The sequence below is a fragment of the Micromonospora sp. CMU55-4 genome (assembly GCF_011602315.1).
GTDB classification, from domain to species: domain Bacteria; phylum Actinomycetota; class Actinomycetes; order Mycobacteriales; family Micromonosporaceae; genus Micromonospora; species Micromonospora chalcea.
The window spans coordinates 56,408-114,078 of the sequence record NZ_JAAOLH010000007.1 but is presented as its reverse complement, the minus strand read 5'-3'; the positions used below and the strand labels follow the sequence as shown (position 1 = coordinate 114,078).

The 57,671-nt window shown below is 74.3% G+C and carries 46 protein-coding genes and 1 pseudogene (1 of these 47 cut by a window edge); 22 read left to right on the top strand and 25 right to left on the bottom strand.

What is annotated here, in order from left to right:
- The 5 genes from glnA (HA073_RS14510) to HA073_RS14490 all read left to right on the top strand — a co-directional run.
- Positions 1–660, top strand: partial view of a type I glutamate--ammonia ligase gene (glnA, locus tag HA073_RS14510; RefSeq protein ID WP_036344036.1) — the final stretch only. It extends 690 nt beyond the left edge of the window; 660 of the gene's 1,350 nt are visible here — the last part of the coding sequence; its start codon lies beyond the left edge, outside the window; its stop codon occupies positions 658–660.
- An 80-nt stretch (positions 661–740) separates the two neighbouring features.
- On the top strand, positions 741–1,166 hold the full coding sequence (locus HA073_RS14505) for a DUF350 domain-containing protein (protein ID WP_166456636.1): 426 nt from the start codon (positions 741–743) through the stop codon (positions 1,164–1,166).
- Between the two features lie 32 nt (positions 1,167–1,198).
- The gene (locus HA073_RS14500; protein ID WP_166456635.1) at positions 1,199–1,891 is read left to right on the top strand and encodes a YafY family protein; all 693 of its coding nucleotides are present in this window, start codon (positions 1,199–1,201) and stop codon (positions 1,889–1,891) included.
- A 97-nt stretch (positions 1,892–1,988) separates the two neighbouring features.
- Entirely contained in the window at positions 1,989–2,354 is a 366-nt protein-coding gene (locus tag HA073_RS14495) for a VOC family protein (RefSeq protein ID WP_166456634.1), read from the top strand.
- A 251-nt stretch (positions 2,355–2,605) separates the two neighbouring features.
- Positions 2,606–3,964, top strand: coding sequence for a M28 family peptidase (locus tag HA073_RS14490; RefSeq protein ID WP_240925767.1), 1,359 nt, complete (start codon positions 2,606–2,608; stop codon positions 3,962–3,964).
- A gap of 171 nt (positions 3,965–4,135) precedes the next feature.
- Here the strand turns inward: HA073_RS14490 and HA073_RS14485 are convergent, their stop codons facing one another.
- Positions 4,136–4,627, bottom strand: a complete 492-nt coding sequence (locus tag HA073_RS14485; protein WP_043329298.1) for a hypothetical protein — start codon at positions 4,625–4,627, stop codon at positions 4,136–4,138.
- A 181-nt stretch (positions 4,628–4,808) separates the two neighbouring features.
- Between HA073_RS14485 and HA073_RS14480 the strand changes: the two genes are divergently transcribed.
- Positions 4,809–5,705, top strand: coding sequence for a virginiamycin B lyase (locus HA073_RS14480; protein WP_166456632.1), 897 nt, complete (start codon positions 4,809–4,811; stop codon positions 5,703–5,705).
- Positions 5,706–5,778: 73 nt separating this feature from the next.
- Here the strand turns inward: HA073_RS14480 and HA073_RS14475 are convergent, their stop codons facing one another.
- Positions 5,779–6,654 (bottom strand): LD-carboxypeptidase, encoded by an 876-nt coding sequence (locus tag HA073_RS14475; RefSeq protein WP_205797432.1) that lies wholly within the window; start codon positions 6,652–6,654, stop codon positions 5,779–5,781.
- 113 nt (positions 6,655–6,767) lie between these two features.
- On the opposite strand from HA073_RS14475, the gene HA073_RS14470 reads away from it, so the two are divergent.
- A complete protein-coding gene (locus HA073_RS14470) occupies positions 6,768–7,535 on the top strand; it encodes a type 1 glutamine amidotransferase (RefSeq protein WP_030504183.1) in 768 nt (255 codons plus the stop codon).
- A 2-nt stretch (positions 7,536–7,537) separates the two neighbouring features.
- The gene (locus HA073_RS14465) at positions 7,538–10,561 is read left to right on the top strand and encodes a bifunctional [glutamine synthetase] adenylyltransferase/[glutamine synthetase]-adenylyl-L-tyrosine phosphorylase (protein ID WP_166456631.1); all 3,024 of its coding nucleotides are present in this window, start codon (positions 7,538–7,540) and stop codon (positions 10,559–10,561) included.
- A gap of 1,098 nt (positions 10,562–11,659) precedes the next feature.
- Here the strand turns inward: HA073_RS14465 and HA073_RS31250 are convergent.
- A pseudogene (locus tag HA073_RS31250) lies at positions 11,660–12,598 on the bottom strand (hypothetical protein); the annotation flags it as partial.
- 45 nt (positions 12,599–12,643) lie between these two features.
- Between HA073_RS31250 and mptB (HA073_RS14455) the strand changes: the two are divergent.
- Both mptB (HA073_RS14455) and mptB (HA073_RS14450) read left to right on the top strand, forming a co-directional pair.
- Positions 12,644–14,047, top strand: coding sequence for a polyprenol phosphomannose-dependent alpha 1,6 mannosyltransferase MptB (mptB, locus tag HA073_RS14455; RefSeq protein ID WP_176722833.1), 1,404 nt, complete (start codon positions 12,644–12,646; stop codon positions 14,045–14,047).
- 11 nt (positions 14,048–14,058) lie between these two features.
- On the top strand, positions 14,059–15,546 hold the full coding sequence (mptB, locus tag HA073_RS14450) for a polyprenol phosphomannose-dependent alpha 1,6 mannosyltransferase MptB (RefSeq protein WP_166456629.1): 1,488 nt from the start codon (positions 14,059–14,061) through the stop codon (positions 15,544–15,546).
- A gap of 58 nt (positions 15,547–15,604) precedes the next feature.
- Here mptB (HA073_RS14450) and glnA (HA073_RS14445) read toward each other — a convergent pair whose 3' ends face one another.
- Entirely contained in the window at positions 15,605–17,029 is a 1,425-nt protein-coding gene (gene glnA, locus HA073_RS14445; protein ID WP_043329312.1) for a type I glutamate--ammonia ligase, read from the bottom strand.
- 183 nt (positions 17,030–17,212) lie between these two features.
- Here glnA (HA073_RS14445) and HA073_RS30325 point away from each other — a divergent pair, with 183 nt between their 5' ends.
- Positions 17,213–17,614: an RDD family protein gene (locus tag HA073_RS30325; protein ID WP_375336234.1), complete on the top strand. Its 402-nt coding sequence runs from the start codon at positions 17,213–17,215 to the stop codon at positions 17,612–17,614.
- Positions 17,615–17,674: 60 nt separating this feature from the next.
- Here HA073_RS30325 and HA073_RS14435 read toward each other — a convergent pair whose 3' ends face one another.
- A complete protein-coding gene (locus tag HA073_RS14435) occupies positions 17,675–18,364 on the bottom strand; it encodes a DUF4191 domain-containing protein (RefSeq protein WP_043329318.1) in 690 nt (229 codons plus the stop codon).
- 215 nt (positions 18,365–18,579) lie between these two features.
- On the opposite strand from HA073_RS14435, the gene HA073_RS14430 reads away from it, so the two are divergent.
- Positions 18,580–18,750, top strand: a complete 171-nt coding sequence (locus HA073_RS14430; RefSeq protein ID WP_166456627.1) for a hypothetical protein — start codon at positions 18,580–18,582, stop codon at positions 18,748–18,750.
- 113 nt (positions 18,751–18,863) lie between these two features.
- Positions 18,864–21,785, top strand: a complete 2,922-nt coding sequence (locus tag HA073_RS14425) for an AAA family ATPase (protein WP_309228020.1) — start codon at positions 18,864–18,866, stop codon at positions 21,783–21,785.
- Here HA073_RS14425 and HA073_RS14420 read toward each other — a convergent pair.
- Positions 21,767–23,407 (bottom strand): DUF423 domain-containing protein, encoded by a 1,641-nt coding sequence (locus HA073_RS14420; RefSeq protein WP_240925766.1) that lies wholly within the window; start codon positions 23,405–23,407, stop codon positions 21,767–21,769. The genes HA073_RS14425 and HA073_RS14420 overlap by 19 nt on opposite strands.
- 60 nt (positions 23,408–23,467) lie before the next feature.
- Positions 23,468–24,514 carry a lipoyl synthase gene (gene lipA, locus HA073_RS14415; RefSeq protein ID WP_166456624.1) on the bottom strand — a complete coding sequence of 349 codons (1,047 nt, stop codon included), beginning with the start codon at positions 24,512–24,514 and terminating at the stop codon, positions 23,468–23,470.
- Positions 24,515–24,871: 357 nt separating this feature from the next.
- Between lipA and aspS the strand changes: the two genes are divergently transcribed.
- Positions 24,872–26,158, top strand: a complete 1,287-nt coding sequence (gene aspS / locus HA073_RS14410; RefSeq protein ID WP_166456623.1) for an aspartate--tRNA(Asn) ligase — start codon at positions 24,872–24,874, stop codon at positions 26,156–26,158.
- 530 nt (positions 26,159–26,688) lie between these two features.
- On the opposite strand, the gene HA073_RS14405 is transcribed toward aspS, so the two are convergent.
- The 3 genes from HA073_RS14405 to HA073_RS14395 form a co-directional block, all read right to left on the bottom strand.
- Positions 26,689–27,081, bottom strand: coding sequence for a VOC family protein (locus HA073_RS14405; protein WP_166456622.1), 393 nt, complete (start codon positions 27,079–27,081; stop codon positions 26,689–26,691).
- 5 nt (positions 27,082–27,086) lie between these two features.
- Positions 27,087–27,728, bottom strand: coding sequence for a lipoyl(octanoyl) transferase LipB (lipB, locus tag HA073_RS14400; protein ID WP_043329324.1), 642 nt, complete (start codon positions 27,726–27,728; stop codon positions 27,087–27,089).
- Positions 27,729–27,797: 69 nt separating this feature from the next.
- The gene (locus tag HA073_RS14395; RefSeq protein ID WP_166456621.1) at positions 27,798–29,609 is read right to left on the bottom strand and encodes a YfhO family protein; all 1,812 of its coding nucleotides are present in this window, start codon (positions 29,607–29,609) and stop codon (positions 27,798–27,800) included.
- A gap of 174 nt (positions 29,610–29,783) precedes the next feature.
- Between HA073_RS14395 and HA073_RS14390 the strand changes: the two genes are divergently transcribed.
- Positions 29,784–31,019: a PHB depolymerase family esterase gene (locus HA073_RS14390; RefSeq protein ID WP_166456620.1), complete on the top strand. Its 1,236-nt coding sequence runs from the start codon at positions 29,784–29,786 to the stop codon at positions 31,017–31,019.
- 28 nt (positions 31,020–31,047) lie between these two features.
- Here HA073_RS14390 and HA073_RS14385 read toward each other — a convergent pair whose 3' ends face one another.
- Entirely contained in the window at positions 31,048–31,947 is a 900-nt protein-coding gene (locus tag HA073_RS14385; RefSeq protein ID WP_166456619.1) for a TIGR01777 family oxidoreductase, read from the bottom strand.
- 124 nt (positions 31,948–32,071) lie between these two features.
- On the opposite strand from HA073_RS14385, the gene HA073_RS14380 reads away from it, so the two are divergent.
- The gene (locus HA073_RS14380; protein ID WP_043331068.1) at positions 32,072–32,542 is read left to right on the top strand and encodes a helix-turn-helix domain-containing protein; all 471 of its coding nucleotides are present in this window, start codon (positions 32,072–32,074) and stop codon (positions 32,540–32,542) included.
- Positions 32,543–32,553: 11 nt separating this feature from the next.
- A complete protein-coding gene (locus HA073_RS14375) occupies positions 32,554–33,102 on the top strand; it encodes a PIN domain-containing protein (protein WP_043329330.1) in 549 nt (182 codons plus the stop codon).
- A gap of 28 nt (positions 33,103–33,130) precedes the next feature.
- Here HA073_RS14375 and HA073_RS14370 read toward each other — a convergent pair whose 3' ends face one another.
- The 5 genes from HA073_RS14370 to HA073_RS14350 form a co-directional block, all read right to left on the bottom strand.
- Positions 33,131–34,141, bottom strand: coding sequence for an aldo/keto reductase (locus HA073_RS14370; protein WP_166456618.1), 1,011 nt, complete (start codon positions 34,139–34,141; stop codon positions 33,131–33,133).
- 11 nt (positions 34,142–34,152) lie between these two features.
- Positions 34,153–35,100 (bottom strand): LLM class flavin-dependent oxidoreductase, encoded by a 948-nt coding sequence (locus HA073_RS14365; RefSeq protein WP_166456617.1) that lies wholly within the window; start codon positions 35,098–35,100, stop codon positions 34,153–34,155.
- 69 nt (positions 35,101–35,169) lie between these two features.
- A complete protein-coding gene (locus HA073_RS14360) occupies positions 35,170–36,048 on the bottom strand; it encodes an oxidoreductase (RefSeq protein WP_140946499.1) in 879 nt (292 codons plus the stop codon).
- A 73-nt stretch (positions 36,049–36,121) separates the two neighbouring features.
- Positions 36,122–37,456 (bottom strand): low temperature requirement protein A, encoded by a 1,335-nt coding sequence (locus HA073_RS14355; protein ID WP_043329334.1) that lies wholly within the window; start codon positions 37,454–37,456, stop codon positions 36,122–36,124.
- Between the two features lie 44 nt (positions 37,457–37,500).
- Positions 37,501–38,067: a TetR/AcrR family transcriptional regulator gene (locus tag HA073_RS14350; RefSeq protein ID WP_166456616.1), complete on the bottom strand. Its 567-nt coding sequence runs from the start codon at positions 38,065–38,067 to the stop codon at positions 37,501–37,503.
- Positions 38,068–38,215: 148 nt separating this feature from the next.
- On the opposite strand from HA073_RS14350, the gene HA073_RS14345 reads away from it, so the two are divergent.
- Positions 38,216–39,160 carry an SDR family NAD(P)-dependent oxidoreductase gene (locus HA073_RS14345; RefSeq protein ID WP_043329336.1) on the top strand — a complete coding sequence of 315 codons (945 nt, stop codon included), beginning with the start codon at positions 38,216–38,218 and terminating at the stop codon, positions 39,158–39,160.
- A 61-nt stretch (positions 39,161–39,221) separates the two neighbouring features.
- Here the strand turns inward: HA073_RS14345 and sucB are convergent, their stop codons facing one another.
- Together sucB and lpdA are read right to left on the bottom strand one after the other, a co-directional pair.
- Positions 39,222–41,072 carry a 2-oxoglutarate dehydrogenase, E2 component, dihydrolipoamide succinyltransferase gene (gene sucB, locus HA073_RS14340; RefSeq protein ID WP_166456615.1) on the bottom strand — a complete coding sequence of 617 codons (1,851 nt, stop codon included), beginning with the start codon at positions 41,070–41,072 and terminating at the stop codon, positions 39,222–39,224.
- A 65-nt stretch (positions 41,073–41,137) separates the two neighbouring features.
- Positions 41,138–42,529, bottom strand: coding sequence for a dihydrolipoyl dehydrogenase (gene lpdA, locus HA073_RS14335; protein WP_166456614.1), 1,392 nt, complete (start codon positions 42,527–42,529; stop codon positions 41,138–41,140).
- A gap of 178 nt (positions 42,530–42,707) precedes the next feature.
- Between lpdA and HA073_RS14330 the strand changes: the two genes are divergently transcribed.
- A complete protein-coding gene (locus tag HA073_RS14330; RefSeq protein ID WP_013287729.1) occupies positions 42,708–43,037 on the top strand; it encodes a hypothetical protein in 330 nt (109 codons plus the stop codon).
- An 81-nt stretch (positions 43,038–43,118) separates the two neighbouring features.
- Here the strand turns inward: HA073_RS14330 and HA073_RS14325 are convergent, their stop codons facing one another.
- Positions 43,119–44,687 carry a leucyl aminopeptidase gene (locus HA073_RS14325; RefSeq protein ID WP_064448300.1) on the bottom strand — a complete coding sequence of 523 codons (1,569 nt, stop codon included), beginning with the start codon at positions 44,685–44,687 and terminating at the stop codon, positions 43,119–43,121.
- Positions 44,688–44,853: 166 nt separating this feature from the next.
- On the opposite strand from HA073_RS14325, the gene gcvT reads away from it, so the two are divergent.
- Positions 44,854–45,978 (top strand): glycine cleavage system aminomethyltransferase GcvT, encoded by a 1,125-nt coding sequence (gcvT, locus tag HA073_RS14320; protein WP_064448301.1) that lies wholly within the window; start codon positions 44,854–44,856, stop codon positions 45,976–45,978.
- A gap of 42 nt (positions 45,979–46,020) precedes the next feature.
- Here the strand turns inward: gcvT and HA073_RS14315 are convergent, their stop codons facing one another.
- The 4 genes from HA073_RS14315 to HA073_RS14300 form a co-directional block, all read right to left on the bottom strand.
- A complete protein-coding gene (locus HA073_RS14315) occupies positions 46,021–47,310 on the bottom strand; it encodes a DUF2314 domain-containing protein (protein WP_064448302.1) in 1,290 nt (429 codons plus the stop codon).
- A 63-nt stretch (positions 47,311–47,373) separates the two neighbouring features.
- Positions 47,374–48,147: an adenosylcobinamide-GDP ribazoletransferase gene (gene cobS / locus HA073_RS14310; RefSeq protein WP_064448303.1), complete on the bottom strand. Its 774-nt coding sequence runs from the start codon at positions 48,145–48,147 to the stop codon at positions 47,374–47,376.
- Positions 48,137–50,122: a bifunctional adenosylcobinamide kinase/adenosylcobinamide-phosphate guanylyltransferase gene (locus tag HA073_RS14305; RefSeq protein ID WP_166456613.1), complete on the bottom strand. Its 1,986-nt coding sequence runs from the start codon at positions 50,120–50,122 to the stop codon at positions 48,137–48,139. The genes cobS and HA073_RS14305 overlap by 11 nt, the downstream gene beginning before the upstream one ends.
- A gap of 48 nt (positions 50,123–50,170) precedes the next feature.
- Complete coding sequence (locus tag HA073_RS14300) at positions 50,171–50,380, bottom strand: hypothetical protein (protein ID WP_018785377.1); 210 nt, start codon at positions 50,378–50,380, stop codon at positions 50,171–50,173.
- Between the two features lie 175 nt (positions 50,381–50,555).
- On the opposite strand from HA073_RS14300, the gene HA073_RS14295 reads away from it, so the two are divergent.
- Together HA073_RS14295 and HA073_RS14290 are read left to right on the top strand one after the other, a co-directional pair.
- Positions 50,556–50,756 (top strand): hypothetical protein, encoded by a 201-nt coding sequence (locus tag HA073_RS14295; RefSeq protein ID WP_043329344.1) that lies wholly within the window; start codon positions 50,556–50,558, stop codon positions 50,754–50,756.
- Positions 50,753–51,547, top strand: a complete 795-nt coding sequence (locus HA073_RS14290) for a site-2 protease family protein (RefSeq protein WP_166456612.1) — start codon at positions 50,753–50,755, stop codon at positions 51,545–51,547. Before HA073_RS14295 ends, HA073_RS14290 begins: the two co-directional genes overlap by 4 nt.
- Positions 51,548–51,598: 51 nt before the next feature.
- Here HA073_RS14290 and HA073_RS14285 read toward each other — a convergent pair whose 3' ends face one another.
- Together HA073_RS14285 and HA073_RS30605 are read right to left on the bottom strand one after the other, a co-directional pair.
- The gene (locus HA073_RS14285; RefSeq protein WP_030500117.1) at positions 51,599–52,597 is read right to left on the bottom strand and encodes an aldo/keto reductase family protein; all 999 of its coding nucleotides are present in this window, start codon (positions 52,595–52,597) and stop codon (positions 51,599–51,601) included.
- A gap of 61 nt (positions 52,598–52,658) precedes the next feature.
- A complete protein-coding gene (locus HA073_RS30605; protein ID WP_240925765.1) occupies positions 52,659–57,605 on the bottom strand; it encodes a WG repeat-containing protein in 4,947 nt (1,648 codons plus the stop codon).
- Positions 57,606–57,671 lie beyond the last annotated feature (66 nt).

Here is a 57,671-nt window from a genome sequence, read left to right as displayed (position 1 = left end):
ATGCCGAAGCCGTTCACCGACCAGCCCGGCAACGGCATGCACACCCACCTGTCGCTGTTCGAGGGGGAGCGCAACGCGTTCCACGACGCCGGTGACCCGATGAAGCTGTCGAAGGTCGCCAAGTCGTTCATCGCCGGGCTGCTCACCCACGCGCGGGAGTACACCGCGGTGACGAACCAGTGGGTCAACTCGTACAAGCGGCTGTTCCCGCAGGCGCTGCCGGACCGGATCACCGAGAGCCCCGCGTACGTCTGCTGGGGTCACCTGAACCGGTCCGCGCTGGTGCGGGTGCCCGCGTACGGCAAGCCGAACTCGGCCCGGGTCGAGGTCCGCTCGCTGGACTCCGCGACCAACCCCTACCTGGCGTTCGCGGTGATGCTCGGCGCCGGCCTCAAGGGCATCGAGGAGGGGTACGAGCTGCCGCCGGGCGCCGAGGACGACGTCTGGTCGCTGAGCAGCGCGGAGCGCCGCGCCATGGGCTACGAGGCGCTGCCGGAGAACCTGGCCGAGGCGATCGACGTGATGGCTGGCTCCGAGCTGGTCGCCGAGGTGCTCGGCGAGCACGTCTTCGACTTCTTCCTGCGTAACAAGCGGGCCGAGTGGGAGCAGTACCGCCGCGAGGTCACCCCGTACGAGCGGCAGCGCTACCTGTCTCTCTAGATCATCCTGGCACGGTGCCGCTATCGTCTGCGGCACCGTCCCGGCACCTTCGCCGGGCGGGTGAGCCGGGGAGGCGTTGGGTGCTGGGAGACCTGCTCGACGGGGCGTGGCAGAGCATCGTGTTCGGGATCGTCGGGGTGGCGCTGATGGCCGCCGGATTCCTGCTCGTGGATGTGCTCACCCCGGGCAAGCTGCGGGAGCTGATCTGGGTACGCCGCAACGGCAACGCCGCGCTGCTGCTCGCCGCGAACCAGCTCGGCATCGCCGGCATCGTCTTCACCGCCGTGCTGACCAGCTACAGCTCGTTCACCAAGGGGCTCGCCTCCACTGTGGTCTTCGGGCTGGTCGGCCTGCTGGTGATGGCGCTGGCGTTCCTGGTGCTGGACCTGCTCACCCCGGGCCGGCTGGGCGACGTGATCGCCGCCGAGGAGCCGCACCCGGCCGCCAAGGTCAGCGCCGCCTCCCACTTCGGCGCCGCGCTGATCGTCTGCGCCTGCATCGCCTGAGCGGTGTCGTACCCCCGGGTTAGCGTCCGGGGGTGAACCGCACCGATCGCCTCTACGCCCTGGTCGAGGAGCTGCGGGCGGTGTCGCCGCGCCCGCGCAGCGCGAGCTGGCTGGCCCGCCGCTTCGAGGTCAGCACCCGCACCGTCGAGCGGGACATCTCCGCGTTGCAGGGCGCGGGCGTGCCGATCTGGGCCGAGCCGGGCCGCACCGGCGGCTACGTCGTCGACCGGGCGCGCACGCTCCCGCCGGTCAACCTGACGGCGGCCGAGGCCGTGGCGATGGCCGTCGCGCTGCACCGGCTCGGCGGCTCCCCGTTCGCCGCGGCGGCCGGCGCCGCGCTGCGCAAGCTGGTCGCGGTGATGCCACCGGCCGCGGTGGCCGAGGCGCACCGGCTCGCCGGCCGGGTGCACCTGGTGGGCGACGGGCCGGGCACGCCCGTCCCGGCCGTCGTCGCCGACGCGGTCGCCGCCGGGCGGGTGCTGCGCCTGCGGTACGCCGACCGCGACGGCGCCGACTCGGTACGCGACGTGGAGCCGCTGGCCTACCTGGGCAACTCGGTGCACTGGTATCTGGTCGCCTGGTGCCGGCTGCGCGACGGTGTGCGCTGCTTCCGCACCGACCGGATCCGCTCGGTGCGCCCGCTCGCCGAGCCGGTGACCCGGGAGTGGTGTGCTGACGACCTCGATGTGCCGGTCGACCGGGTGCGCCCGCTCACGCTGGTCTGATCCCTGTGGAAACACCGACAGGACGCTGTCGTGTCCCGGCACCACGCTGATTCCTGACGACGTCGGCCGACCGCTGGCGCGAACCTCAGGAGGAAGCATGTCCAGCACGCCCGTGACCTGGTTCGAGATCAGCTCCGACCGCCCGGACGAGGCGCAGCGGTTCTACGCCGACCTGTTCGGCTGGAGTTTCGAGGAGCAGGGCGGCCCGGCCGGGTCGTACCGGCAGACGACCGCCGGCGGTGAGCGGGGGATCGGCGGCGCGATCCGGGGCACCGACGCCGGCAACTACGCGATCTTCTACGCCGAGGTGGCGGACGTCGCGGAGACCTGCCGCCGGGCCGAGGCGACCGGCGGCGTCGTGGTGACGGGGCCGGTGACCACGCCGGCCGGTCTGGTGCGGGCCCTGTTGCACGACCCGTCGGGCAACCTGCTCGGCGTCTTCACCCCGCCGGCCGGCCGCTGACCCCGGTCCGTCCACCCGTGGCGGCCGGCCACCGTGGAGCGACGGCGGGCGAGAGACCGGTCGATGTCGGGTCCGGTGATCGCCGGAGAGGATCTTGGATGCGCCCCCTACCTCGGGTTATGTTCAAGATCCTCCGAGTCGGACGGCCAACGCCGGTCGGCTCGCACAGTCAGGAGAAGCGTATGACCAACGACGGCCACCCCTCTTCCCCCGCCACGGACATCACCGGATCCACTGTGAACCGACGCCGCATGCTGACCATCGCTCTCGGTGGCGCCGCCACCGTGGCCCTGCCCGCGCCGGCCTGGGCGGCCGACGACAAGCGCCCCGGATCGAGCCGGAAGCCGGCGCTCACGTCGGACGATCGCAAGATCATCGCCCAGGTCTCGGCCGAGCGGGCGCTGGCGCACCTGCGCGTCCTCAGCGAGGAGATCGGGCCGCGTATCGGCGGGACCGCCTCGGAGCGGCGTGCCGCCGACTACATCGCCAAGCAGCTCGACCGCCTCGGCTACCAGGTTCGGCTGGAGCCGTTCGCGGTGGCGGACAAGTTCCTCGCCCAGCTCGCCTCGCCGGCCGGGCTGCCCACCGACCTGAACTGGCAGGCCGGCGCCTCCCCGCAGGCCGCGCTGGACACCACAGTCCAGGGTGACGTGGTGGACGTGGGCGCGGGTGCTGAAGAGAACTACCCGGCGAGCGTAACCGGCCAGATCGTGCTCGTCGACTACGTGGCGGCCCGGCGCGAGCAGTTGGTCGCCACCGCTGTGGCGCGCGGCGCGGCCGCCGTGGTGTTCCTCGCCGCCGACGGGGTGCCGCCCCGGCGCAGCAGCGCGTTCTCGCCGACCCTGCCGGGCTCGGCGGGCACGCCGGTGCCGATCCCGGTGGTCGGCGTCGCGCAGGCACAGAAGGAGCGGCTGCGTGCCCTGCTCGCGGCCGGGCGGCTCACGCTCACGATCTCCACCGTCGCGCACCGCAACCTGGCGTCCCACAACGTCGTCGCGGAGCGGGTCGGGCGGTCCGGCGCGAACGGGCCGGTCGTCATGGTCAGCGCCCACTACGACACTGTCATCGGCGCCCCCGGCGCCAACGACGACGGTTCCGGCACGGTGCTCTGCCTCGAACTGGCCCGGGTGATGAAGGCGATCCCGGTCGACGCCACCCTGCGGTTCGCGCTGTGGGGCTCGGAGGAGCAGGGCCTGCTCGGCTCGCGTCACCACGTCCGGCAGCTCCCGCAGGCCGAGCGGGACCGCTTCCTGGCGGTGTACCAGAACGACATGGTCGCCACGAGCTGGGACCCGGCCACCCTCTACTGGCTGCTGTCCTTCACCGGCCAGTCCAACCGGGCCACCGACGAGGTGGCCGCCGCCGGTGTACGCCTCGGCTACGACCCGCGGATGTCGCCGGTGACGCAGCGCGGCTCCAGCGACCACCAGTCCTTCCAGGAGGTCGGCATCGCCAGCGCCAACTTCTCCTGGCGGGGTGAGACGAGCCCGGCGCTGCTGGAGCCGCCGTACCACACCCCGGAGGACACCATCGCCAAGAACATCAGCCTCGAGCGACTCCAGGTCTCCCTCGAACTGATCGGCTGCGCCGCGTACGCGACAGCTCGCTGATTTACTGCCGTCCCCGTGCCGCCGGCCGCGGTGTCACGGGGACGGCGACCGGCGCCGCACCGGGGAGTCCCGGTGCGGCGCCTCTGTCCCGCCCGCCTGGTGTCAGGCGGTGGCCTCGCCGGCGCCGGTCACGAGGAGGGCCGGCCGGCGGGAAACGGCGTGGCCGTGCGGTCACTTGCCGTCCGGGCCGCCCTTGCCGCGCTCGCCGTGCGGGCCGCCCTTGCCGTCGTGGCCGGGGCCACCCGGGAACACGCCCGCCTCGGCGGCCTTGAGCACCGCGTCGGCCTGCTCCTGGGTGAGCTTGCCGTCGGTGACGGCCTGGTCCAGGCGCTCCTTCAGCGCGGCCTGCCGGTCCTCGGTCGACGGCCGCTCCGGCCGCTCCGGGCGGTCGCCCTGCCGCTGCTCGTGCAGCTTCTCCAGCGCCGCGGTGACCTTGTCGGTCGACACGCCCAGCTCCTTGGCGAGCGCCTCGGCGAACTCGGCCTGCCGGTCGGCGTGCTTCTGGCGGCGTTCGTCACCCTGGTCGGTGCTGCTGGCGCTCGAGGACGGCTTCGGGTTCTTGTCGTCGGCGAGCGCCACCGTCGGGGCGGCGATCCCGACGCCGAGCACGCCGGCAGCGGCCAGGCCGGCCAGCAGGTGCTTCTTCGACATCGTGCGGATCATGCGATTCTCCTGTTCGGTGGTGGTGCGATGACGTCACCGACAGTGAGCCCCGGAACTGAGGGCAACCCGTGGCGAACCTGTCAGCAGGCTGGCAATCCCGTCCGGAAGGCCCGTTTTATTCGTGTTGCCGGTGTGCCGGAGCGCCCGCGAGGCTGGGCGAAACCCGACGAAAGGCCACGCCATGACACAGCCTGCCATCCGCGAGATCCCGCTCACCGGGCCGGGCTCCGGCCCGTACTCGATCACGGTCGGGTCCGACGGCGCGCTCTGGCTGGCGCTGGCCGGCTCCGGCGGCGTCGCCCGGCTCGGCCCCGACGGTGAGGTGCGGACCTACCGCGACGACCCACCCGGCAGCCGCCCGCTGATCATCGTCGGCGGCCCCGACGGCGCGCTCTGGTACACCCGCTCGGGCGACGACCGGCTCGGCCGGATCACCGTCGACGGCGAGACCGGCTCGGTGGCGCTGCCGCCCGGCTGCGGCCCGTGCGGGCTGGCGGTGGGCCCGGACGGCGCGCTCTGGTACGCCGGCATGAACGACGACACGGTCGGCCGGGTGAGCGTCGACGGGGAGGTGACGTCCGTCCCGCTGCCGGTGGAGAAGGGCTTCCCGTCGATGCTCGCGGCCGGCCCGGACGACGCGCTCTGGCTCACGCTCAACCAGGCGAACGCGATCGCCCGGATCGACCTGGACGGATCGGTGACGCTGCATCCGCTGCCCACCGAGGCGGCCGGGCCGGTCGGCATCACCCGGGGTGTCGACGGCGCGCTCTGGTTCGTCGAGATCGCCGCCGGGCAGGTCGGCCGGATCACGCCGGACGGGCGGATCGACGAGTTCCCGCTGCCGGACCGCGCGGCACGCCCGCACGCGATCGTCGCCGACCCGGCCGGCGGCTGCTGGTTCACCGAGTGGGGCGCCAACCGCATCGCCCACCTCGACCCCGACGGCCACATCACCGCCCACGATCTGCCCACCCCCGCGTCGGAGCCCCATGGCCTCACGGTCACCCCCGACGGCACGGTCTGGGCAGCCCTGGAGATCGGCGCGGTAGCCCACCTCACCCCGCCCGCGCCGCGTTGATCATGAGGTTGGCGGCAGTTGTGGATCTTTGAACTGCCGCTAACTTCATGATCGCCGGGCCTCGGCCTCGGCTTCAGCGGACGGCGGCGGTCACCGTCAGGGTGCCTGTGGTGGCGTCCAGGACCGCGGGGGTGTTCACCGGGACGGTGAGCTGGTCGGGGCCGTGGCCGACGGGCAGGCCGCCGAGCACCGGAACGCCCAGGTCGCCCAGGCGGTCGGTGAGCACGTCCACGACAGTGGTGTCCCAGCCGTCCGCGCACTCGGTGAACTGGCCCACCGCCACCCCGGCGATCCCGTCCAGCGCGCCGCAGCGACGCAGGTGGGTGAGCATCCGGTCGATCTTGTACGGCGGCTCCTGCACCTCCTCGACCAGCAGGATCGCACCGGTCAGGTCCGGCATGTCCGGCGTGCCGATCGACGCGGTGATCAGGCACAGGTTGCCGCCGATCAGCCGGCCCTCGGCCCGGCCGGGCACCCGCACCGGGTACGTCTCCTCCGCCTCGACCGCCGCCACCGTCACCGGCTCGGCGCTGGTCAGCGCGGCGTGCAGCGACTCCGCCGAGCGCAGCGGCGTGCGCTCGTCCCGCCACGCCGCCCCCGGCCCGTGCACCCCGGCCAGGCGGGCGCCCCGCCAGAGCGCGAACTGCAACGCGGTGATGTCGGAGAACCCGGCCACCACCTTCGGGTCCCGGCGTACCGCCGCCATGTCGATCAGGTCCACCACCCGCTGCGCGCCGTAGCCGCCCCGCGTGCAGATCACCCCACGGATCTCCGGGTCGGCGAACGCCGCGTTCAGGTCCGCGGCCCGCAGCGCGTCGTCGCCGGCCAGGTAACCGCGCCGGGCGTACGCGTTCGGCGCGGGCACCGGACGCAGCCCCCAGCCGGTGAGCAGTTCGATGCCACGGGCCACCCGCTCGGGACGGGTCGGTCCGGACGGGGACACCAGCATCACCGCGTCGCCGGGACGCAGGGCCGGTGGGCGCAGGCAGTCGTCGGGCACGATCGCGAGCCTAGGGCCTGCCGGACCGTGCCCTGTCGGCCGCACCGGTTAGCCTCGACGTCGTGGCGACCGCGCTGGTGATCGAGAACGACCCGACCGACGACCTCCGCCGCCTGGGGGAGTGGCTCACCGAAGGGGGCCTGGAACTGCGCGTGCTGCGTCCGCACGCCGGTGACGCGCTCCCCGCCGACCTGGAGGGATACGCCGCGCTGGTGGTGCTCGGCGGCGACCAGCAGGCGTACCCGGGGTCCGACGGCGCCCCCGGCGCGCCCTGGTTCCCGGCGCTGGAGGGGCTGCTGCGCAAGGCGGTCCGCCAGCGGGTGCCCACGCTCGCGATCTGCCTCGGCGCGCAACTGCTCGCCACCGCGCACGCCGGCCTGGTCGAGCGCAGCCCGTCCGGGCCGGAGATCGGCCCGGCCCTGGTGGGCCGGCGCGACGCCGCCGAGGACGATCCGCTGTTCCGGTACGTGCCGCTGATGCCCGACGTGCTCCAGTGGCACGCCGACGAGATCACCGAGCTGCCGCACGGCGCGACGCTGCTGGCCGCGTCCACCCGCTACCCGCACCAGGCGTTCCGCCTCGGCGACCGGGCCTGGGGCCTGCAGTTCCACATCGAGTGCGACACCGCGATGATCGCCGAGTGGTCCCGCGACTCGGCGGTGCTGGCCGAGCTGGACTACGACCCGGAACTGGTGGTGGCCGCCTGCGACCGGGTGATGGCCGACGTCGAGGAGGCGTGGCAGCCGTTCGCGATCCGGTTCGCCGCGCTCGCGCTCGGCGAACTCGGCGACGACAACCCGCGCCGCAGCCTGCCGCTGCTCGGGGCCTGACGGTGACCCGGCCGGCCCGCGGGCGCCTGGCCCGCTACGGATTCGCCGAGGGGGACGGCGCCACGCGCGCCGCCGACCTGCTCGGCCCGGACGGGCTCGACCTGTGGCGGCCCCAGACGCAGGAGCCGGCCGACGAACGCGCCGCCGAACTGCTCGCCGCGCTGTCCCGCGCCGCCGACCCCGATCTGGCGCTGCGTCAGCTGCACCGGCTGGTCGAGTCCGAGCGGCGCTCCGGCGACGAGGTGGCCGTACGCGACGCGCTGGCCGCCGACCCCGGGCTGCGCCGCCGCCTGATCGCGGTGCTCGGCGCCTCCTCCGCGCTCGGCGACCACCTGGTCGCCAACCCGGGGCAGTGGGCGGTGCTGGCCACCGAGCCGGACGGGCTCGCCCCCACCGCGGACGGGCGGCTCGACCTGAGCGTGGCCGCCCGGCTCACCACCATGACCGGCGCGGTCCCGCTGCTGCGGCAGGCGTACCGTCTCGCGCTGCTACGGATCGCGGCGGCCGACCTGACCGGCGGGCGCGGCCTGGAGCAGACCATGGCGGCGCTGTCCGGGCTGGCCGACGCCACGCTGGCCGCCGCCTACGACATCGCCGCCGACGAGCTGCCCGAGGGCACGCCGCGCCCCCGCCTGGCCGTGGTGGCGATGGGCAAGTGCGGTGGCGACGAGCTGAACTACGTCTCCGACGTCGACGTCATCTTCGTCTCCGCCACCGACGACGACCTGCCCGCCGCCACCCAGATCGCCACCCGGCTGATCCAGATCTGCGGACTGGTGGCCTGGCCGGTCGACGCGGCGCTGCGCCCCGAGGGCAACCGGGGCCCGCTGGTCCGCACGCTCGCCAGCCACCTCGCCTACTACAAGCGCTGGGCCCGCACCTGGGAGTTCCAGGCGCTGCTCAAGGCCCGCCCGGCCGCCGGTGACCTGGAGCTGGCCCGGGAGTGGATCGAGGCGCTCGCCCCGCTCGTGTGGACCGCCGCCGAACGGCCCGAGGCGGTCGAGGACGTCCGGTCCATGCGCCGCAAGATCCTCGACAACGTGCCGCCCAAGGAGCTGGAACGCGAGATCAAGCGCGGTCCGGGCGGGCTGCGCGACATCGAGTTCGCCGTCCAGCTGCTCCAGCTCGTGCACGGCCGGGGCGACGAGTCGCTGCGGGTGCCGGGCACCGTGCCGGCGCTGCGCGCGCTCGTGGCCGGCGGCTACGTGGGCCGCGCCGACGGGGAGGCGCTGCTGCGCGGCTACCGCTTCCTGCGCGCCGTCGAGCACCGGCTCCAGCTCCAGGCCCTGCGCCGCACCCACACCGTGCCGACCGAACCGGCCGCGCTGCGCTGGCTCGCCGCCGCGCTCGGCTACGCGGCCACGCCGGGCCGCAGCGCCGTCGAGGAGTTCCGCGCCGAGTGGGTCACCCACGCCACCGAGGTACGCCGGCTGCACGCCAAACTGCTCTACCGGCCGCTGCTGGAATCGGTCGCCCGGGTCCCGGCCGAAGGGCTGCGGCTCACGCCAGAGGCGGCCCGGCACCGGCTGGAGGTGCTCGGCTTCGCCGACCCGGCCGGCGCGCTGCGGCACCTGCAGGCGCTCACCGGCGGCGTCAGCCGTACCGCCGCGATCCAGCGCACGCTGCTGCCGGTGCTGCTGGACGAGTTCGCCGACGCCCCCGAGCCGGACCGAGGTCTGCTCAACTACCGGCAGGTGTCCGACAAGCTCGGCAGCACCCCGTGGTACCTGCGCCTGCTGCGCGACTCCGGCCCGGTGGCGCGCCGCCTGGCCCGGGTGCTCTCCTCGTCCCGGTACGCGGCCGACATGCTGTCCCGCGAGCCGGAGGCGCTGCGGCTGCTCGCCGAGGACAGCGAACTGACCCCGCGCCCGCGCGAGACGCTCGTCGACGGGTTCGCCGCGGCCGCTGCCCGGCACGACGACCCGGTCGAGGCGATCCGGGCGGTCCGTGCGCTGCGCCGCCGGGAACTGGTCCGCATCGCCGCCGCCGACGTGCTCAGCCGCGCCGGCTCACTCGCGCCGCTCACCCCGCGCCCGGTCGGCGGCGGCGAGCGGCGGCCCACGGTGGTCGACGTGACGGCGGTGGGCACCGCGCTGTCCCACGTCACCGACGCCACGCTGGCCGCCGCGCTGCGCGCCGCCCGTACCGTCCACCCCGGACCGCCCGGCCTGCGCTTCGCGGTGATCGGCATGGGCCGGCTCGGGGGGTACGAGTCCAACTACCTCTCCGACGCCGACGTGCTGTTCGTCTACGACCCGCCGCCCGGCGTGGACGAGAGCACCGCGAGCGCGGCGGCGCAGGCCATCGCCGAGGAGTTGCGCCGGCTGCTGTCCGCGCCCGCCCCCGACCCGCCGCTCGGTGTGGACGCCGACCTGCGCCCCGAGGGCCGGCAGGGCCCGCTGGTACGCAGCCTCGCCGCGTACGCGCAGTACTACGCGCGCTGGTCGCGGGTGTGGGAGGCGCAGGCGCTGCTGCGGGCCCGGTTCGTCTGCGGCGACGCCGACCTGGGCGCCGAGTTCGAGGCGATGATCGAGCCGGTGCGCTACCCGGCCGACGGGCTGACCCGCGAGCAGGTCATCGAGATCCGCCGGATCAAGGCGCGGGTGGAAACCGAGCGGCTGCCCCGGGGCGCCGACCCGGCCACCCACACCAAGCTGGGCCGGGGCGGGCTCGCCGACGTCGAGTGGGCCGTGCAGCTGCTTCAGCTCCGGTACGCCGGCCGGATCCCCGAGCTGCGCGGCACCCGTACGCTCGACGCCCTGACCGCCGCCCGCGACGCCGGCCTGCTCGACGCCACCGACGCCGCCGAGCTGGCCGCCGGCTGGACGCTCGCGGCCGAGGTGCGCGACGCGTTGATGCTGGTACGCGGCCGGGCGGGGGACCAGTTGCCCCGGCACGGGGTGGAGCTGGCCGGGGTGGTGCGGCTGCTGGGGCGCGAGGACCAGGGCGAGTTCCTCGACGAGTACCTGCGAACCGGCCGCCACTCCCGCACGGTCGTCCAGCGCATCCTGGAGTCCCCCCTCTAGGCCCTGCGCCCGCCCACGCCTCTTGGTTAGGCTGCGCCTGCCCGGCCCTCGGCCTTGTTCACGTCGGCCGTGCCCCGTCCCGCCCTCGACCTCGCCCCGCCCGGTCCCAACGTCGATCTTGCACTTGCGGCCCTAGCTGTAATGCCTAGCTGCGTCGCCTGTCGTCGGCAGCGGGGAGGCGGTCAGAGGGCGAGGCGGTCCAGCCCGGTGCCACGGGATGCCGGGACCTCGATGGCCGCCCTCGCCTCCGCTGCCGCTGCTGGTCCCGACACGCGAGAAATGCTTTCCGAATCTCAGGAAAGCCGAGAGATCTTGGTAGGGAACGGCCCCTATGGGGGCCATTTCGTACCAAGATCTCCGCCGGGATCAGCTTGTGAGGGTGTAGGTGCCCTCTCGGGGGACCGTCACCGTTGTCCACTTGCCGTCTTGGGTGACTTCGGCGCCGCCTGAGGCGGTCAGCCAGCGATCGTGGCGGACCCGGATCGGGATCGGGCCGGGGGCGGGGGCGCGGAAGGTGATCGAGGCGCCGTCCTGGCTGATCAGCTCACCCGGCGCGCCGACGACCGGGGTGGGCTCGGCCACCGCGTACAGCTTCCAGTGCCGGTCCGACCAGACCTCGGTCAGGTACGGCAGGCCCGTCTCCACCAGCTCCGCCTCGGATCGCCCCACCCAGGAGAACTCGGCGTCGGGCACTGCCACGTACTGCACCGCGTTGTCGGCCAGCCAGTCCCGGTAGGTGACGGGGGTCAGCGGAATGCCGGTGCCGTCCGCGCCGGGCACCGTGGTGAAGAACAGCGGATTGCGGTCGATGTCGGCCTGGCGAAGCCAGCCCCGGGCCAGTGGCACCTCGCCCATCCGGGCCGCCTCCCAGTAGTTGCGGGTCGGCGGCACCTCCACCCGTCCGGTGAGCCCGCGCCGGGCCAGTTCCGCGCGCAGCGGCGCGTAGTACGCCGGCTCGGCCGTCGGATCGTCGGCGCTGCGCAGGTCGGCGGTGACCACCGGCGGCTGCCACCAGCAGACGACCGCGAGCAGCGCGGCCAGCCCGGCCGCACCGGCGGTCCGGGGCAACCGGGGGATGCCCAGCCTCGCCGGTGGCGTCGCCGCGGCGGCCAGCAGCGGCAGCGCGAACATCACCACCAGGCGGGTGGCGTTCAGCCCGACCGGGGTGGGCAGCAACGCCGACGCCAGCACCCCGGCCGCGGACAGCAGCGCGCCCACCCGCACCGGCCGGTACGTCACGAGCGCCGCGACCAGCAGGCTCGTCACCACGGCGTGCACGGTGTCGGTGCGGCTGATGTTCATCCAGCCACCCTCGCCGAACAGCAGCCCGGTCACGGCGAGCGGTCCGGCCGCGGGTACGGCGAGCAGCAGGCCGTCGGCGTACCGGCGGCTCAGCAGCAGCGCGACGCCGGCGAGCCCGACGAACAGCCCGGCCACCGGGCTGGCCGCGGAGGCGAGCAGCGCGGCGACAACGGCGGCGACGGCCGCCCAGACGCTCCGGCCCGCCCAGATGCCGACGGGGGAGGCCGGCGCGCCGGGGCCGGCCGGACCAGCAGCGGCACCGGCCGCACCGGCACCGGTGCCGGAGGCGTCGACGGCGGCTCCACGTCGGGCGGGCACGGTGAGCGCGAGCAGCGCGGCCAGGCCGAACGCGACGCCGAGGGCGTACGTGACCCGGCCGGAGACCAGGTTGCCGGCGATCGTGACCACGCCGACCAGGCTGCCGAGCAGCGGTCGGGGCACCCGGGTCCGCACCAGCAGGGCGGCGAACGCGGCGGCGGAGGCGAGCAGGGCCAGCGCGCCGGTGACGCGTACGCCGAGCAGCGCCATCAGCGGCGGCGAGACGAGGCTGTAGCCCCACGGGTGCACGCCGCCGTACCAGCGCAGGTCGACCAGGGCGGACGGATGCGCGGCGAAGAAGTCGGCGCGGGCGACCTGGGCGGACAGGTCCGAGCCGGTGACCGGCAGCGTGAGGTGGAGCACGGCGAGGACGAGCGCGAACGCGGCGGACACCGCCACCACCCGACCACCCCGCATGCCCACCTCCTGATCGCGAACCACCGTACTGGCAGCATGTCGGGCGTGCCTCACCACCTCTCGCGTTGGATCGGCCTGGCGGGTTCGGTGCTGCTCGCCGTGGCCGCGTTCCTCGGCGGCGCCCTGCCCGACGGCGAGTTGCGTCCCACCCCGGTCAGCATCTGGCAGGGCCCGAACGGGCCGCTGATCATCGGGTTGTGGCTGGTCGGCACCGGGCTGCTGGCGTGGGCGTGGTGGTCGTTGCGGGACCGGGTGCCGTCGTCGCGCTGGGTGCTGGTCACAGTGGCGCTGTGGCTGCTGCCGATGCTCGTCGCGCCGCCGCTGGGCAGCCGGGACGTGTACGCGTACGCCTGCCAGGGCGCCAGTTTCTCGGCCGGGATCAACCCCTACGAGCAGGGCGTGTCGGCGCTGCCCTGCCCCTGGCTGGACACCATCTCCTACATCTGGCGGGACACCCCGGCGCCGTACGGGCCGCTGTTCGTGCTGCTCGCCGGTGCGGTGGTGGAGGCGACCGGGTCGCTGCTCGGCGCGGTCGCGCTGTTCCGGCTGCTCGCCGTGGCCGGGGTGGCGCTCACCGCGTGGGCGCTGCCGGTGCTGGCCCGCCGCTGCGGGGTGCCGCCGCGGCGGGCGCTGTGGCTGGCGCTGGCCAGCCCGCTGGTGCCCGTGCACCTGATATCCGGCGCGCACAACGACGCGCTGATGATCGGCCTGCTCGTGGCCGGGCTCGCGGTGGTGGCGGCCCGGCCGGGGCGGCCCTGGCCGCTGCTCGCCGGTGGGGCGCTGCTCGGACTGGCAGCCGCCGTCAAGGTCACCGCGCTGGTCGTGATGCCGTTCGCCGCGCTCGCCGCCATCGTCGGGGCGTACCGGATCAGGTCGCTGGTCCGCGACGGCGGGTGGGTGGTCGGCGGATCGCTCGTGGCGCTGGCCGGGGTGACGCTCGTCTCCGGCCTGGGGCTGGGGTTCATCAGCGGGCTGGAGCAGGGCAGCCTGGTGGTGGCCTGGACGTCGCCGCCGACCGCGGTGGGGCAGACGGTCGGCTATCTGCTGGCGCCGTTCGGGGTGCACGTCGACGCGCTGCCGGTGACCCGGGCGATCGGCATGGTCGTGCTGGTCGGGGTGCTGATCTGGCTGTGGTTCCGCTCGTTGCGTCGCGGTGAGCCGTTCTGGCACGCCGGGCTGGCGCTGACCGCCACTGTCGCGCTGTCCCCGCTGTTCCACCCCTGGTACTGGCTGTGGCCGCTGGCGGTGCTGGCCGCCACCGGGCACCGCACGCTCTGGTTCTCGATCGTCACGGTGGTGTCGTCGTTCCTGGTGCTCGCCGACGGCACCGGGCTGGCCCGGTACAGCAAGATGCCCGGTGCGCCGCTGATGACGCTGTTCGTGATCGGCGTGGTCGTCTGGTTGGTACGGTCGGCTCGCAAGGGCCGGCAGCCGGTTCCCGCGGACTGAGGAGTGTGCCGGTGAGCGAGGTCGACGGACCGGTCCGGCCGATCGCCGCCGCCGTCGCCCGCTACGCCGGTCTCGCCGGGGCGGTACTGCTCACCGTCGCCGGGTGGCTCGGCGGCGCGCTGCCCGGCCCGCCCCCGCGCAGCACGCTCGCCGCGATCTGGGCGGCCCCGAACGGGCCGCTGACGCTCGGCTGCTGGCTGGCCGGGACGCTGCTGCTGGTCGGCGCCTGGTGGTCGCTGCGGTGGGGCGCGCCGTCCGGCCGGTGGGCGTACGTGACCGCCGGGCTCTGGTCGCTGCCGCTGCTCGCCGCGCCGCCGATCGGCAGCCGCGACGTCTACTCGTACGCCTGCCAGGGCTGGACGTGGACGCAGGGCCTCAGCCCGTACCGGGTGGGGGTCGCGGCGGCCGGCTGCCCGTGGACCGACTCGGTGTCGCCGATCTGGCGGGACACCCCGGCGCCGTACGGGCCGTTCTTCGTGCTGCTGGCCGGGCTCGCCGTCCTCGCCGCCGGCGGCCTGATCGGGACCGTCGTGGCGCTGCGGCTGATAGCGGTGGCCGGGGTGCTGCTGGCCGCGCTCTGCCTGCCCGGCCTGGCCCGGGCCGCCGGCGTGCCCACCCGCCGGGCCGCCTGGCTGGTGCTCGCCTGCCCGCTGGTCGGGATCCACCTGGTGGCCGGCGCGCACAACGACGCGCTCGCGCTCGGCCTGCTCCTGCTCGGCCTGCTGGTGCTGGTCCGCCTGCCGGGCAAACCGCGCGCGCTGCTGGTCGCCGGGGTGCTGCTCGGCCTGGCCGTGGCGGTGAAGGCGGTGGCGGTCGTCGCGCTGCCGTTCGCGGCGCTCGCCGCCGTGCTCGGCCGCTACACCTGGCGGGCGCTGCTGCGCGACGGCGGGCAACTGGCCGCGTCGGTGCTCGGCACGCTGCTCGTCGTCTCACTCGCCACCGGCCTCGGGCTGGGCTGGATCGGCGGACTCGGCCACAGCGGCGACTCGCAGCAGTGGACCTCACCGCCCACCGCGATCGGGTTCGTCATCGACTACGCCGGTGAACTGGCCGGGCGGCGGCCCTCGGCCGTGCCGGTGGTCCGGACGGTCGCGCTGGCGCTGCTGGCCGGGCTGCTGGCGGCGCTCTGGTGGCGGGCGTGGACGACGCTGCGGCGGCTCAACGACAGCCGGCAGCGGGTGGCCCGGCTGACAGTGGCCCGGCCCCGGGTGGCGCTGCTCGGCGCGGGACTGGCGCTCGCCGCCACCGTGCTGCTCGCGCCGGTCTTCCACCCCTGGTACGCGATCTGGCCGCTGACGCTGCTCGCGGTCGCGGCGGTGCCGCTGGCCCGGGAGGTGTGGTTCGTGGCCCCCTGCGCGGCGGTCTCGCTGCTCACGCTGCCCGACGGCACCAACCTGGCCCGGTTCACCAAGGCGCCCGGCGCGGTGCTGATGACGGTGCTGGTGGTGGTCGTCGCGGTGGCCTGCGTCCGGGCGGCACTGCGCCGCCGAGCCGCGTGAAACGGCCGGGCCGGCTCCGCCATCGCGGAGCCGGCCCGGCCGGTGCTGACGAGAGCGCTCAGCAGTCGAAGTACATCGCGAACTCGTGCGGGGTCGGGCGCAGGCGCACCGGGTCGACCTCGTTGGCCCGCTTCCACTCGACCCAGGTCGAGATCAGGTCCGGCGTGAACACGCCGCCGTCGAGCAGGTAGTCGTGGTCGGCCTCGAGCGCGGTGAGCACCTCCGGCAGCGAACCCGGGACCTGCTTGACGTCGCCCCACTCCTCCGGCGGGAGGTCGTAGAGGTCCTTGTCGATCGGCGCCGGCGGCTCGATCTTGTTCTTGATGCCGTCCAGGCCGGCCATCATCATCGCGGAGAACGCCAGGTACGGGTTGCTGGACGGGTCCGGCACCCGGAACTCGACGCGCTTGGCCTTCGGGTTGCTGCCGGTGACCGGGATGCGGGTGCAGGCGGAGCGGTTGCGCTGCGAGTAGACCAGGTTCACCGGGGCCTCGAAGCCCGGCACCAGACGACGGTAGGAGTTCACCGTCGGGTTGGTGAAGGCCAGCAGCGACGGGGCGTGGTGCAGCAGGCCGCCGATGTACCAGCGGGCGGTGTCGGACAGGCCGGCGTAGCCGGTCTCGTCGTAGAACAGCGGTTCGCCGCCGCGCCAGAGGCTCTGGTGGGTGTGCATGCCGGAGCCGTTGTCACCGAACAGCGGCTTGGGCATGAACGTCGCGGTCTTGCCGGCGGCCCAGGTCTCGTTCTTGACGATGTACTTGAACAGCTGGAGCTGGTCGGCGGCGTGCAGCAGCGTGGAGAACTTGTAGTTGATCTCCGACTGGCCGGCGGTGCCGACCTCGTGGTGCGAACGCTCGACGGTGAAGCCGCCGTCGACGAGGCGCCGCACGATCCGGTCACGCAGGTCGGCGTAGTGGTCCACCGGGGGCACCGGGAAGTAGCCGCCCTTGTAGGCGGTCTTGTAGCCGCGGTTGCCGCCCTCTTCGATCCGGCCGCTGTTCCAGGCGCCCTCGATCGAGTCGATGTAGTAGAACGACTGGTGGGCGGAGGTTTCGTGGCGGATGGAGTCGAAGATGTAGAACTCCGCCTCCGCGCCGAAGTACGCGGTGTCGGCGATGCCGCTGGCGGCGAGGTAGGCCTCGGCCTTCTTGGCGACGTTGCGGGGGTCGCGGGAGTAGGCCTCGCGGGTGAACGGGTCGTGGATGAAGAAGTTCAGCGCGAGGGTCTTCTGCGTGCGGAACGGGTCGATGAAGGCGGTGGCGACGTCCGGCAGCAGGAGCATGTCGGACTCGTGGATGGCCTGGAACCCGCGGATCGAGGAGCCGTCGAAGGCGAGGCCGTCGGTGAACACGCTGTCGTCGAACGACTCGACCGGCAGGTTGAAGTGCTGCATCACGCCGGGCAGGTCACAGAAACGTACGTCGACGAACTTCACGTCCTCGTTGGCGAGGTATCGCAGGAGTTCCTCGGAATTGGCGAACACACGTCCTCCTGGCAGGTCCACTCCGGTAGCTAACTACTGGCGACGCTATGGCCGGGGGGTTGCCCGGCCGTGTCTCGTCTGTTTCCGCCGTGTTACGTCGCTTGCGGAGCGTCACTCCGGCACGCTCTGGTGGCGAATGTCGGATTTTTCGTCAGGGGTTGCGGCGGCGCTACCCTGGCCGCTGTGACCGATACCGCCGCCACACCGGTGCCGCCCGCCGCCGACCCCGCTTTCACCCCGCCCAGCCTCGGCCGCCGATTCGGCGCCCTGATCATCGACTGGGTGCTGTGCCTGATGGTCGCCCGGGCCTTCTCCGACCCGGTCCGCGACGGCTGGCCGCCGGTCCTGGTGCTGATCCTGGAGTACGGCTTCTTCATCGGCCTGTTCGCCCAGACCCCCGGCATGTACCTGACCCGGCTGCGCTGCGTCGCCTGGGCCGACGGCGGCCGGATCGGGCTGCTCCGCGGGCTGCTGCGCGGATTCCTGCTGGCCCTCGTCGTGCCGGCCCTGCTCATGGACGAGCACAAGCGCGGCCTGCACGACCGGCTCGCCGGCGCCGTCGTCACCGACGCCCCGCGCCGCTGACCCGCACAAGAAAGGAGCCGGCCCCGCACGGGACCGGCTCCTTCTCGCGTACGCCGAAGGTCAGCGACCCCGGGTCTGCCGGAACGCGCCACGCGGCGGCCGCATGTTCTTCGGGACCGCGCCCTTGGGCATCTGCGGCCGCGCGGTCAGCGCCTTGAGCCGCTTGTCGAGGGCGTTGACGTCCTTCGGGGACAGGGCGCGGGGCAGCCGCATCAGCGTCATCCGCAGCTTGCGGACCGGCAGCTCACCCTCGCCCTGCCCGATCACGTAGTCGTGCAGCGGCGCCGTGCCGATCACCTTCGCCAGCCGGCGCTTCTCCTGGCCGAGCAGGCCACGCACACGCTGCGGGTTCCCCTCGGCCAGCAGGATCACGCCCTGGCGGCCCACCACCAGGTGCACCATGTCCATCTGCGTGGTGGAGCTGACCGCCGGGGTGACCCGCCAGTCGCCGCGCATGCTCTCCATGATCTGCGCCGCCGCGCCCGGCTGCCCCTCGGCGGCGTTCATCATCGCCTTGTTGGAGCGCAGGTTGAGCACGATCAGCACGGCCAGCAGGGCGAGCAGGATGCCGATCGGCAGCCAGATCCAGCCCCAGGCGATCACCGCGACCACGGTGAGCGCGAGCGGGATCAGCACCGCCGCCGCCGTCAGCGGCGCGAACCACTTGTCCTGCTTGGCGGTGAACCGGAACACCATCCCGATCTGCTTCAGCCGCTGGCCGAACGAGACCTTCTCCTGGGGCTTTGCCATGCCGCAGAGTCTAGTGGTCGGCGCACGTCACGTTGATCCGTGGCCGCCTCTTCCGGAGCGGGCTGAGTACCTTACGGCCGCGCGGCCCCTCGTCGGCCCTCAGGTAAGGAGGCGGCGGGGGCAAAGATCAGGCGGCGTACCCATGTGCCGGGGGCACCTTCGCGCGAAAAGTGGATCTCGACAGCGACGACAGACCCACGACAGGGAGATCCGACATGTTCGGCAACGACGCGGAGTTCATCCTGAGCATCCACCGCAGCCACGCCTCCGAACTGCAGGCCGACGCGGCGCAGGACCGGCTGGCCCGGTCGCTGCCCCGACGGCACCCGCGCGGCTGGCTGAGCCGCCGACAGCACCACGCCCGCATCACCGACGCCCGCCGGTGACCGCGCCGGCGGTCGTCGCCGGTCCGGCCGTCACGGGGGCGGCCGGGCCGGCGGCCACCGACCGCCCGATCGGCCAGGCGAGGCCGTCGGGGGGCCGTGGCATGCTCGACGGCGTGACAGTACGCGCCGCCAGCACCGTCCTCGTCGGCCGCCGGCCCGAGCTGACAGTGCTCGGCGACGCGCTGGCCCGGGCACGCTCCGGCGACCCGACGACCGTGCTCGTGGGCGGCGAGGCCGGGGTCGGCAAGACCCGGCTGCTGGAGGAGTTCGGCACGCACGTCCACACCGCCGGGGCGCGGCTGCTGGTCGGCCAGTGCCTGGAACTGGGCGAGGCCGGCCTGCCGTTCGCCCCGTTCGCGGCCGCGCTGCGCGACGTGCTGCGCCACGACGGGCCGGCCGCCTTCGCCGGCTACGAGGCGGAGTTCGCCCGGCTGCTGCCCGAGCTGGCCCGGATGCCCGCAGGCGTCGCCGCGCCCGCCGGGCCGGCCCTCGCCGACACCCCGCGCGGCTACCTGTTCGACCTGGTCGCCGACCTGTTCCGGCGCATCGCCGAGGAACGCCCGCTGGTGCTGGTGATCGAGGACCTGCACTGGGCCGACCGCTCCACCCGCGACCTGATCGGCTTCCTGGTGCGGGCCGCCCGCGCCACCCGCCTGCTGGTGGTCTGCACGTACCGCACCGACGAGCTGCACCGCGGGCACCCGCTGCGGCCGTTCCTCGCCGAGCTGGACCGGGTCCGCGGCGTGGACCGGATCGAGCTGGGCCGCCTCGACCGCGACGGCACCGCCGCCGTGCTCGCCGACCTGCTCGGTGTCGAGCAGTTCGCCCGGACCGTGGACGACGTGCACGAGCGCACCCAGGGCAACCCGTTCTTCATCGAGGAGCTGGCCGCCGCCGGTGGCCCGGTCGGCTGCGCCACCATCCCGGAGACGCTGCGCGACCTGCTGCTGGCCCGCGTCGACCGGCTGCCCGAGCCGGCCCAGCGGGTGCTGCGGATCGCCGCCGCCGGCGGCACCCGCTTCGCCCACCAGCTGCTCGCCGAGGTGGCCGGCCTGCCCGAGGCCGAACTGGAGGACGCGCTGCGCGCCGCCGTCGCCGGTCAGCTCGTGGTGGCCGACCCGGACGGCGACTACGAGTTCCGGCACGCGCTGGTCCGCGAGGCGGTGCACGACGACCTGCTGCCCGGCGAGCACGCCCGGCTGCACGCCCGGTACGCCGCCGCGATCGAGGCCCAACCCCACCTGGTCGCCGCCGGTCGCGCCCCGGCCGAGATCGCCCACCACTGGTACGCGGCGCACGACCACCCGCGCGCGCTCACCGCCGCCCGGGTCGCCGCCGAGGCAGCCGCCGAACGGTACGCGTACGCCGAGCAGAGCCGGCTGCTGGAGCGCGTCCTCGAACTGTGGGAGCAGGTGCCCGACGCCGCGGACCGGCTCGGCATGGACCACCTGCGGGTACTGGAGGACACGCTCATCGCCGCGGTCACCGCCGGTGACCTCAGCCGGGCGCTCACGCTCACCCGGGCCGCGCTGGCCGAGGTCGACTCCGACGCCGAACCGCTGCGCGCCGCCCGCCTGCTCGACCACCGGGGCCGGCTGTTCGCGCTGCTCGGCAAGAGCGACGGCGCGGCTGAGCTGCGCGAGGCGTACCGGCTGGCGGCCGGCGCCCCCGACGGCCCGGAACGGTTCGCCGTGCTGGCCGACATCGCGTCGCACCTGATGAAGGTCGACCCGCGCGAGGCCGCCACGGTGGCCGCCGAAGCCGCGGCCGGCGCGTCCGAGGTCGGCACCGACCTGGTGCTGCTGCCCACCCGGATCGCCCTGCTGCACCGCCTCGACGGCACGCCGGAGCGCGGGCTGGCCGAGCTGCGCCGGGTCGAGGCGCGGGCCCGTGCCGCCGGTGACTCGTGGGCCCTGGTCAGCGCGCTGGTCTTCCTCTCCGACGTGCTCTACGGGCTGGGCCGCTACGACGAGTCCGAACAGGCGGCCGCGGCCGGGGTGAGCGAGGCACGCCGGGTCGGCATCAGCCGCTCGATCGGGGCGTACCTGCTGTCGAACCGGGCCGAGGCGCTGATCGCGCTGGGCCGCTGGGACGAGGCGGACGCCACCTGCGCCGAGGCGGCCCGCATCGACCCGCCGGGCGTCTCCGGTCTGCACTGGCTGCAACTGCGCGCCGGGCTGCACCTGGCCCGCGCCCACCCCGCCGCCGACGAGGTCGTCGGGCGGGCGCTGGCGTTCCTCAGCCGCCCCTACCTGTGGCCCAACCACCGGCTGCCGCTGCACGAGCTGCGCGTCGAGGCCGCACTCGCCGCCGACGACAAGCTGGAAGCGGTACGCGCGGCGCGCGCCGCCCTGGCCGACCCGCACCTGGCCGACCTGCCGCGCGAGGGCTGGCCGGTGCTCGGCGCGGTGGCGCGTACCGCCGCGCTGACCGGTGACGCGACGCTCGCCGCCGACGTGTCCACCAGGGCCGCCGCGCTGCCCGCCCGGCATCCGGCCGAACAGGCGTACGCGGCGCACGTCACCGCCGTCCTGGCCGGGCTCGCGCCCACCGGTCCCGCCGGGGCGCTCGCGCAGTGGCGGGCGGCGGTGGCGGCGTGGCGGACGGCCGGGCAGCCGTACCCGCTGGGCCGGGCGCTGCTCGGGCTGGCCGAGGCGGCCGCCGCGGCGGGCGAGCGGGACGACGTGGCCGCCGCGGTACGGGAGACGGTCGAGGTGGCCGCCCGGCTCGGCGCCACCCCGCTGGGCGAGCAGGCGGCGACGCTGGCCCGCCGGGTCGGGCTGCGCGGCACCGGGCGACCCGGGCCGGACCTGCTGACCAGCCGGGAACGGGAGGTGCTGCGGCTGGTGGCCGAGGGGCACAGCAACAGCCGCATCGCCGAGCGGCTGTTCATCTCGCCGAAGACGGCGAGCGTGCACGTGTCCCGGATCATCGCCAAGCTGGACGTGACCAACCGGGTGGAGGCCGCCGCGCTGGCCCACCGCCTCGGTCTGCTCGACCCGCCACCGGGCCTGCGTCAGCGGCGTGGCAGGTAGATCCGCCAGCCGGCGACCGTGACGACGTCGAGCGCGCCCGGTTCGGGGCCGAGGCGCGCGTCCAGCCGGGCGGCCAGCGGCGAGCCGGCGAGCGCCACCCAGGCGGCGTCCGGGTCGGCGGCCACCTCCCGCCGGTACGCGGGCAGCCGGTCGAATCCGGGGCGCAGGTCGTCCTCGACCACGGCGCAGAGCACGTTCTCGCCGGTGGCGTAGGTGAGCCGGTTGCACGTCCAGTAGCCGCCGCGCACGTGCCGGACGCCGAGCGCGCCGAGCGTGTCCACGAGCGAGCGGTGCCGGTCGGCCTCGGCGTGCACGGCCGGGGCCGCCCGGATCACCTCCACTGTGGTCGCCGCGCCGGTTCCGAGCACACCTGCGAGTACCGCCACCGCCCCGACACCCGCCACGCGGGCCCTAGCCCCGGCCGCCCGTTCGCCGGCCGCCTTGATCGACTCCACCTCGGCGAGTGGGCGGACGGCCTGCCACAGTGGCCAGAGCAGGGCGGGCACCGCCACCGCCAGGCACGACAGGTACCGGCTGCTCTCGATCGGCGTCCGCCCGGCCGCGTTGCTGACCGCGTAGGCGGCGAGGACCCCGGCCGCGCCGCCGAGCAGCGCCAGCCGCACCCCGGCCGACACCCGCTCCACCGAGCGTGGACCGCCCCAGGTTCGTCGCAGGGTGTGCCACGCGGTGAACGCGGCGAGCAGCAACAGCAGCGGGAACGCGAGCGCCCACCAGAGCTGCCAGGTGGCGCACCGGCCGGGCGAGCAGAAGCCCATCGCCAGCGGCGGCCCGAGCACCAGCCCGCCGTACAGCCGGTCGGCCCAGTCCGCGGCAGCGCCCGTGCCACCGGCCGCCAGCACCGCGCTCACCGGGTTGCGGCCGTGCCGGAGGCTGTCCACCAGCATCGGGGCCGCGCCCAGCAGCAGCGCCCCGGCCAGCACCACGCCGGCCCGCCCGGCCAGTTCCCGCCACCGCCACGCCACCAGCAGCGCGCCGAGCGTCAGCACGTACGGCAGGATCAGTGGGTCCACCCAGAGCAGCACTCCGGCGATCAGCCCCCAGGCCGCCCAGCGGGGCAGCCGTGCGCCCGCCCCGGTCACGCAGAGCCCGACGGTGAGCAGCGCCAGCGCCGCGCCGGCCGGGTTCAGCTCCGGATAGCCGCCACCGGCGATGAGCTGGTTCTTCACCACCCGGTCCGCGCCGAGCGCCAGCACGGCGACGACCAGCAGGGCGTACCAGCGGTCACCGCCGAGCCGCCGGGTCAGCCGCCAGGACAGCAGCAGGAACAACGCGTACAACGCCAGCGTGGGCAGCCGCAGCACGAGCACCGACGGTCCGGCCAGCGCGATCAGCGGCGCGGCCAGGTACGCCTCCAGCGTGCCCATGTACGCCTGGCCGTAGAACCAAACCGGGAAGCTGTCGCCGCGGGCGATGTGCAGGGCGGCCAGCCCCATCGTCGCCTCGTCGCTGTTGGTGGGCGGCACGTCGGCGAACAGCAGCGCCAGCCGGTAGCCCACAGCGGCGAACCCGACGAGCACGGCGAGCAGCGTCGGTAACGGCAGCCGCCGGGGCGTACGGGAGCGCACGGTCTCGCGTGGCTCCTCGCGTACCCCGGCGGTCATGCCTGTGATCATGGCATCCGGCGGGCGGCCGGCGGCGGGTGACGCGGTCGACGGCCGGCCTCAGCCGGCGGCGACGACCTCCCGGCGGGCGTCGAGCGCCTGCTGGTAGAGGCGGCCCGCGCGGTACGACGAACGGACCAGCGGGCCGCTCATCACGCCCGCGAAGCCGATCTCCTCGGCCTCCTCGCGCAGCTCGACGAACTCCTCCGGCTTGACCCAGCGGGTGACCGGGTGGTGCCGGGGGGAGGGACGCAGGTACTGCGTGATGGTGATCAGCTCGCAGCCCGCCTCGTGCAGGTCGCGCAGCGCCTGGGACACCTCGGCGCGCTCCTCGCCCATGCCCAGGATGAGGTTGCTCTTGGTGACCAGGCCGTCGGCGCGGGCCTGGCGGATCACGTCGAGCGAACGCTCGTAGCGGAACGCCGGGCGGATCCGCTTGAAGATGCGCGGCACCGTCTCCACGTTGTGCGCCAGCACCTCGGGCCGCGAGCCGAACACCTCGGCGAGCTGCTCGGGTACGGCGTTGAAGTCGGGGATCAGCAGCTCGACACCGCAGCCGGACTGCAGCGCGTGGATCTGCCGGACCGTCTCGGCGTAGAGCCAGGCGCCACCGTCGGGCAGGTCGTCGCGGGCGACACCGGTGATGGTCGCGTAACGCAGACCCATCGCGGCGACCGACTCGGCGACGCGCCGCGGCTCGTCGGCGTCGAACTCGGCCGGCTTTCCGGTGTCGATCTGACAGAAGTCGCAGCGCCGGGTGCACTGGTCACCACCGATGAGGAAGGTGGCCTCCCGGTCCTCCCAGCACTCGTAGATGTTGGGGCAGCCGGCCTCCTGGCACACGGTGTGCAGCCCCTCGCGCGAGACGAGCCCGCGCAACTGGGTGTACTCCGGGCCCATCTTGGCCTTGACCTTGATCCACGGCGGCTTGCGCTCGATCGGCGTCTCGGCGTTGCGTGCCTCGATCCGCAGCATGCGCCGCCCCTCCGGGGCGACCGTCGCGGGGCGCGCGGGCTGCTCAGTCGTCGGCGCGGATTGCTCGATCGTCACAAAACCGAGCGTACGCCGGTCGGCGCCGGTCGATGAACGGCGGGCGACCGCCGTCACCCCGGAATCGCTGTGACACCGGACACGAAGGGCCAAAAATCCCGGTCACACCGCGAGGCGCCCGGTGCTAGCGTGCCGGGCAGAGCTGTGACGGAGCCGAGTAACGGACCGATCCGCCAGTCGAGAGAGCCGCCGGTTGCTGCGAGGCGGTCTGGCGCCGGGCCGTGAAGACCCTCCCGAGCTGCGGGAAGAACAGCGCCTGTGCGCCCAGTAGAGCCCGCCCGGCCGGCCCCGGTGAAAAGGCGACGAACGAGGCTCCCGCCCCGGCGGGAGCGAAGGTGTGGTGGCACCGCGAGGTTCCCGCTCGCCCACACCTCCCTGGGGATCGCGTTGCGATTGGTCAAGGAGGTAGTCGTCGTGCAACGCATCCTGTCCTCCCAACTCCCCGCCCATGTGGGCGCCACCGTGCGGCTCGCCGGCTGGGTCCACCGCCGCCGGCTGCTCAAGTCGGTGGCCTTCCTGGTCCTCCGCGACGGCGGCGGGCTCGCCCAGGTGGTGGTCACCGCGCCCGCCGTGCGCGCGCAGGTCGAGGCGCTCACCGAGGAGACGGTCGTCGAGGTGGTCGGCACGGTGGTCGCGAACCCGGCCGCGCCCGCCGGGGTCGAGGTCGTCGAGCCGACGGTACGTCCGCTCGGGCCGCCCGCCGTCCCGCCCCCGTTCGACCTGTACCGGCCGGTGCTGACGGCCGGCCTGTCCACCCAGCTCGACCACGCGCCGGTCGCGCTGCGGCACCCGAGCCGATCCGCCGCGCTGCGGATCTCGGCGGCGGCCGTGTCCGGCTTCCGGGCCACGCTCGACGGGCAGGGCTTCGTCGAGGTGCACACGCCGAAGGTGGTCGCCTCGTCCACCGAGAGCGGGGCGAACGTGTTCGCGCTGGACTGGTTCGGCCGTCCCGCCTACCTGGCCCAGTCGCCGCAGTTCTACAAGCAGCTCATGGTGGGCGTCTTCGAGCGCGTGTACGAGGTCGGGCCGGTGTTCCGCGCCGAGCCGCACGACACCGCACGGCACCTGGCCCAGTACACGTCGCTCGACGTCGAGCTGGGGTTCGTGGCCGACCACCGGGACGTGATGGCGGTGCTGCGGGACACCCTGGCCGGGATGGTGGCGACAGTCGCCGACCGGGCGGACGGCGCGCTGGCCACGCTCGGCGTGACGGCGCCGGAGGTACTGGCCGAGATCCCGGCGGTGCACTTCACCGAGGCGTTGACGATCGCCGGCGCGCCGCCTTCCGAACCCGATCTGGCCCCGGCGCACGAGCGGGCGCTGGGGGAGTGGGCGCTCCGCGAGCACGGCAGCGACTTCCTCTTCGTCACCGGCTATCCGATGGCGAAGCGCCCCTTCTACACCCACCCGGACCCGGCGCGGCCCGCGTACTCGAACGGTTTCGACCTGCTGTTCCGCGGCGTGGAGCTGGTCACCGGCGGGCAGCGCCTGCACCGGCACGCCGACTACCTGGCCGCGCTGGCGGCGCGCGGCGAGCCGGTCGAGCCGTACGCCGGGTACGTGGACGCGTTCCGGCACGGCATGCCGCCGCACGGCGGGTTCGCGATCGGGCTGGAGCGGTTCGTCGCGCGGCTGACGGGCGCGGCGAACGTCCGGGAGGTGACCGCCTTCCCGCGCGACCTGCACCGCCTCACGCCCTGACGGCTGCGCCCTCGCGCGGCTTGCTCCGTGCCGGTCCGCGGCGGCGGGCTCGCTCCTAGCCGGTCCCGGTTCCGACCCCGATGGCGGGCGCGGGCTCGGCATCGGGTCGGCGGTCTCGCCGCCGACCTCCGGAATCGGTTCGGATCTGCCACTGAGCGTGACGAGAGATCGCTCGGCCTAGTGGTCACTCTCGGTGAGGGTTGTTGCGGGGCGGTCGAGAGGCCCTCGGCGTCGGCGGATTGCGCTGAGCTGGGGTTATGGCGGACTGCCGTCCGGAGGGAGGGAAGGGTGTCTGCGCCCTTTGCTCTGCAGCCACGAGCGCAACGGTCGACCGGGCGTGATCGTTGCGGATCTGGCTGCAGAGCAAAGTCGGCGGGAGGTCACATGCCGCGGACGCGGCGTTGTCACTCACCGTGACCGATGGCGGGGTGGGGCTGGGCGAGCGGCGGTTCTGGGCGGACGGCGATCCGGACCGGTCGGCCACCGCGCCGCCGAGCGGTCGGGCCGGGCCGATCGGCCGGACCGGGCGGTCAGGCCGGGCCGAGCAGGTCCCAGAGGTTGCCGGCGATGTCGCGGAAGACCGCGACCCGGCCGTACGGCTCGGTGCGGGGCGGCCGGACGAACTCGACCCCCGCGTCGGCCATCCGGCGGTACACCGCCTCGAAGTCGTCGACCTGGAGGAAGAAACCCACCCGGCCGTGGGTCTGGTCGCCCACCGCACCGGCCTGGTGCTCACCGTCGGCGCGGGCCAGCAGCAGGCCGGTGCCACCGCCCGGCGGGCGTACCACCACCCAGCGCTTGGGCCGGCCGTCGTTCGTCAGCGAGGGCTTGTCCTCGGCCAGCTCGAAGCCGAGCACCTCGGTGAAGAAGGCGATCGCGGGGTCGTACTCGGTCACGACGAGCGTGACCAGGTCGAGCCGCACGGGGCTCAGACCTGCGTCAGCGTCGGCAGGTGTCGCTCGACCACCGGCAGCACGTCGGCGACGGTGATCGGCCGGCCCAGCTCGGCGGTCAGCGAGGTGACCCCGGCGTCGCGGATGCCGCAGGGCACGATCCGGTCGAAGAAGCCGAGGTCGCAGTCGCAGTTGACGGAGAAGCCGTGCAGCGTGACGCCGCGGGCCACCCGGATGCCGATGGCGGCCACCTTGCGGGCCGGGCCCCTGTCGTCCTCCGGCACCCACACGCCGGAGCGCCCCTCGACCCGGCCGGCGGCCAGCCCGAACTCGGCGCACACGTCGATCAGCAGCTGCTCGGTGCGGCGGACGTACGCGACCACGTCGACCGGGTCGGGCAGCCGGACGATCGGGTAGCCGACGAGCTGCCCCGGACCGTGCCAGGTGATCTTCCCGCCGCGGTCCACGTCCACCACCGGGGTGCCGTCCATCGGGCGGTCCCACGGCTCGGTGCGCTTGCCGGCGGTGTAGACGCTGGGGTGCTCCAGCAGCAGCACCGTGTCGCCCTGCTCGCCGGCCACCACCGCCTCGTGCAGCCGGCGCTGCTCGTCCCAGGCGGCCTGGTAGTCGAGCAGGCCGGCGCGGACGGCGGTCAGCCCGGAAGTCGTCACGCTCACCCGTCCAGCCTAGTCCCGCCCCCGGGAACCGGACCCGTGAGCCTCGTCGCCATCGGGCCGAGGTGGCGGTCAGTCCGGCACCCGCCACAGCCAGACGTCCTCCACCCGCTCCGGCTCGCCGAGCAGCGCGGTGGCGGTACGCCGCAGCGCGTCCTCGTCGACGTCGTACTTCGCGCCGTGCACCCGGTCCGGCAGCACCACCGCCCGCACGCCCCAGTGGCGCAGGTCCGCCCGGGACTCGCGGATGCTGCCGTCGGTGATGATCGGCACCAGCCCGGTCCGGCCGGCCTGGTCCATCAGCGAGTCGAAGGTGCGCGGCACCGGCCCGATCCGGCCCCGGCCCTCCGGACCGCCCGGCCCGAGGAAGAACCCGGCCGGGATGCGGAACTCACTTTGCCGGTGGGCCAGCGCGTACGCCTGCCAGCGCTGCCCGTCCGGGTACACGTCGACGGTCAGCGGCAGCGGGGTCAGCACCCCGTCGGGCGGGACGTAGCGCTGCCAGGCGCCACTGGTGATGAACCGCGGAATCGGCTCACGGACGCTGGTCAACAGCGGCGTCGGCACCAGCGGCAGCAGCGCGGCGACGAACCCGAGCGCCCAGGCCACGCCGACGGCGCGGCGCCGGGGCGGCCGGGCGCGCAGCGAGTCGATCGCGTACGCCAGCAGCAGGCCGATCACCGGCGCGACGACAAGGGCCAGCCGCGACGGCAGCGCCGCGTTGATCACCGGCAGGTTGTCCAGCACCCCGAACGGCAGCGTCTGGTCGAAACGGCGGCCGTTCCACTTCACCGTCGGCCCCCACGACAGCACCGCGAAGACCACCGCGGTCACCCCGAGCGCCGCGAGGGTGGCCCGGAACGCCCGGTCCGCGCGCCACCACAGCAGCGCGAAGCAGGCCAGGCCGAGCACGAGCAGCGGTACGCCGAAGAACGAGTTCTCCTCCGTCGGGTTGGGCGCCAGCGAGGTGCCCCACCCGGCCCAGCCGGCCAGCGACCGGCGCGGGTACGACCCGTACGCGGCGATGTCCTCGGAGTGGATCAGCGGATCGAAGCCGGTGCCGTGGAACCGCTGCGGCCCGAGGAAGTGCAGCCAGAGCGGGTACGCCAGCAGCGCTCCGGCGACGAGCGCGGTGACTCCGAGTCCGGCCGCCATCCGGGGCAGCGCGGCGCGTACCTCCGGCCACCGGGCCGGGTGCAGCGCCCAGACGGCGAGGAACACGCCGAGCGCCAGCGCGGTGAAGAACAACCCTTCGGCGGCGATCGAGAACGCGGCCGCCACCAGCAGCCCGAGCACGATCCCGCCGGTGACCGCGCGGCCGGGGCGGCGCAGCCGGAACACGCCCCAGATCAGCAGCGGCACCAGCCAGCCGGCGGTCCAGTTCAGGTGCGCGTTGGCGTGCGACACCATCGCCGGGCAGAAGGCGATGAACAGCGCCCCCACACCGGCGGCCAGCCGGCTGCGCACCAGGTACCGGCTCAGCAGCCAGTACCAGGCCACCGCGGTGGCGGCGAGGTTGAGCGTGAGGATCACCAGGAACGTCGCGGGCGGCCCGATCAGGTACGTCAGCGGCGCGAAGACCGCCGCGTACACGGTGATCGAGGTGTTCACCGCGAGGTTCACCCCGTCCGGGACGTTGATCAGCGTGGTGTAGAGCGGGTTCTCCCCGTGGGTGAGCGCGTGCCCGCCGAACGCCAGCAGCCACTCGAACAGCGCCTGGTCGCTGGAGTTGACGGTGATGGCGCGGCTGTTGGGATCACGCCACATGCCGCTGGTGACCCAGAAGGCCAGCGCCAGGGCGGCGAGCGTCACCAGCAGGTCGGCCCGCCGGTCACGGACGCGGGTCGTCGACGGCCCGGTGGCCAGGAACGGGGAGGACGGCACGCAGCGGACGTTACCAACCGGACCTGGGCAGACCGCCCGGACACGAAACTCGCCCGCACACTTCGGCGGTCGTGAATGTGTGAGCGGCGGCCATTCCGGTGTGACGAAACACGGCCGTAACGTCGCGGCAACTCGGAGGTGACTCAGTTCACATTCCACGATCGGGAGGTTCCCGTGCCCCGCTCCTCATCCCTCATCGCCCGCGTCGCCGGGGCGGCGGCCGGGGTCGTGCTGGCCGCGGCCACCGCGCTGGTCGCCGCCCTTCCCGCCCAGGCCGCCACGCTCACCCAGGTCACCGGCTTCGGCTCCAACCCCGGAAACCTGACCATGTACGCGTACCGCCCGGACGGCCTGCCGGCCGGCGCGCCCGCCGTGGTGCTGCTGCACGGGTGCGTGCAGAACGCCTCGACCTACGTCGCCAACTCCGGCTGGCAGAAGTACGCCGACCAGTGGAAGTTCACGCTCATCGCGCCGCAGCAGCCCAGCGGCAACAACGCCAACTCCTGCTTCAACTGGTTCGAGGCCGGTGACACCGCCCGCGGTCAGGGCGAGGCGCTGTCGATCAAACAGATGGTCGACTACGCCAGGACCACCTACGGCACCGACGGCGCCCGCGTGTACGTCAGCGGCCTCTCCGCCGGCGGCGCGATGAGCGCGGCCATGCTCGCCGCCTACCCCGACGTCTTCGCCGGCGGCTCGATCATCGCCGGCATCCCGTACCGCTGCGCGACCAGCACCGTCACCGCGTTCAGCTGCATGAACCCGGGTGTGGACAAGACCCCGGCCCAGTGGGGCGACCTGGTCCGCGGCGCGTACGCCGGCTACACCGGCAAGCGGCCCCGGGTGGCGATCTGGCACGGCACCAGCGACACCACTGTGGCGACCGCGAACGCCGCCGAGTCCCGGGACCAGTGGACGAACGTGCTGGGCCTGTCGACCACCCCGACCAGCACGTCCACGCTGCCGTCCGGCACGAGCCTGGAGGTCTACGGCAACGACCAGGTCCGCCTCTACCGGGTCTCCGGCATGGGCCACGGCACCCCCGTCGACCCGGGTACCGGTGCGGACCAGTGCGGCACCGCCGGGGCGTACTTCCTGGACACCATCTGTTCGACGTACCGGGACGCGCTCTTCTTCGGGCTCGGCGGTGGCGGCGCCTCGCCGAGCCCGACCCCGACGGCGACCGCGTCACCCACGCCCACCGCGTCACCCTCGCCCACGCCATCGCCGACCGGCGCGCCGGTCTGCGTCACCGCCAGCAACTACGCGCACGTGGTGGCCGGGCGGGCCTACCAGTCCGGCGGGTACGCCTACGCGCTGGGCAGCGGGCAGCGGATGGGCCTCTACAACACCTTCTACACGAGCACGCTCAAGCAGACCGGGCCCGCGTACTGGGTGATCGGCTGCTGAACGGCCACGCCGCGCCGCCCTCGCGGGCTCACTCCGTGAGGGCGGCGCGCAGCGCGCCCGGCAGGTCCGGATGCGTCCAGGGAAAGCCGGACTTGTCGAGTACGCCCGGCAGCACCCGGGTGCTGGTGAGCGCCTCCTGCGAGAAGCCGCCGAGCACCACCTTCAGCGCCACCGCCGGGATCGGCATGATCGCGGGGCGGTGCAGCTGACGGGCAAGTTCCCGGGTGAACTCGGCGTTGGTGACCGGCGCCGGGCCGACCACGTTGACCGGGCCCGCCACGTCGTCGCGGTCGAGCAGGAACTTCGCCGCGTTCAGCCAGTCCCGCATCGAGATCCACGGCAGCCACTGCCGCCCGTTGCCCAGCTTGCCGCCGACGCCGAGCCGGAACGGCAGCAGCTGCGGCTTGAGCAGGCCGCCGTCGCGGTGCAGCGGCAGTCCGGTCCGCAGCCGCACCACCCGTACGCCCGCGTCCTCGGCCGGCCGGGTCGCGGCCTCCCACACCCGGCAGACGTCGGCGAGGAACCCCTCACCGGCCGGCGCCTCCTCGGTGACCGCGCGGTCACCGGTGTCGCCGTACCAGCCGACCGCCGAGGAGTTCAGCAGCACCGCGGGCCGGTCCGCGGTGGGCAGACCGGCGATCGTGATGGCGAGCGTGGTGGTGCTGTCCACGCGGCTGGTCCGGATCAGCTTCCGGTACTCGTCGTTCCAGCGCTTGTCGCCCACCCCGGCCCCGGCCAGGTTCACCACCGCGTCCGCCTCGGCGACGCACTGCGGGTCCAGTTGCGCGGCGGACGGGTTCCACTGGCGCTCGGCGGGTGTGCGTGGTGGGCGGCGGACCAGGCGGGTGACCTGGTGGCCGTCCGCGGTGAGGCAGTCGACCAGTCGGGTGCCGAGGAAACCGGACGCGCCGGCCATGAGGATCCGCATGCTCACATCTTCGAGTACGCGGCGCTATTCGGATGCGTGGAGCGAAATCACTCACTCGTCACGCCCACCCGTCACGCGCGCTGAACGCGTTGCGTTTTTTTCGAATAGCGATACCCTTGTGGTCATGAGCAGCGCGCTGCGTGAACGTACCGTCCTTCCTCCGGACGACCCGGCTGAGCTGGCCCGGTTCGTGCACGAACTGCGGAGCGCCAGCGGTCGTGCGCGGGCCAGGCTGGTCGGGCCGGACGGGTCCGAGATCGAGATCCCCGACGAGTTGTACGGAGTGCTGCGGGACGTGGTGACGGCACTGTCCGAAGGGCTTGCGATCTCCATCGCACCGCACAACACGATGCTGACGACCCAGGAGGCGGCAGACCTGCTCAACATCTCCCGGCCCACGCTGGTCCGGTTGCTGTCCGAGGGCGAGATGCCGCACACGATGCGCGGCCGTCACCGGCGAGTCATGCTCCGGGACGTTCTCGACTACCAGGAGCGGACCCGGCAGGCACGCCGCCGGACGCTCGACCGAATGACCGCCGAAGCCGAGGAAGACGGCCTGTACGACGCGACGGCCACACCGCGCAGGACGAGATGAGCGTGACCTGAGTGGCGTTCCCGGCTTTTCTCGACACCTGCGTCCTCTACCCGGCGCATCTCTGCGACACCCTGCTGCGGCTGGCCGAGGTCGCCGCCTACCGGCCCCTCTGGTCCAGGGACGTCCTTGACGAGCTGCGACGCAACCTGATCGCACGAGGCATCGCGGAGGAGCGGGTCGACCGCCGGATCGGCCAGATGTCCGAGGCGTTCCCGGACGCCATGGTCAGCGGGTACGAGTCGCTCATCGACGGCATGTCCAACGATCCCAAGGACCGGCACGTGCTGGCTGCCGCCGTCCGGGCGAACGCGGAAGTGCTGGTCACGTTCAACGTCGGTGATTTTCCCGAGGCGTCGCTCAAGTCCTTCGACATCGTGGCGATGCACCCGGACGACTTCCTGCTCGACCAGCTGGACCTCTACCCGGGGCAGACACTGGACGTCCTGCACCGCCAGGCGGCCGCCTACCGCAGGGAGCCGACGACCGTACCGGGTCTGCTCGTACTGCTGGGACGCACCGGCCTGCCCCGGTTCGCCGCGGAGGTCCGCCGGCACCTCTGAGGCGGCCCCCCGCGGCGGGACAGAGCGGTCAGGCGTCGGCCGGGGCGGTGCGCAGGTCGGCGAGCAGGCGTTCCACCTCGGCGAACGCGGCCTGCGGCAGCGGCCCGTACGCCAGCGCTCCCAGGTTCTCCTCGGCCTGCGCCACGGTCCGGCAGCCGGGAATCGGCAGCGTGTGCGGGCTGCGGGCGAGCAGCCAGCCCAGCGCGCCCTGGGCGAGCGTGCGGCCGTCGGCGGTCAGCGCCGCACGGACCCGGGCCACCCGCTGCGCCCACTCGGCGCGCGGTACGCCGCCGGTGAACCAGTCCAGCCACTCCGGTGCCACACCGCGGACGTCGTCGCCGCCCCGGGCGGTCGGCGCGTCCTGGTACTTCGCGGTGAGCAGGCCCATCGCCAGCGGCCCTCGATTGAGGCTCGCCAGGTCGAACTCCGCGCACACCGCGAGCATGGCGGCGTTGTCCCGCAGCACCGACTGGTCGTGCTGGATCGCCGCGCAGTGCGGTCCCGCCTCGGCGAAGGCGCGCGCCGAGGCGGGGTCGTCGGTGCTCCAGCCGTACGCCCGGATCTTCCCCTCCGCGACCAGGTCCTCCAGCGTGCCGACGAGGTCCAGCGCCCGTGGCACCGGCAGACCGCCCAGGTGGAGCTGGTAGAGGTCGACGTGGTCGGTGCCGAGCCGGAGCAGCGAACCCTCCAGGCTGCGCCGCGCGTACTCGGGACTGGCGTCCTCGCCGAGCGCCTGGCGGGTCTCCTCGTCGGTGGGATAGCCGAACTTGGTCGCGATGACCGCGCGGTCCCGGCGGCCCGCCAGCGCGCGCCCGAGTACCCGCTCGCTGTGCCCGGCGCCGTAGTTGCTGGAGGTGTCGAACAGCGTCGCGCCCAGGTCGAGGGCCCGGTGGACGGTACGCACCGACTCGTCGTCGTCCACCTCGCCCCAGCCGAGCGGTTGGGTGCCGTCCCAGAGCGGACCGCCGATCGCCCAGCAGCCCATGCCGATCGCGCTGACCTCGATGCCGCTGCGGCCCAGCCGTCGTGTCGTCGTCATGCGCCCAGTGTTCACTTTCGAGTGTGCTCGAAGTCCAGCGCTTTTCCGGCCAGCCGGGGCAGCAGCGGCGCGAGCGGCGCCACCGCGTCGGCGCGTACCGCGAAATGGGTGACGCCCCAGCGGCGCTCGTGCCCGGCCACCGCCGCGACGATCTCGTCGGGCGTGCCGGCCAGCACGAACGGGGTGGCCAGCACCTCCTCCGGGGTGAGCCCGGTCTCGGCGGCAGTTGTGGCGGCGGCCGCCTCGGCGTCGTCGGTGACCGCGACGTGCTGGACCAGCGCCTCCAGCACCGGCGGCGTCTCCCGGCCGTCCGCTCCGGCCGCGACGTGCGCGAGCTGCGCCTCGATCTGGTCGGCCCGCCACCGGACGCTGTGCTGGTGGCCGTCGGCCAGGGTGCGGCCGAAGCCGGTCAGACCGACCACGTCGGCGTGCTTCCCGGCCCAGCGCAGCAGCGTCGAGTTGGCCGTGCCGACGGTCAGCGGGATCCGGTCCTGCACCGGGCGCGGCCGGTGCAGGCGTGCCGCGTACGCGGTCAGCTCCTCGGTGTCCACAGTGACCTCGTCGCCGGCCAGCAGCGCCCGTACCGCCTCGGCCACCGCGACGCAGCGGCGGACCCGGGCGGCGACGTCCGGGCGCTCGCGCCCGACGGCCCGCCACTCGGCCGGGGTGTGGCCGGCGCCGAGCCCGAGCCGGGCCCGCCCGCCGGAGACCACGTCCAGCGTGGCCACGTCGGCGGCGAGCAGGATCGGTTCCCGGACAGCGGCGTTGGAGACGTACGAGCCGAGGCCCAGCGTGCTGGTCACGGCTCCGGCGGCGGCCAGCGCGACGAACGGCGACGCGCAGTCGCCCGGATGGTCGGCGGCGAACAGCGCGTCGAAACCGGCCGCCTCGACGGTGCGGGCCAGCTCGGTCCAGCTCGCCGCGTCGGTGGGATGGGCCTGTACGGAGAAGGTCGCCATCGCCCCAGCATCGGCGCGCGCCGGGCCGCCGGCCACCCCGCGCGCGCCGATTCTGCCGACGGCCGAACGTCACACCGCGTCGAGGCGGGCCAGGTCGTCGGGGGACAGGCGCAGCGCGGCGGCGGCGACGTTCTGCTCCAGGTGCGCCGGGTCGCCGGTGCCGGGGATGGCCAGCACGTTCGGGCCGCGGGCCAGCGTCCACGCCAGCCGGACCTGGGCCGCCGTCACGCCGTGCTCCCGGGCCACCGCGAGCACCTCCGGGTGCTCCTCGCCGGTCGCGCCGGCCTCCCGACCGCTGGTGACGAGGGAGAAGAACGGCACGAACGCGGTGCCGTGCGCGGCGCAGTCACGGATCAGCTCGTCGTGCTGACGGCGGTAGCCCAGGCCGTACGAGTTCTGCACACACACCACCGGTGCGATGGCGCGCGCCTCGGTGACCTGGTGGGGGCGTACGGCGGAGACGCCGAGGTGCCGGATCAGCCCGGCGTCGCGCAGCTCGGCGAGCGCGCCGAAGTGCTCGGACAGCGGCTCCGGGCCGTGCACCCGCAGGTTCACCACGTCCAGGTGGTCGCGGCCGAGCTGGCGCAGGTTCTCCTCCACCTGGCCGCGCAGCTGGTCCGGGCGGGCCGCCGGCAGCCACTGCCCGGACGGGTCCTTGCCCGGCCCGACCTTGGTCACGATGACCAGATCCTCCGGGTACGGCCACAGCGCCCGGTTGATCAGCTCGTTGGCCGAGCGCAGCGGCGAGAAGTAGAACGCGGCCGTGTCGATGTGGTTGACGCCCAGCTCGACGGCGCGGCGCAGCACGGCGACGGCCCGGTCGCGGTCGCTCGGGCTGCCGTCGGCGTTCGCGGTCAGCCGCATCGCGCCCAGGCCCATCCGGTTGACGGTCAGGTCGCCGAGCTGCCAGGCGCCGGCCGCGCCGGCGTGGACGGTGTCGATGGTCATGTGGCCCCCGTATCCCTCAGGTGTGGCCCCGCGGCGGGGCCGACAGGTTTCACGGAGGCGGCGGGCCGGTGGTTCACTCGCCTTCGTCGCGGTCGTCGGGCCGTTCGTGCCAGCGGGCCCGCCAGGCCGCCTCGTGCGCCTCGTGGCTGGCGCGTTCCTCGAAGACCAGCTTCCGCAGGGCCCGCCGGCCCTCGTCGAAGACGATCACTTCGACGGCCACCATACCCACCGTGATGGCGGTGAGCATGCCCAGCGCGGCCAGCCCCGGCACCCGTTCCGCGACCGGGATGCTCAGGCCGAGCAGCAACGCCGTCGCGACCCGCGTCCAGCTCAGCGTGCGCAGGGTACGGAGCTGGAACAGCATGTTGCCGCAGAGATAGCAGATCACGCCGCCGAACAGCAGCGGCACGCTCGGCCCGTGCCCCGGCTCGCTGGGCGGCACGTTCGGGTCGGCGATGCCGTGCACTATCGTCTCGGCGCCGAGCGCGAACAGGATGATGCCCGCGATCATCGGCAGGAACAGGTAGGCGTACGCGTCCCGGGCCATCGCCACCCGGGGGCCGTCCTGCGCGACGTGCAACGCGATCCGGGCGGCCGGCCCGATCATGTCGTAGTGCGCCCACCAGAGCGCGGCGGTGAAGAAGATGCCGAGCACGGCCGCGGTCACGGCCGGCCAGGTGGGCGGCTGGCCGAGCAGGTTGCTGCCGACGCCGACCGAGATCACGGACTCGCCCAGCGCGATGATCAGGATCAGGTCGTACCGCTCGGTCCAGTGTTCGGCCGATGCGACGCCCCAGCCCCAGGTGCCGGCGAGGATGCCGGTGCCGTACTGGAGCAGGACGACCACCGCCCACAGCACGTCGCGGAGCACCGCCGCGGAGAACAGGTCGTCGATCCTCGGCGGCAGCAGCGCGGCGACCAGCAGCAGCGCGGTGCTGCCGATCAACTCCGGGGCGAACCGGAGGAGTTGCCGGCGCTCGTTCGGGCTGTCCCGGACCGCGTGCCGGTACAGCAGCAGGTGGATCAACCGCAGGACGGTGTAGCTGAGCGCCGCGACCATCGGCCCGGCCGCGTTGCCGGTCGGGTCCCGGAACGCCTGTGGCAGCGACAGCGCGAACGTGAACAGCGCGGCCATGCCGACTGTCATGAGCACCGGGACGAAGCCTTCGCCGAGGCGTACCCGGGTGGCGACCACGCTGTGCACCACCCACGACCACCAGAGCACGGCGAGGACCAGCAGCGCGTGCAGCAGCGCCCCGCCGGTCACCTGCAGGGCGGTGGCCCGGGTGATGATGAAGAACGAGAAGACGAAGACCAGGTCGAAGAAGATCTCGAACCGGTCGACGCGGGCGCCCGGGGCCACCGGCACCGCCGGCCCCAGGCGTCCCCGCCACCGGTTCGAGCCCACCGGCCGAGTCTGTCAGCGCAGGTCGGGCCGGGTGGCCGATTCGGTCAGCCCGTCCGGTGGCGCAGGCCGTCCATCAGCAGGTCGAGCAGGCGTCCGGCCTGGGCGCGCTGGTCCGGCTCGCCGGCCACCAGGGACACCCCGCTGAGGCTGGCGAGCACGTCGGCGGCGGCCACGTCGGCGCGTACGGCACCGGCCGCCGCGCCGGCGGCGAGGAGTTCGCCGAGCGCGGCCAGCAGCAGGTCGCGGCTCTGCGCGTACGGGTTGGCGCCTGCGGCGATGACCAGCCGCAGCGCGTCGGCCATGCCCCGCTTGGTGGCGAGGTAGTCGACGAACCGGTCCATCCACGTGCGCAGCGCCACGTCGGCGGGCCGGGTGGCGAGCAGCGCCGGCGCGGCGTCGCAGAGCTTCTCCAGCTCGTTGCGGTACGCCGCCTCGATGAGCGCTTCCCGGCTGGGGAAGTGGCGGTAGAGCGTGCCGATCCCGACCCCGGCCTCCTTGGCGACGCGGTCGAGCGTTACCTCCGCGCCCGCCTGGGAAAACGCCTGCACCGCGGCGTCCAGCAGGCGCTGCCGGTTGCGCAGCGCGTCGGCGCGCAGCGGTCGGTCGGGCACGGTTCCTCCTCGGCTCGACCGGGTCGCGGGCCCGGGTCGGTGGTAACCGGAGTCTCCTCCGGTTATGCTGAGCAAGTAACGGAGGATCCTCCGCTTCTCATCGTAGCGGGCGGACATCGGTCCGCGTCGCCGTCGACAAGGATGGACCATGACAACCCCGACACCAGTCACGACCCCGTTCGACTCCGAGACCACCGCCCTGGAAGTGGTCCGCGACCTGGACCTGACCGGCCGGCGGGCCGTCGTCACCGGCGGCGCCTCCGGGATCGGTGTGGAGACCGCCCGCGCGCTCGCCTCCGCCGGAGCGGACGTCACCCTCGCCGTCCGCAACACCGAGGCCGGTCAGCGCGCCGCCGCCGAGCTCACCGGCGCCACCGGCAACGACCGGATCCTGGTCGCCCCGCTCGACCTGGACGATCTCGCGTCGGTGGCCGCGTTCGTCCGGAACTGGGACGGGCCGCTGCACATGCTCGTCAACAACGCCGGGATCATGGCCTCCCCGGAGATGCGTACCGAGCAGGGCTGGGAGATGCAGTTCGCCACGAACCACCTCGGGCACTTCGCGCTCGCCACCGGACTGCGCCCGGCGCTCGCCGCGGCCGGCGGCGCGCGGATCGTCTCGGTCAGCTCGGCCGCCCACCTGAGGTCGCCGGTGGAGTTCTCCGACATCCACTTCCGGCAGCGGCCGTACGACCCGTGGCTGGCGTACGGGCAGTCCAAGACCGCGAACGTGCTCTTCGCGGTGGAGGCGACCCGGCGCTGGGCCGACGACGGCATCTGGACCAATGCGCTGATGCCCGGCGCGATCCGGACCAACCTGCAGCGCTACATCACCGAGGAGGAGTTGGCCCGGATGCGCGCGCAGAGCGGTGGCGGCGCGGCCTCGTTCAAGACCCCGGAGCAGGGCGCGGCGACCTCGGTGCTGGTCGCCACCTCACCGCTGCTCGACGGCGTCGGCGGCCGGTACTTCGAGGACTGCCAGGAGGCCGGGCCGAACCAGCCGGGCACGCGGACCGGCTGGGCGCCGTACGCCCGGGACCCGGAGGCCGCCGAGCAGCTCTGGACGGTATCCGAGGAGCACCTGAAGGGCTGAGGCCGCTGACGACGAAGGGGGCGCGCGGCATGTCGCCGCGCGCCCCCTCGCCGTCTCGGATCTACAGACCCAGCTCGGCCTCGAAGTTGCCGGCCTCCAGCCGCTCCTTCACCGCGGTGAGGAAACGGGCCGCGTCGGCGCCGTCGATCAGCCGGTGGTCGTACGACATGGCCAGGTAGACCATCGACCGGATCGCCACGACCTCGCCCAGCTCCGGGTCGTTCACCACGACCGGGCGCTTCACCACAGCGCCCGTGCCGAGCATCGCCGACTGCGGCGACGGCACGATCGGGGTGTCGAACAGGGCGCCCCGGCTGCCGGTGTTGGTGAGCGTGAACGTCGCCCCGGCCATCTCGTCCGGGGTGATCTTGTTGGCCCGGGTGCGCTCGGCCAGGTCGGCGATCCGCTTGGCGATGCCGCCCATGTTCAGGTCACCGGCGTTGTGGATGACCGGCACGAGCAGGCCGCGCTCGGTGTCCACGGCGATGCCCAGGTGCTCCGCGGCCGGGTAGGTGATCGTCCCGCCCTCCAGGTCCATGCTGGCCTGGACGATCGGGTACGTCTGGAGCGCCTCGACGGCGGCGAGCGCGAAGAACGGCAGGAACGACAGCTTCACGCCGTGCTTGGCCTGGAACGACTCCTTCGCCCGCGCCCGCAGCTTCGCGACCCGGGTGACGTCCACCTCGACCACGGTGGTCAGCTGGGCCGTCTCGTGCAGCGACTGCTGCATCCGCTTGGCGATGGTGGCCCGGATACGCGGCAGCTTCTCCGTCGTACCCCGCTTGGCGCTCGGCTGCGGCTTGGCGGCCGGCTGGGCCGGCGCCTCCGCCTTCGCGGCCGGAGCGGCGGCGGTCGGCGCGGGCTTGGCGGCCTTCGCCTTCTCCGCCGCCTCCAGCACGTCCTGCTTGCGGATGCGGCCACCCACGCCGGTGCCCTTGACCGAGCCCAGGTCCACGCCGTGCTCGGCGGCGAGCTTGCGCACCAGCGGCGTCACGTACCCGGCGGCGTCCTCGCCGTGCTCGGCCGGAACGCTCCGGCGCTGCGTGGCGGCCGGCGCGGCCGGCTGGGCCGCCGCCTCGGCCTTGGCCGGCTGCGCGGCCTGCTCCGCCTCGGCGGCCGGCTCGTTGTAGGCCGCGCCCGGCGTCGGCTCCTCGACCTTCGGCTCCGGCTTGGGCTCCGGCTTGGGCTCGGGCTTCGCCTCGGCCTTGGGCTCCGGCTTGGGCTCGGGCTTCGGCTCCGCCTTCGCGGGCGCGGCGCCGGCCACCCCGACGATCGCCAGCACGGCGCCGACGTCGGCGGTCTCGTCCTCGGCGACCTTGATCTCCTGCAGCGTGCCGGCGACCGGCGACGGGATCTCGGTGTCGACCTTGTCGGTGGAGACCTCCAGCAGCGGCTCGTCCACCTCGACGGTCTCACCGACCTGCTTGAGCCAGCGGGTGACGGTGCCCTCGGTGACGCTCTCGCCCAGGGCCGGCATGGTCACCGGCGTACCCTCGCCCGACGACGCCGCCGGCTGGGCCGGCTCCTCGACGGCCGGCTGCTCGGCCTCGGCGCCCGGCTCGGCGGCGGCCTCCTCGGCCTGCTGCTCCGGCTCGGGGCCGGTGCCCTCGGCGGCGGCGGTCGGCTCGGTGGCCGGCTCGGCCTCCTGCTTCGGGGCCGCGCCCGCGTCCTCGCCCTCACCGGCGATGACCGCCAGCTCGCTGCCGACCTCGGCGGTCTCGTCCTCGCCGACCACGATCCGGCTCAGCACGCCCGCCGCGGGGGACGGGATCTCGGTGTCGACCTTGTCGGTCGACACCTCGAGCAGGGGCTCGTCGACCTCGACGGTGTCACCCTCCTGCTTGAGCCAGCGCGTGACGGTGCCCTCGGTGACGCTCTCGCCGAGCCGGGGCATGGTGACCGATACCGGCATGTTCTCCAGACTCCTTCATTCCCTGGTGGGATTCTCGCCCGTCGCCGGACGCCGCGGTTGTCGTGTCAGGCGTGCGCGTGCAGCGGCTTGCCGGCCAGGGCCAGGTGCGCCTCGCCCAGAGCCTCGTTCTGCGTCGGGTGGGCGTGCACGAGCTGCGCCACCTCGGCCGGGTACGCCTCCCAGTTGTAGATGAGCTGCGCCTCGCCGATCAGCTCACCGACCCGGGCGCCGACCATGTGCACGCCGACCACCGGGCCGTCGTCCACCCGGACCAGCTTCACGTGGCCGGCGGTCTTGAGGATCTGGCTCTTGCCGTTGCCGCCCAGGTTGTAGTTGTACGTCTTGATCTTGTCGGCGCCGTACTGCTCCTTGGCCTTCGCCTCGGTCAGGCCGACCGACGCCAGCTCCGGGTCGCAGTACGTCACGCGCGGGATGCCGGCCTCGTCGATCACGGCCGGGCTCTTCCCGGCGATCTCCTCGGCGACGAAGATGCCCTGCTGGAAGCCACGGTGGGCGAGCTGCAGGCCGGGCACGATGTCGCCGACCGCGTAGACGTTCGGCACGCTGGTGCGCAGCCGCTCGTCGGTCAGCACGTAACCGCGGTCCATCTTGACGCCCTGCTCCTCGTAGCCGAGGCCGGCGGTGTTCGGGCCGCGGCCCACGGCGACCAGCAGCAGCTCGGCCTCGACCGTGTCACCGCCCTGAATCGTCAGCTTCACGCCCTTGTCGGTCTTCTCGACCTTCTCGAACGGCTTGCCGACCTTGAAGTTGATCTTCCGCTTGCGGAACGCCCGCTCCAGCGCCTTCGACGACTCCTCGTCCTCGGCGGCGACCAGGCGGGGCAGCGCCTCGACGATGGTCACGTCCACGCCGAAGGACTTCCAGACGCTGGCGAACTCGACGCCGATCACGCCGCCGCCGAGCACGATCGCCGAGGACGGCACGCGGTCCAGGGTCAGGGCGTGGTCGCTGGTGATGATCCGCTCGCCGTCGACGTCCAGGCCGGGCAGGCTCTTCGCGTACGAGCCGGAGGCCAGCACGACGTTACGGCCGGTGTAGCGCTTGCCGTCCACCTCGACGACGTTCTTGCCGACCAGCTTGCCGGCGCCCGCCACGAAGGTGATCTTCTTGCTGCTGCCCACCAGGCCCTGCAGGCCCTTGTGCAGGCGCGAGATCACGCCGTCCTTGTACGAGTTGACCGCCTTCATGTCGATGCCCACCAGCTCGGCCTTCACGCCGAACTGCTCGGACTCGCGGGTCTGGTCGGCGATCTCGGCGGCGTGCAGCAGCGCCTTGGTCGGGATGCACCCGTTGTGCAGGCACGTCCCGCCGAGCTTGCTCTTCTCGATGAGGGCGACGGAGAGGTCCAGCTGGGCGGCACGCAGCGCCGCCGCGTAGCCGCCGCTACCACCTCCGAGGATGACGATGTCGAAGGTCGTGTCGTTCGGCTCGCTCACATCCAACTCCCAGGTCGCGTCACTGCATCGGGGGTTACGGCGGAGTAACAGGCACACCCCACCTCGGTCATCTTGTCACCACCACGGACCGGGCGCGTACCGAGGTGCCCAACGACACGTCGGTGACACGTACCCTTGGCACCGTCCTCGATGACGGCTTGGGGGAGGAGTGGATTCGGTGGGGTTGTTCCGACGACGAAAGCGGGCCGCCCCGGCGAGCCGCGACCGTGCCGCCGACCGCGCCGATCTGGACCACTTGGAGAACTTCGTCCGGACCCGTAAGGGCGTCGAGGCGTACATCGAACCCCGTACGACGGTCACCGAGACCACGATCATGCTGATCGCCGACGACGGCGAGTGGACCCGGCGGCGCGTGGGCGGGCCGGACGAGGCCCGCCGCTGGGCGCACCGGATCGCCATCCCGATCTACGACGTGCGGCTGATGGGCTATCCGCAGCGCATGCGCGACTACAACGAACGCCGCAAGCGCCGTCCCGAGCTGTTCTGAGCGGGCGCGGGCGCGGGCGCGGGTGTTAAAAAGGGCCCCTTCTACAACGCGAGGCGTTAAGAAGGGGCCCTTCCTTGCACGTCAGCCGTTGGTGGCGACGTCCTCGACCAGGTGCACGAGCGTACGCACCGGCACGCCGGTGCCGCCCTTGGTCCAGTAGCCGGTCGCCTCGCCCGAGTGGTAACCCGGACCGGCGATGTCGATGTGCGCCCACGCCACGTCGTCGGTGACGAATTCGCGCAGGAACACGCCGCCCTGCAGCATGTGCCCGGCCCGGTCCATCCCGGCGTTGACCTGCGAGATGTCCGCGACGTCCGACTCCATGCCCTTGCGCACGTCGTCCGGCAGCGGCATCGGCCAGGCCGGCTCACCGGTCGCGTCACCGGCCACCCGCACCCGCTCGCACAGCTCCGGGGTGCCCATCACACCGGCGATCCGCTTGCCCAGCGCGATCACCTGCCCGCCGGTCAGCGTGGAGGTCTCGAACAGGTAGTCCGCGCCGTCCGCGCAGGCCCGCGCCATCGCGTCGGCCAGCACCATCCGGCCCTCGGCGTCGGTGTTCAGCACCTCCACCTTCTTGCCGTTGAACATGCTGATCACGTCGCCCGGCCGGTAGCTGGCGCCCGACGGCATGTTCTCCGCCATCGGCAGGTAGCCGGTGACGGTGACCGACGGCTTGAGCGCCGCGATCGCCAGCATGGCCGCGCCGACCGCCGCCGCGCCGGCCATGTCCGACTTCATCTCCCACATGCCCTGCGCCGGCTTGATCGAGATGCCGCCGGTGTCGAACGTGATGCCCTTGCCGACCAGCGCGACCCGCTTGCCGTTGCCGCCGCCCTCCGGCGTCCAGGTGAGCTTCACCAGCCGCGGCGGGGCCTCGGAGCCCTGGCCGACGGCGAGGATGCCGCCGTAGCCACCGGCCTTGAGCGCCGCCTCGTCCAGCACCTCGACCTCCAGCCCCGCCTCGCGGGCGGCGGCGGAGACGGCGTCGGCGAACGCCGGGGGACGCAGCTCGTTCGGCGCGGTGTTCACCCAGTCCCGGCTGGTCCGCACCGCGCCGGCCACCGCCTGCGCCCGCGCGACCTCGGCCTGGGCGGTCGCGTCGGCCGCGTCCGGCACCGCCACCAGCACCTCGGCCACCGGCTCACGGCGGGCCGGCTGCGGCTTGGTCTTGTAGCCGGCGAACCGGTAGCCGCCCAGCAGCGCGCCCTCGGCGACCGCGCGCAGCGCGGCCGGGGCGTCGGCGTCGTCGGGCAGGGGCAGGGCCAGGGCGACGCGCGCCGCGCCGGCCAGCGCCCGTACGGCGGCGCCGGCGGCCCGGCGCAGCGACTCCGGGGCCGGAGCGGCGCCCGAGGGCTCCGGGCCGAGGCCGACGGCCACGACCAGCGGGGCGGTCACGGTGCCCAGCGTGGCCAACTTGATCACCTCGCCCGGGCCACCTGTCGCGCCGAGCAGGGCCAGCGTCTCGGTCAGCTTTCCGTCGAACGCGGCGGCGATGCTCTCCCCGCCGGTGGCCAGCAGCAGGGCGTGGGCGGGTGCGCCGCTGCCCGGCTCGGTGGTCTGGCTGTGCACGCCGATCACGATCGCGTCGACGGCGAGTTCGGCGGGGTCGGTGTCGACCAGGCTGAGGGTGGTGCGGGGCGATGTCACGAAAGCTACTCCGGGCGGGCCGGGCCGGCCGCGTCGTCGCGTACCGGCGGTGAAGGTGTCTCCGGCGGCAACCTACCCGCCGGAAGGCGTGGGTGTCCCGCCGATGCGCGCCGACGGGATCCCGCCGATGCTAACCACAGTCGTCGCGGCCGGTAAGTTGCCACCCATGACCGAGGTGACCTCCGACGCCGCCGAGACCCGGCTGCGCCGCTCCCCGCTGCACGAGCGGCACACCGCGCTCGGCGCGAAGTTCGCCCCCTTCGGGGGCTGGCAGATGCCGCTGGAGTACGCCGGTGGCGGCGTGCTCAAGGAGCACACCGCCGTCCGTGAGGGCGTCGGCGTGTTCGACGTCTCGCACCTGGGCAAGATCCGGGTCACCGGGCCGGGCGCGGCGGACTTCGTCAACGCCTGCCTCACCAACGACCTCGGCCGGATCGCTCCCGGTCAGGCGCAGTACACGCTCTGCTGCGACGACGCCACCGGCGGCGTGGTGGACGACATCATCGCCTACCTGCACGCCGACGACCACGTCTTCCTGATCCCCAACGCCGCGAACACCGCCGAGGTGGCCCGCCGGCTGCGCGCCGCCGCGCCCGCCGGTGTCACCGTCACCGACGAGCACGAGGCGTACGCGGTGCTCGCCGTCCAGGGCCCGCGCTCGGCGGACCTGCTGGGCGCGCTCGGCCTGCCCACCGGGCACGACTACATGAGCTTCTCCACCGCCACGCTCGACGGGGTGGAGCTGACCGTGTGCCGCACCGGCTACACCGGCGAGCTGGGCTACGAGCTGGTCGTGGCGTCCGAGCACGCGGTCGCCGTCTGGGACGCGCTCTTCGCCGCAGCCGGCGACGTCCGCGCCTGCGGCCTGGCCGCCCGGGACACGCTGCGCACCGAGATGGGCTATCCGCTGCACGGGCAGGACCTGTCCCCGGAGATCACCCCGGTGCAGGGCCGCTCCGGCTGGGCGGTGGGCTGGGACAAGCCGGCGTTCTGGGGCCGCGACGCGCTGCGCGCCGAGAAGGCCGCCGGACCCGCCCGTACGCTGCGCGGCCTGACCGCTGTCGACCGGGCCATCCCGCGCCCCGGCATGGCCGTGTACTCGGGCGACCGGCAGGTCGGCACCGTCACCAGCGGCACGTTCAGCCCGACGCTCAAGCACGGCGTCGCGCTGGCGCTCGTCGACACCGACCCGAAGCTGGCCGACGGCGAGGAGCTGGAGGTGGACATCCGGGGCCGCCGTGCCCGGATGCGCCTGACCCGGCCGCCGTTCGTCAAGCCCTCGGTGCGCTGAGGCCGGAGGCGGATCGGCGCTCGGCGCGCTGAGCCGCGCGGGTCAGTCCTCGCCGCGCTCCCCGGCGTCGAGGACTGCCTGCGTCCAGCCGCCCTCCAGCACGCCGGTGCCGTCCAGCACCGCCCAGTCGACCACGTCCGACGCCTCCACCACCACGGGGGAGCCGATCCGTACGTTCGGGTCGGTGTTGGCGTCGCTGGCGCTCGCGCCGACGATCCGTTCCGGGCTCTCCCACGAGGTCACCCCGGCCCAGACGTACTCGGGGCCGTCGTCGCCGGGCAGCCCGTACTTGACCACGAGCTGGCTCTCCTCGGGCAGCCGCCCGGCCAGGAACCGGGCCCGGATGTCGCCGAGCGCCTCCCGGGCGGTCTCCACCGCGCGGCTCATCGCGTCCCCGGTGCGGGTGTAGCGCACGTCCGGCTGGATGCCGTTGAACAGCGTCGCGCAGGCGGCGGCGAAGTAGCGGCCGGGCGGACCCGGATGCCCGGGCGGCGGGTTGAGGCTCAGGAACGAGTCGGCGTCCGGGTCGGTGGCCGGGTCCAGCTCCAGCCGCAGCAGCACCGGTGCGGTCGCGCCGTGCTGCTCCGGATTGCCGTACGCCACGGCGATGTCGTGCCCGGTCACCGTGGCCAGCACGGGAAGCTGCACGAACGCCGGCACCTCCTCACCGGCGAGCCCGTCGGTCCAGTCCCGCAGCAGCCGCCGGGCCGCGCCGGTCATCACCGCGCCCCACGCCCGGGTCAGGTGGTCCGGCACGCCCTGGGCCTGCAACTCCAGCAGCCCGAACCGGCGCAGCCCCTTCGTGGTGAACCACAGCCCGTCGGAGTCCGAGGAGTAGGGCACCAGCACCCAGTCGACGAGCCGGATCCGGCCCTGCTCGTCGGGCAGCGAGCGCAGCGCCGCCGCCGGGTCGAGGAACTGGAGCCCGAAGACGTCCACCACGTCCCCGCCGACCGTCTCGGCGACCGCCGCGGCCACCGCGCGGGCGGCCCACTCGTGCGCGGGCGGCCAGCCCGGCCGGTACTCGGCCTGCACCACCACCAGGTGGGTGGCGGCGGCCAGCCGGGCCAGTTGCTCCTCGGTGGCGCCGAACGCGGTGAGCAGGTCCGGCGGCAGCTCGGGGAACTCGTCGACGGTACGGGTGTCGACGGTCATCAGCGGGCTGTCGAGCATCTGCTTGGCCAGCCCGTGCACCGGCTCGGCGAGCCGCCCGGCCAGCCCTTCCACTGCGGTCTTCGGGCTCACCTTGGGCAGGCCGGTGATCGGCACCAGATAGGTCGCGTCGAGCGACTCGGGCACCGGTACCGGCAGGAAGTCGTCCGTGATGAGCATGCCGTCCCCCTCGACCGCGCCGGTGCACTCGCCCCGAACGCTACCCGCCCGGACCGGTGACGCTCAGCCGGTCAGCACCAGTCCCAGGTAGGACAGCGTGGTGACGATCTCCACGAGCGCCCCGAGCACGTCGCCGGTGATGCCGCCGAAGCGGCGTACCAGGTGCCGGAGCAGCCCGGCCGCGACGGCGAGCGCGCCGAGCACGGCGATCGGCCCCTGCCACGGACGGTCCGGCGCCGCGGGCACGGCCGCCAGCGCGACGGCGACCGCGCCGAGCGCCAGCGCGCCCCACCCGACGGTGCCGGCCACGAGCGCGCCCAGGCCCTCCGGCCGCGCGGCCGGCACGCCGCGCCGGCAGGCCAGGCCCACAGCGAGCCGCCCGGCCGCGGTGGCCGCGACCACGGCGGCGAACGCGGCGAGGGCGTCCCGCCCGGCCAGCTCCGCGAGCACCGCGCTCTGGAGCAGGAGTACGACCACCAGCGCGACCACCCCGAACGGGCCGACGTCCGGCTGCTTCATGATCTTCAGCGCGGCCGGACCACGCCGGTACGAGCCGAGCGCGTCCACGGTGTCGGCCAGCCCGTCCAGGTGCAGGCCCCGGGTGAGCAGCGCGCCCAGCCCCACCGTGACCACGGCGGCGACGAGCGGTGGCGCGAGCGCGCCGGTGAGCAGCAGCGCCCCGCCGAGTACGGCGCCGAGCAGCGCGCCGACCAGCGGGGCGAGCGCCATCGCGGTGCCGGCGGCGGCCCGGTCGACCCGGCCGGCGCGTACCGGTGCGGTGGTGAACGTGGTGAGCGCCAGCCGGATGCCGTCGGCGAGCCGCGCCTCAGTCGGCACGTCGGCCGGGGGAGACCGGCTCGTCGGACCCGATCGTGGTCGGTCCCGGCCCGGCCGGCTCCGGCTCGGCGAAGTCCGGTTCGTCGCCGGTCCGGCCGTCGCCGGTGTCGCCGTCGTCGTCGGGGCCGCCCAGCGACGGGTGCGCCGGCAGCGTGGCGGCGAGCGTCAGCGCGGAGCGCAGCAGCGGCAGCGCGGCCAGCGCGGTCGCCCCCTCGCCCAGGTCGAGCCGCAGGTCCACCAGCGGCGTCAGGCCGAGCACGTCGGCGGCCAGCCGCACACCCGGACGGCCGCCGTGGTCGGGCAGCAGGCACCAGTGCCGCGCCTGCCCGGCCAGGTCGCGGCTGACCATCGCGGCGGCGGTGCCGACCGGGCCGTCCAGCAGCACCGGCACCTTACGGGCGGTGGCGCCCAGCAGGACGCCGGTGGCCAGCGCGATGTCGCCGCCACCCAGCTCGGCCAGGATGTCCTTGGCCTCGCGGGACGAGCGGCGGGTGCGGTGCAGCGCGTCGCGTACCGCCGCGCAGCGGACCATCCAGGCGGTGTCGTCGATCTCGCCCTGCTCGGTGATCACCCGGCCGAGCACGGTGGGCGGCTCCGCGCCCGCGGTGGCCGCGAGCACCGCCGCGGCGGCGGCCTCGGCGCCCGCACCGCACGCGGCGAGCACCAGCAACTGCACCCCCGCGTCGGCGGCCTGCTCGGCGAGCCGCCAGCCGTAACGCAGCGCCGCCTCCACCTCGTCGCCGGGCAGGGCCGGGCGGTCCTCGATTGGCGCCGACGTGGGCGCCTCGACGATCTGCAGGTCGGCGCGGTTCTCGGCGGCCAGCCGGGCCAGCGCGCCCCGGCCGGCGCGGGCCTGCCGGGCCCGGCGGGCCGACTCACCGGCCGGCGCGCCGGCCGACACGCCGCCTTCGTGGTCGCCCTGGATCAGCAGTACGCGCACCGAGTCCCACGGCCGCGGCATCGAGGTGCCCTGGGTGGCGGCCGCGAAGCCGACCACCTGCTCCAGCACGCCCAGACCGGCGCCGGGAAGGTCGAGCGTGGCGAGCCGGTCGACCGCCTGCGGACCGGTGTAGTCGTCCGGCATCGGCAGTTCCATGCCCGGCTGGATCACCAGGCCGGTGGCGATCATCGGCAGCGCCATGGTGGGGGCGGCCCAGTCGCCCGTGCCGGGCTCGTCGGACGCGGCCGGGGCGGGCAGCGGGGCGGCGGCCGGGGTGAGTACCTCGGGCAGCGTCACGTCCCCGGCGCCGAGGTCGGCCGGTACGGCCTGAGCCGGTGCGGTCCGGTTCGCGGCGGCTCCGGTCGGCGCGGCCTGGTCCGGCGCGGGCCGGGGTGCCGTGGCCCAGGATGTCGCGACCTGGGGCGCCGCGTCGCGGCTCGGCCCGGCCTCGGGCGACGTGCCGGCGGGCGGCACGGCGTGGGCCGGAGCGGCCGGCTTGAGCCAGGTGGTCTGACCGGCGACCACCAGCGCGACCGCGTCGCAGGCGTCGGCGACCGCGCGGTTGGCGGCGCCGAGCGCGTCAGTGAACGCCCGGCCGAGCGGCGTGGTGGGCACCAGGGACAGGCCCACCTCGGGGCTGACCAGCACCAGCCGGGCGGTGCTGGAGCGCACCGCCGCGGCCAGCTCGGCGATCGTGGCGGTGTCGTCGGCCGGCTGGTGGGCCGGGTCGAGCAGCATCGTCACCCAGCCGCCCAGGTCGTCCACGAGCAGCGTCTCGTTCGGCCCGGCGGCGGCGATCACCTCGACCAGTCGGCCCGGGTTCGCGGCCGTCTCCTCGGTGGTCCAGCTCCCCGGCCGGCGGGCGCGGTGCGTCGCGAGGCGGGCCGCCCACTCGGTGTCCTCGGGATCCCCGGCCGGGGCGGTCGCCACGTACCGGACCGTGGGCGCGTCGGCGACCAGCGACTCGGCGATCTCGGACTTGCCGGAGCGGATACCGCCGAGCACCAGGAGGGTGTGCCACCCGTCAACGGACATGCTCCGTACCTTAGATGCCGCCGCCCCGGCGGGGCAGTGAGAGGTGGCTCATCGCGGTCGGCGCTCGGGGGCCTCGAAGCGATAGTCGTTGGGATTCACGTCAACCGGCTTCGGATCCTCCTGCCAGGCTCCCTCGCCGGGGCGGGCGAGAAGCGCGTCGAGCAGCTCCTCCCGGTCCATCTCGTGGGCCGCCTCGATGCCGCCGCGTACCGCCATCGCCCGTATCTCCTCGGTGTCCATCTCCCGCAACGGCCGCATGGTGTCCTCCCTCGCTGACGACGTCCGGCGTGGATACCCCGCTGGTGACGGCCGAACCTTGCGGGCACCCGCGCGTCGGCCCGCGCCGGTCGAGGGGTGAAGCGTCGTGGGCGGGCGACTAGGCTTGCGGAGGTTTGGCGTCCTGCGGGACGACGGCGGCGAGGGGAGACGCGGCATGGCGTGGAGCTGGCGGTACGAGGGCACGAACGGCGACGCGGTCGACGGGCCGGACGAGTCGTTCACGAGCCAGGCGGACGCCGAGTCGTGGATCGGCCAGACCTGGCGGGAGCTCGCGGCATCCGGCGTCACCACCGTCGTGCTGGTCGAGGACGACCGGGTGGACTACCGGATGAGCCTGCAACCCCCGGCCGAATGACCGGCTACGACCGCCCCGGCGAGCCGCTGGTCCTCGGCGTGCCCCGGGCGGCGTTCCGGCCGAGCCCGATCTTCCTGGCCCTGGTCGCGCTCTTCGTGGCCAGCGGGGTGATGGCCTGGAACCGGTACGGCAACGTCCGGTTCGACGTGTTCCTCTTCGTGGTCTCCGGCTGGCTGGTCTCACTGTGCCTGCACGAGTACGCCCACGCCGTGGTCGCGTACCGGGCCGGTGACCGGGACATCGCCCACCGGGGCTACCTGACGCTCAACCCGCTGAAGTACACCAGCCCGCTGCTGTCGATCGTGCTGCCGGTGGTCGTGGTGCTGCTCGGCGGCATCGGCCTGCCCGGTGGCGCGGTCTGGGTGGACCGGCACGCCATCCCGGGCCGGCTGCGGCACACGCTGGTCAGCCTGGCCGGGCCGGCCACAAACGTGCTGTTCACGCTGGTGCTGGTGGCCGCGGTGGTGTGGGGCCCCGAGCTGGGCGGGCCGCTGGAGTTCTGGGCCGGTGTCGGGCTGCTCGCGTTCCTCCAGCTCACCGCCAGCGTGCTCAACCTGCTGCCGGTACCGGGCCTGGACGGCGGCAACATGCTCCAGCCCTGGCTCAGCCCCGCCTACCGGCGGATGTACGACCTGTTCGCCCCGTACGGCTTCATCCTGCTGTTCGCGCTGCTGTGGAGCCCGCAGATCAACCGGGCGTTCTTCGGCGCGGTGTTCGCCGTCGGCGACGCGCTCGGGCTGCCGCGGGAGCTGTACCAGATCGGCTACGCCCTGATCCGCTTCTGGCAGTAGCCGACCGGCCGTTCCCGGGCCGGAGCGAGCCGGCCCGGGAACGACGCGACGTCACGGACGCTGCGCCGGGCTCTCGGTCTTCGCCGGGTCCCGCTCGGTGACCGGCTCGACGATCTCGTCGATCGCCTTCAGCAGGTCGGCGTCGAGCTTCACGCCCGCCGCCTTCACGTTGTCGTGCACCTGCTCGGGCCGGGACGCGCCGACGATCGCCGAGGCGACGTTCGGGTTCTGCAGCACCCACGCGACGGCGAGCTGCGCCATCGTCAGCCCGGCCTGCTCGGCCAGCGGCTTGAGCCGCTGCACCCGGGTGAGCACGTCGTCGTTGAGGAACCGCGCGATGAAGTTCGCGCCGGACTTCTCGTCGGTGGCGCGGGAGCCGGCGGGCGGCGGCTGGCCCGGCAGGTACTTGCCGGACAGCACGCCCTGCGCCATCGGCGACCAGACGATCTGACCGATGCCCAGCTCCTCGCTGGCCGGGATCACCTCGGTCTCGATGACCCGCCACAGCATCGAGTACTGCGGCTGGTTGGAGATCAGCGGGATGCGCAGCTCACGGGCGAGCGCGTGCGCCTCGCGCAGCTGCGACGCCTTCCACTCGGAGACGCCGATGTAGTGCGCCTTGCCGGAGCGTACGACGTCGGCGAAGGCCTCCATCGTCTCCTCCAGCGGCGTGCTGTAGTCGTACCGGTGGGCCTGGTAGAGGTCGACGTGGTCGGTCTGCAGGCGGCGCAGCGAGCCGTCGATCGACTCCATGATGTGCTTGCGGGACAGGCCCCTGTCGTTGCGGCCCGGCCCGGTCGGCCAGTAGACCTTGGTGAAGATCTCCAGCCCTTCGCGGCGCTCACCCTTGAGCGCGCGGCCGAGCACCGACTCGGCCCGGGTGCCGGCGTACACGTCGGCGGTGTCGAACGTGGTGATGCCGCTGTCGAGAGCGGCGCGGACGCACGCGAGCGCGGCGTCCTCCTCGACCTGTGAGCCGTGGGTGATCCAGTTGCCGTACGAGATCTCGCTGACCATCAGGCCGGAGCGGCCCAGGTGACGGAATTCCATGCTCCCGACCCTAGTCCTGCCCGGTGGCGACCGCCGTCCGGCGCTCCCCGCCGGGCGCGGGTCAGAGCACCGGGCTGGCGTCGGCGAGCAGACGGTCGATCTCCGCGACCACCGCCGCGCGGCCGGGATGCACCGGGTCGATGAGCGGGTCGCCGCGCCGGTCCAGCGCGCCCCACCGGCCCGACTCCGTGGCGACCATGAACGCCACCGGATGCACCACCACAGTCGGGTACGCCGGCGTGACCACCACCCGCCCGGCGCGGTCCACCACGCCCCGGCGGCCGGCCAGCTCGACCACGGCCAGGCCGTCGGCGGTGAACCCGTCCACCTTCCGTCCGTCGGCCAGCGGCGTGCCGAGACCGTGGTACCGGGTCGGCACCACCACCTCGCCGGTGAGGTCCACCGCGCCCCAGCCGCCGTTCTGCCGTACCGCCGCCAGTCCGTTGCGGAACGACCTGACCTCCTCGTACCCGGGCGGGATCCGCACGATGTTCATCCGGTCCACGGCCATCCAGCGGCCCTTGCCGTCCATCGACACCCAGGACAGCCCCTCGGAGAAGGCGCCCACCGCCCGGTAGCCGTTGTTCGCCTCGATCAGCGCCGCGCCGGACGTGTCGATCAGCGCCCAGCGGGACGCCTCCGGACGGCGTACCCAGGCCAGCCCTTCGTGGAACGGCTGCACCTCGGCGTACCGGTGCGCGATCACCATCTCGCCGTCGGCGTTCGCGTACCCCCAGAGCTGCTGCTCCTCGTCGAACGTCGCCACCGGGAGACGCGGCGCGCCGAGCACCTCCTCGGGCCGGCGCGGGGCCGGACCGAAACCGTCGGCGGCGGCCCGCTCCGCGATCGCGTCCAGCGCCACCTCGACGCGCGCGTTCATCGCCGCGTCCTCGCCGTGGCGCAGGTCCAGCGCCCGCTCGAAGTGCAGGCACGCCTCGGTCAGCCGTCCCTGGTCGTAGCAGCTCCGCCCGGCGTGCTCGTGCAGCAACGCGCGCAGCGGGTCCGGCAGCTCCGGCGAGTTCGTCTCGGCGAAGAGCCGGTCGGCCTCCGCGTGGTCACCCCGCCACCGCAGCGCCTCCGCGAGACGGGCCCGGGCCAACGCGGTACGCCGCAGCTCACCCGTCGTCTCCGCGTACGTGACTGCCAGCCGCGCGTCCCCGAGCGCGTCGTCCAGGTCGCCGAGGATCCGCGACGCCACCGCGCGCAGGCTCAGCAGCCGGGCCCGGCCACGGTTGTCCAGTGTGGTGTCGAGCTTGCCGGTCAGGCCGTCCCGGATCAGCCGCAACTGCGCCGGATCGGGCGCCTCCTCGCGCAGCGTACGCGGATCCAGCCGCCAGCCGACCGCGGCGAGGGCCTGCTCCGGGTCCGCCGGGGGCGGCGGCGGTCCGGCCGGTTCGGCGTCCGCTTCGGTGTCCGCTTCTTCGGTACGGGGAGTCGGCGCGTCGTCGGTCTGAGCGGTCGGCTCGTCGGCGGGCTCGGGTGGTGCGGGCTCGCGGTCGTGCTCCGGGTCGACGGTTGTGGTGTCGGTGTCGGGTGCGGGCTTGCCGCCGGCCGCGGGCTCGGCGGGGGCGCGGTCCGGGTCACCGGTCGGTGCGGTCTCGCCGTCGGAGTCCTCGCCGGGCGCGGTGGCCGGGGTGTCGGCGGCCTGCGGCTGCGGGATCGTGATGCCGGCGGGCTCGGTGCCGGCGGGTGCCGATTGCGGGGTCGCGATGCTCGTGAGGTCGGCTTCGGCTCGGCTGCCCGGAGACTCCAGTGGCGAGGCGGTGATGTCGGCGTCGGCCCGGATGCTGCCGGTCGGCTCCGGTGTGGTGGCCGGTTCCTCGACGTGACCGGCCCCGCCCGGCTCGCCGGCTGTCTGGCTCCCGCCGCCAGCCTCTGAATCCGTGGCGTCCTGCCCGGCATCCACAGTGACCGGCGGCTCGGCGTCGGTGGCCGGCCGGCCGCTTCCGGTGTCGGCGGACGTGCCGGTGGCGGGCATGCGGTTGCCCGCGTTCTCCCCGCCGGAAGCGGTCCCGTCCGGTGTGTCCAGGTGTCCGGCCGCCGGGTCCGCGGTGCTCGTGGATTCGTCGGTGTCGGTGTCGGTGTTTGCGTTGGTGCTGATGTCGGTGGCGGCAGGGGCGCTCGGTGTGGCGTCGCTGGTTGCGGCGTCGGATGGTGTGGTGACGCCGGTAGCGGGCGGCGTCGAGCCGGTACCGGACCCGGCCTCGGCCACCTCGGGGGTACGAATCGTCGCCGGCTCGGCCCGGTCTGCCACAGATCTTGGTACGAAATGGCCCCCAGGGGGGCCGAAATCGTCCAAGATCTCCGGCGGTTCCGGTGTCTGGGCGGGGGCGGCGGGCTGGCTGGGACGGAACCATGCCTCGGCGCCGGAGTCCGTGGCCGGGGAGGGCGGAGCGGTTGTCGCCCCCGGGCGGGGGTGCTCGGCTCGCTCCGATGGCTCGCCGGTCCGGTCGACAGCCGGGCCGGGTTCCGTCCGTCCTGTGCCGGGCGCGGGACGGGCACTGACGTCGGCGTAGGGCCGGTCGGCGTCAGGGGCCGACGTGGACGGAGCCTGCACCTCGGACTCGCGCCGACGACCGGCATCCACATCCGACGGCTTGGCCTCGGCGTCCGGTCCGGCCTCGGGCTCGCCGATGGCGCCGCTCTCCACGACTGGCCGGGGCGCGATCGGGGCCGGGTGCTCCACCGAGTCGGCGGGCCTGACGTCGGGTAGCTGCTCGGCCGGTGTGGGTACGGGCGGCCTGCCCGCGGTCTGCTGTGCGGGCACGGAACCGGAGTAGGCAGGCGGTGCCGGGCGAGCCCTCGCGGGGGGTTGCGCCGTGTTCACCGGGTCGGAAGAAGGCGGGCCGTGACGCTCGGCGGTCCCGTCCTGCGACGGCGTGGGCCGGGCCGCGCCCTCGCTCCGGTCCGTCGGTGCCGCGCCACCCGGACGCTGCGCTTTAGAAGTGGGCGCTCCGGACGTGGGCGCACGGGAGACGTGCGCGTCGGAAGGAGGCGGAACGGGGGTGACCGCGCCGGAAGCGGGGCTGCCCGCGCCAGGCATGTCGGCCTGCGGCGCGGCGGGGGCGGACGCTCCGGAAACGGGAGCGTCCGCGACGGGCACGCCGGCCTGCGGCGCAGGAGGTGCCGGACGCGGGGTGTCGCCGGTCCGAGGCGCGGCCGAGCCCTCCCCGGAACGCCCGGGCGTGGCCGGCGGCGGCACCGGATCGGGCCGTACCGGGGCGACCCGGGGACGGTCATCGGGACGGGTGTGTGCGGCCGGCTCGACAGGTGCCGTCTCCCGGCCGTCGGCGACCCGGGGCGGCGGGTGACCGGCCGGCCGCACCGGCCACTGCACCGGCGGCGCCGACCTGCGCTCGTCGGGCGGCGCCGACCTGCGCTCGTCCGGCCGCACCGGCCACTGCGGGGCACGGGTCTCGGGGCGGGCAGCGGCATCCGGCTGTGGCCGACTGGGCTCGGGACGGGGCATCACGGTGGGCGGCCGGGTGGCGTCGGACGGCGGCATCGGGTACCGCTGCGGCGCCGGCCGCTCCACGGGTGGGCGCTGCCGTTCGTCCGGCCGGCGCGTGTCCGTCTCGGGACGGGGCCGCGGCTCGATGATGGGCCACTCGCCCTGGTGCGGGCGGGACCGGTCGACCGGCGGGCGCTGACCCTGCCACCGCTGGTCGGCGCCGGGACGCGGTGCGCCGTACCGGTCGGGCTCGGTCTGCGGAGGCCCGTTCTCAGGCGCCCGGCGCTGGGTCTCCGGGTACGCGGCGGCCTCCCGGCCCGGCGCACGTCCGTCTGCCAAGGGCCGGCCGTCCACCGGCTCACGCCGCTCCGCCGGGGGACGCCGGCTCGGGTCACGCCAGCCGTCACCGTCGGTGCCGCGCCAACCGTCCCGGCCCGGCTGGCCCCACCCGGCCGCGCCCCGCTCCAGCGGCGGCACGGCGTCGTCGCGCCGATCGGCCGGGCGCCCGGCGCCGTGGTCACGCCGCCCGTCGGACGGCGGCTCCCGGCGCTCGTCCGGGAAGCGGTCGCGGCGTCCGTCGGGCATGGACTCGCGGCGCCCGGCGGGGGAGTGGTCCCGCCGCGCGTCGGACGCCGAGCCCCACCGCTGTTCCGACACGGCAGGCGGGCCCTCGACCGGGGCGCGGCGTCCGTCGGCCTGGTGCGGGCGGTCGGCCCGGCGCTCGCCATGGTGCGGGAACTCGTTCGGCTCCGGCATCCAGCCGGGCTGGGACGGCCGGCGCGGTGCGGCCTCGGGGCGCACCCAGCGTTGGTCGAGCCGCTGCTCGGGCGGCGTGGGCGGGCCGGTGCGGCGCCGATCCTCCGGCCAGGGCCGCCGCCCGTCCGCGGGGTGCCCGCGGCGGTCGTCCGGAGGGCGGCCGGCGGGGCGCTGGCCGCCGTGATCCCTGGGCCCGGCCGGGTACGCCCCGCGGGACGTGGCCGGACCGGCCGGGCCGCCACCGTGTGGACCGCCGGACCCCGGCTGCTCGGCCCCGCGCGGACCGGCGGGACCGGTCGGGTGCGTGCCATGTGGGGCGGCTGGACTGGTCGGATACGTGCCGCGTGGGCCGGCCGGACTGGTCGGGTACGTGCCGCGCGGGCCGGCCGGACTGACGGGGTACGCGTCGCGCGGACCCGCGGGACCCACCGGGCCGGCGGGGTGCGGGCCGTGCGGACCCGCCGGGCTGACCGGGTGGAATCCGGCGGGACTGACCGGGTTCGCGCCGGCCGGGCTGACCGGATACGGATCGGTGTCGGGCGCGGGACTGACGGGGTGGAACCCGGCCGGGCTGACCGGGTGCGCGCCTGCTGGGCTGACCGGGTACGGGTCGGCGTCGGGCGCGGGGCCGACCGGGCGTACCTCGGCGCGGCCGACCACGGTACGGCGGCGCGGCGTCAGGTTCTCGATGCCGATGTCACCCGGGTAGCGCTGCCCCGGGAACTGCGGCTGCCACTCGTGGGTGGGCTCGGCGGCCCAGGCCGGTTCGGCCGGCTCGCGCCAGCTCCCCCAGCCACTCATCGGCAACCCCTCCGGCCGCTCGCGCGGGACGGCCCCGGGGCCGGCTCGCGTCGCTCGCTCACGGCG

Excerpts from the sequence above, each read along its gene's own strand:
- HA073_RS14495 (WP_166456634.1), top strand. The coding sequence starts at position 1,989 with ATGTCCAGCACGCCCGTGACCTGGTTCGAGATCAGCTCCGACCGCCCG.
- HA073_RS14490 (WP_240925767.1), top strand. The coding sequence starts at position 2,606 with ATGCTGACCATCGCTCTCGGTGGCGCCGCCACCGTGGCCCTGCCCGCG.
- HA073_RS14485 (WP_043329298.1), bottom strand. The coding sequence starts at position 4,627 with ATGATCCGCACGATGTCGAAGAAGCACCTGCTGGCCGGCCTGGCCGCT.
- HA073_RS14480 (WP_166456632.1), top strand. The coding sequence starts at position 4,809 with ATGACACAGCCTGCCATCCGCGAGATCCCGCTCACCGGGCCGGGCTCC.
- HA073_RS14475 (WP_205797432.1), bottom strand. The coding sequence starts at position 6,654 with ATGCTGGTGTCCCCGTCCGGACCGACCCGTCCCGAGCGGGTGGCCCGT.
- HA073_RS14435 (WP_043329318.1), bottom strand. The coding sequence starts at position 18,364 with ATGGCAAAGCCCCAGGAGAAGGTCTCGTTCGGCCAGCGGCTGAAGCAG.
- HA073_RS14430 (WP_166456627.1), top strand. The coding sequence starts at position 18,580 with ATGTTCGGCAACGACGCGGAGTTCATCCTGAGCATCCACCGCAGCCAC.
- HA073_RS14420 (WP_240925766.1), bottom strand. The coding sequence starts at position 23,407 with ATGACCGCCGGGGTACGCGAGGAGCCACGCGAGACCGTGCGCTCCCGT.
- HA073_RS14385 (WP_166456619.1), bottom strand. The coding sequence starts at position 31,947 with ATGCGGATCCTCATGGCCGGCGCGTCCGGTTTCCTCGGCACCCGACTG.
- HA073_RS14380 (WP_043331068.1), top strand. The coding sequence starts at position 32,072 with ATGAGCAGCGCGCTGCGTGAACGTACCGTCCTTCCTCCGGACGACCCG.
- HA073_RS14370 (WP_166456618.1), bottom strand. The coding sequence starts at position 34,141 with ATGACGACGACACGACGGCTGGGCCGCAGCGGCATCGAGGTCAGCGCG.
- HA073_RS14365 (WP_166456617.1), bottom strand. The coding sequence starts at position 35,100 with ATGGCGACCTTCTCCGTACAGGCCCATCCCACCGACGCGGCGAGCTGG.
- HA073_RS14360 (WP_140946499.1), bottom strand. The coding sequence starts at position 36,048 with ATGACCATCGACACCGTCCACGCCGGCGCGGCCGGCGCCTGGCAGCTC.
- HA073_RS14345 (WP_043329336.1), top strand. The coding sequence starts at position 38,216 with ATGACAACCCCGACACCAGTCACGACCCCGTTCGACTCCGAGACCACC.
- sucB (WP_166456615.1), bottom strand. The coding sequence starts at position 41,072 with ATGCCGGTATCGGTCACCATGCCCCGGCTCGGCGAGAGCGTCACCGAG.
- gcvT (WP_064448301.1), top strand. The coding sequence starts at position 44,854 with ATGACCGAGGTGACCTCCGACGCCGCCGAGACCCGGCTGCGCCGCTCC.
- HA073_RS14315 (WP_064448302.1), bottom strand. The coding sequence starts at position 47,310 with ATGCTCATCACGGACGACTTCCTGCCGGTACCGGTGCCCGAGTCGCTC.
- HA073_RS14305 (WP_166456613.1), bottom strand. The coding sequence starts at position 50,122 with ATGTCCGTTGACGGGTGGCACACCCTCCTGGTGCTCGGCGGTATCCGC.
- HA073_RS14300 (WP_018785377.1), bottom strand. The coding sequence starts at position 50,380 with ATGCGGCCGTTGCGGGAGATGGACACCGAGGAGATACGGGCGATGGCG.
- HA073_RS14295 (WP_043329344.1), top strand. The coding sequence starts at position 50,556 with ATGGCGTGGAGCTGGCGGTACGAGGGCACGAACGGCGACGCGGTCGAC.
- HA073_RS14290 (WP_166456612.1), top strand. The coding sequence starts at position 50,753 with ATGACCGGCTACGACCGCCCCGGCGAGCCGCTGGTCCTCGGCGTGCCC.
- HA073_RS14285 (WP_030500117.1), bottom strand. The coding sequence starts at position 52,597 with ATGGAATTCCGTCACCTGGGCCGCTCCGGCCTGATGGTCAGCGAGATC.
- HA073_RS30605 (WP_240925765.1), bottom strand. The coding sequence starts at position 57,605 with ATGAGTGGCTGGGGGAGCTGGCGCGAGCCGGCCGAACCGGCCTGGGCC.